This window comes from Cytobacillus sp. C11.1 (assembly GCF_058145115.1).
Window position 1 is genome coordinate 3,912,574 of record NZ_CM176935.1, and the last position, 57,671, is coordinate 3,970,244.

The 57,671-nt window shown below is 40.3% G+C and carries 58 protein-coding genes (2 of these 58 only partly in view); 6 read left to right on the forward strand and 52 right to left on the reverse strand.

Annotated elements, in window-relative coordinates; translation table 11 throughout:
- The 14 genes from AC3ZVC_RS19450 to AC3ZVC_RS19515 form a co-directional block, all read right to left on the reverse strand.
- Positions 1-126, reverse strand: partial view of an FAD-binding protein gene (locus AC3ZVC_RS19450; RefSeq protein WP_490064831.1) — the 5' portion only. It extends 90 nt beyond the left edge of the window; 126 of the gene's 216 nt are visible here — the first part of the coding sequence; it begins with the start codon at positions 124-126; its stop codon lies off the left edge, out of view.
- Positions 123-869, reverse strand: a complete 747-nt coding sequence (gene sdhB / locus AC3ZVC_RS19455) for a succinate dehydrogenase iron-sulfur subunit (RefSeq protein WP_490064832.1) — start codon at positions 867-869, stop codon at positions 123-125. The genes AC3ZVC_RS19450 and sdhB overlap by 4 nt, the downstream gene beginning before the upstream one ends.
- 16 nt (positions 870-885) lie before the next feature.
- On the reverse strand, positions 886-2,661 hold the full coding sequence (sdhA, locus tag AC3ZVC_RS19460) for a succinate dehydrogenase flavoprotein subunit (RefSeq protein WP_490064833.1): 1,776 nt from the start codon (positions 2,659-2,661) through the stop codon (positions 886-888).
- A gap of 131 nt (positions 2,662-2,792) precedes the next feature.
- On the reverse strand, positions 2,793-3,434 hold the full coding sequence (locus AC3ZVC_RS19465; RefSeq protein WP_490064834.1) for a succinate dehydrogenase/fumarate reductase transmembrane subunit: 642 nt from the start codon (positions 3,432-3,434) through the stop codon (positions 2,793-2,795).
- Complete coding sequence (locus tag AC3ZVC_RS19470) at positions 3,416-4,780, reverse strand: MmgE/PrpD family protein (protein WP_490064835.1); 1,365 nt, start codon at positions 4,778-4,780, stop codon at positions 3,416-3,418. Before AC3ZVC_RS19470 ends, AC3ZVC_RS19465 begins: the two co-directional genes overlap by 19 nt.
- Positions 4,777-5,694, reverse strand: coding sequence for a succinate--CoA ligase subunit alpha (locus tag AC3ZVC_RS19475; protein WP_490064836.1), 918 nt, complete (start codon positions 5,692-5,694; stop codon positions 4,777-4,779). The genes AC3ZVC_RS19470 and AC3ZVC_RS19475 overlap by 4 nt, the downstream gene beginning before the upstream one ends.
- Positions 5,695-6,894 carry an ATP-grasp domain-containing protein gene (locus AC3ZVC_RS19480; RefSeq protein WP_490064837.1) on the reverse strand — a complete coding sequence of 400 codons (1,200 nt, stop codon included), beginning with the start codon at positions 6,892-6,894 and terminating at the stop codon, positions 5,695-5,697.
- 52 nt (positions 6,895-6,946) lie between these two features.
- Positions 6,947-7,609 (reverse strand): GntR family transcriptional regulator, encoded by a 663-nt coding sequence (locus AC3ZVC_RS19485; protein ID WP_214727021.1) that lies wholly within the window; start codon positions 7,607-7,609, stop codon positions 6,947-6,949.
- An 87-nt stretch (positions 7,610-7,696) separates the two neighbouring features.
- Positions 7,697-9,160: an SLC13 family permease gene (locus AC3ZVC_RS19490; RefSeq protein ID WP_490064838.1), complete on the reverse strand. Its 1,464-nt coding sequence runs from the start codon at positions 9,158-9,160 to the stop codon at positions 7,697-7,699.
- A gap of 23 nt (positions 9,161-9,183) precedes the next feature.
- Entirely contained in the window at positions 9,184-10,536 is a 1,353-nt protein-coding gene (locus AC3ZVC_RS19495; protein WP_490064839.1) for an MmgE/PrpD family protein, read from the reverse strand.
- A 15-nt stretch (positions 10,537-10,551) separates the two neighbouring features.
- Positions 10,552-11,415, reverse strand: coding sequence for an HpcH/HpaI aldolase/citrate lyase family protein (locus AC3ZVC_RS19500; protein WP_490064840.1), 864 nt, complete (start codon positions 11,413-11,415; stop codon positions 10,552-10,554).
- A gap of 47 nt (positions 11,416-11,462) precedes the next feature.
- Positions 11,463-12,107, reverse strand: coding sequence for a GntR family transcriptional regulator (locus tag AC3ZVC_RS19505; protein WP_490064841.1), 645 nt, complete (start codon positions 12,105-12,107; stop codon positions 11,463-11,465).
- Between the two features lie 35 nt (positions 12,108-12,142).
- The gene (locus tag AC3ZVC_RS19510) at positions 12,143-13,411 is read right to left on the reverse strand and encodes a TRAP transporter large permease (protein ID WP_490064842.1); all 1,269 of its coding nucleotides are present in this window, start codon (positions 13,409-13,411) and stop codon (positions 12,143-12,145) included.
- Complete coding sequence (locus AC3ZVC_RS19515) at positions 13,408-13,962, reverse strand: TRAP transporter small permease (protein ID WP_490064843.1); 555 nt, start codon at positions 13,960-13,962, stop codon at positions 13,408-13,410. Before AC3ZVC_RS19515 ends, AC3ZVC_RS19510 begins: the two co-directional genes overlap by 4 nt.
- Before the next feature lie 218 nt (positions 13,963-14,180).
- Between AC3ZVC_RS19515 and AC3ZVC_RS19520 the strand changes: the two genes are divergently transcribed.
- The 4 genes from AC3ZVC_RS19520 to AC3ZVC_RS19535 are packed head-to-tail and all read left to right on the forward strand — an operon-like array spanning position 14,181 to position 16,272.
- Positions 14,181-14,336, forward strand: a complete 156-nt coding sequence (locus tag AC3ZVC_RS19520; protein ID WP_490064844.1) for a hypothetical protein — start codon at positions 14,181-14,183, stop codon at positions 14,334-14,336.
- Positions 14,333-14,782 (forward strand): NAD(P)-binding domain-containing protein, encoded by a 450-nt coding sequence (locus tag AC3ZVC_RS19525; RefSeq protein ID WP_490064845.1) that lies wholly within the window; start codon positions 14,333-14,335, stop codon positions 14,780-14,782. The genes AC3ZVC_RS19520 and AC3ZVC_RS19525 overlap by 4 nt, the downstream gene beginning before the upstream one ends.
- Before the next feature lie 16 nt (positions 14,783-14,798).
- Positions 14,799-15,302, forward strand: a complete 504-nt coding sequence (locus tag AC3ZVC_RS19530) for an NAD-binding protein (protein WP_490064846.1) — start codon at positions 14,799-14,801, stop codon at positions 15,300-15,302.
- Complete coding sequence (locus tag AC3ZVC_RS19535; protein ID WP_490064847.1) at positions 15,229-16,272, forward strand: DctP family TRAP transporter solute-binding subunit; 1,044 nt, start codon at positions 15,229-15,231, stop codon at positions 16,270-16,272. Before AC3ZVC_RS19530 ends, AC3ZVC_RS19535 begins: the two co-directional genes overlap by 74 nt.
- A gap of 224 nt (positions 16,273-16,496) precedes the next feature.
- Here AC3ZVC_RS19535 and AC3ZVC_RS19540 read toward each other — a convergent pair whose 3' ends face one another.
- The 6 genes from AC3ZVC_RS19540 to AC3ZVC_RS19565 all read right to left on the reverse strand — a co-directional run bounded on the left by AC3ZVC_RS19540 (position 16,497) and on the right by AC3ZVC_RS19565 (position 20,998).
- Positions 16,497-17,564: a tartrate dehydrogenase gene (locus AC3ZVC_RS19540; protein ID WP_490064848.1), complete on the reverse strand. Its 1,068-nt coding sequence runs from the start codon at positions 17,562-17,564 to the stop codon at positions 16,497-16,499.
- 2 nt (positions 17,565-17,566) lie between these two features.
- Positions 17,567-18,148, reverse strand: coding sequence for a FumA C-terminus/TtdB family hydratase beta subunit (locus AC3ZVC_RS19545; RefSeq protein WP_490064849.1), 582 nt, complete (start codon positions 18,146-18,148; stop codon positions 17,567-17,569).
- 23 nt (positions 18,149-18,171) lie between these two features.
- Positions 18,172-19,014, reverse strand: coding sequence for a fumarate hydratase (locus AC3ZVC_RS19550; protein WP_490064850.1), 843 nt, complete (start codon positions 19,012-19,014; stop codon positions 18,172-18,174).
- Complete coding sequence (locus AC3ZVC_RS19555) at positions 19,011-19,685, reverse strand: GntR family transcriptional regulator (protein ID WP_490064851.1); 675 nt, start codon at positions 19,683-19,685, stop codon at positions 19,011-19,013. The genes AC3ZVC_RS19550 and AC3ZVC_RS19555 overlap by 4 nt, the downstream gene beginning before the upstream one ends.
- A 167-nt stretch (positions 19,686-19,852) precedes the next feature.
- The gene (gene pcaC, locus AC3ZVC_RS19560) at positions 19,853-20,233 is read right to left on the reverse strand and encodes a 4-carboxymuconolactone decarboxylase (RefSeq protein ID WP_214727004.1); all 381 of its coding nucleotides are present in this window, start codon (positions 20,231-20,233) and stop codon (positions 19,853-19,855) included.
- A gap of 42 nt (positions 20,234-20,275) precedes the next feature.
- Positions 20,276-20,998, reverse strand: coding sequence for a PaaI family thioesterase (locus tag AC3ZVC_RS19565; protein ID WP_490064852.1), 723 nt, complete (start codon positions 20,996-20,998; stop codon positions 20,276-20,278).
- A gap of 235 nt (positions 20,999-21,233) precedes the next feature.
- On the opposite strand from AC3ZVC_RS19565, the gene AC3ZVC_RS19570 reads away from it, so the two are divergent.
- Positions 21,234-22,154 (forward strand): LysR family transcriptional regulator, encoded by a 921-nt coding sequence (locus AC3ZVC_RS19570; protein WP_490064853.1) that lies wholly within the window; start codon positions 21,234-21,236, stop codon positions 22,152-22,154.
- Positions 22,155-22,187: 33 nt separating this feature from the next.
- Here AC3ZVC_RS19570 and AC3ZVC_RS19575 read toward each other — a convergent pair whose 3' ends face one another.
- The 7 genes from AC3ZVC_RS19575 to AC3ZVC_RS19605 form a co-directional block, all read right to left on the reverse strand.
- A complete protein-coding gene (locus AC3ZVC_RS19575; RefSeq protein ID WP_490064854.1) occupies positions 22,188-23,264 on the reverse strand; it encodes an acyl-CoA dehydrogenase family protein in 1,077 nt (358 codons plus the stop codon).
- Positions 23,261-24,412 (reverse strand): acyl-CoA dehydrogenase family protein, encoded by a 1,152-nt coding sequence (locus AC3ZVC_RS19580; protein ID WP_490064855.1) that lies wholly within the window; start codon positions 24,410-24,412, stop codon positions 23,261-23,263. Before AC3ZVC_RS19580 ends, AC3ZVC_RS19575 begins: the two co-directional genes overlap by 4 nt.
- Positions 24,413-24,459: 47 nt before the next feature.
- Positions 24,460-25,233, reverse strand: coding sequence for an enoyl-CoA hydratase-related protein (locus tag AC3ZVC_RS19585; RefSeq protein WP_490064856.1), 774 nt, complete (start codon positions 25,231-25,233; stop codon positions 24,460-24,462).
- A 43-nt stretch (positions 25,234-25,276) separates the two neighbouring features.
- The gene (locus AC3ZVC_RS19590; protein WP_490064857.1) at positions 25,277-26,062 is read right to left on the reverse strand and encodes an SDR family oxidoreductase; all 786 of its coding nucleotides are present in this window, start codon (positions 26,060-26,062) and stop codon (positions 25,277-25,279) included.
- A 122-nt stretch (positions 26,063-26,184) separates the two neighbouring features.
- Positions 26,185-27,354 (reverse strand): UxaA family hydrolase, encoded by a 1,170-nt coding sequence (locus AC3ZVC_RS19595; protein WP_490064858.1) that lies wholly within the window; start codon positions 27,352-27,354, stop codon positions 26,185-26,187.
- Positions 27,355-27,356: 2 nt separating this feature from the next.
- Positions 27,357-27,656, reverse strand: a complete 300-nt coding sequence (locus tag AC3ZVC_RS19600) for a UxaA family hydrolase (protein ID WP_490064859.1) — start codon at positions 27,654-27,656, stop codon at positions 27,357-27,359.
- 13 nt (positions 27,657-27,669) lie between these two features.
- Positions 27,670-28,938, reverse strand: a complete 1,269-nt coding sequence (locus tag AC3ZVC_RS19605) for a nickel pincer cofactor-dependent isomerase, group 22 (RefSeq protein ID WP_490064860.1) — start codon at positions 28,936-28,938, stop codon at positions 27,670-27,672.
- Positions 28,939-29,366: 428 nt separating this feature from the next.
- Here AC3ZVC_RS19605 and AC3ZVC_RS19610 point away from each other — a divergent pair, with 428 nt between their 5' ends.
- Positions 29,367-31,070, forward strand: coding sequence for an IlvD/Edd family dehydratase (locus tag AC3ZVC_RS19610; protein WP_490064861.1), 1,704 nt, complete (start codon positions 29,367-29,369; stop codon positions 31,068-31,070).
- Between the two features lie 40 nt (positions 31,071-31,110).
- Here AC3ZVC_RS19610 and AC3ZVC_RS19615 read toward each other — a convergent pair whose 3' ends face one another.
- The 25 genes from AC3ZVC_RS19615 to AC3ZVC_RS19735 all read right to left on the reverse strand — a co-directional run.
- Complete coding sequence (locus AC3ZVC_RS19615) at positions 31,111-31,986, reverse strand: fumarylacetoacetate hydrolase family protein (RefSeq protein WP_490064862.1); 876 nt, start codon at positions 31,984-31,986, stop codon at positions 31,111-31,113.
- A gap of 31 nt (positions 31,987-32,017) precedes the next feature.
- Positions 32,018-32,722: an RraA family protein gene (locus AC3ZVC_RS19620; RefSeq protein WP_490064863.1), complete on the reverse strand. Its 705-nt coding sequence runs from the start codon at positions 32,720-32,722 to the stop codon at positions 32,018-32,020.
- Positions 32,723-32,770: 48 nt separating this feature from the next.
- Positions 32,771-33,751: a 2-hydroxyacid dehydrogenase gene (locus tag AC3ZVC_RS19625; RefSeq protein ID WP_490064864.1), complete on the reverse strand. Its 981-nt coding sequence runs from the start codon at positions 33,749-33,751 to the stop codon at positions 32,771-32,773.
- A 36-nt stretch (positions 33,752-33,787) separates the two neighbouring features.
- Positions 33,788-35,074, reverse strand: a complete 1,287-nt coding sequence (locus AC3ZVC_RS19630; protein ID WP_490064865.1) for a (Fe-S)-binding protein — start codon at positions 35,072-35,074, stop codon at positions 33,788-33,790.
- On the reverse strand, positions 35,071-36,483 hold the full coding sequence (locus AC3ZVC_RS19635; RefSeq protein ID WP_490064866.1) for an FAD-binding oxidoreductase: 1,413 nt from the start codon (positions 36,481-36,483) through the stop codon (positions 35,071-35,073). The genes AC3ZVC_RS19630 and AC3ZVC_RS19635 overlap by 4 nt, the downstream gene beginning before the upstream one ends.
- Positions 36,484-36,559: 76 nt before the next feature.
- Entirely contained in the window at positions 36,560-37,426 is an 867-nt protein-coding gene (locus tag AC3ZVC_RS19640; protein WP_490064867.1) for a 2-oxoacid:ferredoxin oxidoreductase subunit beta, read from the reverse strand.
- Positions 37,427-39,157 (reverse strand): 2-oxoacid:acceptor oxidoreductase subunit alpha, encoded by a 1,731-nt coding sequence (locus AC3ZVC_RS19645; RefSeq protein ID WP_490064868.1) that lies wholly within the window; start codon positions 39,155-39,157, stop codon positions 37,427-37,429. It abuts the gene before it with no gap.
- A 56-nt stretch (positions 39,158-39,213) separates the two neighbouring features.
- Positions 39,214-39,999, reverse strand: a complete 786-nt coding sequence (locus AC3ZVC_RS19650) for an SDR family NAD(P)-dependent oxidoreductase (RefSeq protein ID WP_490064869.1) — start codon at positions 39,997-39,999, stop codon at positions 39,214-39,216.
- Between the two features lie 36 nt (positions 40,000-40,035).
- Complete coding sequence (locus AC3ZVC_RS19655) at positions 40,036-41,223, reverse strand: CaiB/BaiF CoA transferase family protein (RefSeq protein WP_490064870.1); 1,188 nt, start codon at positions 41,221-41,223, stop codon at positions 40,036-40,038.
- A gap of 51 nt (positions 41,224-41,274) precedes the next feature.
- Positions 41,275-42,696: an FAD-binding oxidoreductase gene (locus tag AC3ZVC_RS19660; protein ID WP_490064871.1), complete on the reverse strand. Its 1,422-nt coding sequence runs from the start codon at positions 42,694-42,696 to the stop codon at positions 41,275-41,277.
- Between the two features lie 91 nt (positions 42,697-42,787).
- Positions 42,788-43,537: an SDR family NAD(P)-dependent oxidoreductase gene (locus AC3ZVC_RS19665; RefSeq protein WP_490064872.1), complete on the reverse strand. Its 750-nt coding sequence runs from the start codon at positions 43,535-43,537 to the stop codon at positions 42,788-42,790.
- Between the two features lie 70 nt (positions 43,538-43,607).
- Positions 43,608-45,590, reverse strand: a complete 1,983-nt coding sequence (locus tag AC3ZVC_RS19670) for a TRAP transporter permease (RefSeq protein WP_490064873.1) — start codon at positions 45,588-45,590, stop codon at positions 43,608-43,610.
- Between the two features lie 29 nt (positions 45,591-45,619).
- Positions 45,620-46,021, reverse strand: coding sequence for a PaaI family thioesterase (locus AC3ZVC_RS19675; RefSeq protein WP_490064874.1), 402 nt, complete (start codon positions 46,019-46,021; stop codon positions 45,620-45,622).
- A gap of 149 nt (positions 46,022-46,170) precedes the next feature.
- Positions 46,171-47,301, reverse strand: a complete 1,131-nt coding sequence (locus tag AC3ZVC_RS19680) for an acyl-CoA dehydrogenase family protein (protein WP_490064875.1) — start codon at positions 47,299-47,301, stop codon at positions 46,171-46,173.
- A 10-nt stretch (positions 47,302-47,311) separates the two neighbouring features.
- Positions 47,312-48,118, reverse strand: a complete 807-nt coding sequence (locus AC3ZVC_RS19685) for an enoyl-CoA hydratase/isomerase family protein (RefSeq protein WP_490064876.1) — start codon at positions 48,116-48,118, stop codon at positions 47,312-47,314.
- 15 nt (positions 48,119-48,133) lie between these two features.
- Positions 48,134-49,678 (reverse strand): AMP-binding protein, encoded by a 1,545-nt coding sequence (locus AC3ZVC_RS19690; RefSeq protein WP_490064877.1) that lies wholly within the window; start codon positions 49,676-49,678, stop codon positions 48,134-48,136.
- A gap of 24 nt (positions 49,679-49,702) precedes the next feature.
- Complete coding sequence (locus AC3ZVC_RS19695) at positions 49,703-50,653, reverse strand: hydroxyacid dehydrogenase (protein WP_490064878.1); 951 nt, start codon at positions 50,651-50,653, stop codon at positions 49,703-49,705.
- Between the two features lie 154 nt (positions 50,654-50,807).
- Positions 50,808-51,371 (reverse strand): thiamine pyrophosphate-dependent enzyme, encoded by a 564-nt coding sequence (locus AC3ZVC_RS19700; RefSeq protein WP_490064879.1) that lies wholly within the window; start codon positions 51,369-51,371, stop codon positions 50,808-50,810.
- Positions 51,368-51,892 carry a thiamine pyrophosphate-binding protein gene (locus AC3ZVC_RS19705; protein WP_490064880.1) on the reverse strand — a complete coding sequence of 175 codons (525 nt, stop codon included), beginning with the start codon at positions 51,890-51,892 and terminating at the stop codon, positions 51,368-51,370. The genes AC3ZVC_RS19700 and AC3ZVC_RS19705 overlap by 4 nt, the downstream gene beginning before the upstream one ends.
- Positions 51,893-51,904: 12 nt before the next feature.
- Entirely contained in the window at positions 51,905-52,675 is a 771-nt protein-coding gene (locus AC3ZVC_RS19710) for an RraA family protein (protein WP_490064881.1), read from the reverse strand.
- An 88-nt stretch (positions 52,676-52,763) separates the two neighbouring features.
- A complete protein-coding gene (locus AC3ZVC_RS19715; RefSeq protein WP_490064882.1) occupies positions 52,764-53,792 on the reverse strand; it encodes a TAXI family TRAP transporter solute-binding subunit in 1,029 nt (342 codons plus the stop codon).
- A gap of 140 nt (positions 53,793-53,932) precedes the next feature.
- Positions 53,933-55,327, reverse strand: a complete 1,395-nt coding sequence (locus AC3ZVC_RS19720) for a hypothetical protein (RefSeq protein ID WP_490064883.1) — start codon at positions 55,325-55,327, stop codon at positions 53,933-53,935.
- Positions 55,315-56,808: an acetate--CoA ligase family protein gene (locus AC3ZVC_RS19725; RefSeq protein WP_490064884.1), complete on the reverse strand. Its 1,494-nt coding sequence runs from the start codon at positions 56,806-56,808 to the stop codon at positions 55,315-55,317. The genes AC3ZVC_RS19720 and AC3ZVC_RS19725 overlap by 13 nt, the downstream gene beginning before the upstream one ends.
- A complete protein-coding gene (locus AC3ZVC_RS19730; protein ID WP_490064885.1) occupies positions 56,805-57,533 on the reverse strand; it encodes an acetate--CoA ligase family protein in 729 nt (242 codons plus the stop codon). The genes AC3ZVC_RS19725 and AC3ZVC_RS19730 overlap by 4 nt, the downstream gene beginning before the upstream one ends.
- Positions 57,534-57,638: 105 nt before the next feature.
- Positions 57,639-57,671: the final stretch of an acyl-CoA dehydrogenase family protein gene (locus AC3ZVC_RS19735; RefSeq protein ID WP_490064886.1), read on the reverse strand. Its footprint extends 1,224 nt past the window's final position; the window shows 33 of its 1,257 coding nt (coding positions 1,225-1,257); the start codon falls outside the window, past its right edge; its stop codon occupies positions 57,639-57,641.

Below are 57,671 nucleotides of genomic sequence, written 5' to 3' on the forward strand. Positions count from 1 at the left end.
TGCTTTTCCCTTTGTGACCAAAGCCACAGATGCTCCCTCTTCTTTTGCGGAGATTGCAGCAGCCAATGCTGCCTGCCCGCCGCCTATAACCATAACGTCATATTGATAATATTGGATTGTTCTCATCTCCTTAGCCAGCTCCATAATGCATAACGATTTGCATCTTTATTTAGTTCGGCAATAGCAGTTGTTAACGGTATTTCTTTAGGGCAGACCTGAACACAATTTTGAGAGTTCCCGCAGTTTGCGATCCCTTCCTCGCTAATTATGACTTCTAATCTGTGATTCTTCTGCTGAGCCCCCGTTGGATGCATGTTAAAGTATTTTGTCTGCCCTAATGCCTGAGGCCCAATAAAGGGAGAACCGCTATTTACATTGGGACAAGCCTCCAGGCAGCATCCGCAGGTCATACAGGTGGAATATTTGTATGCTTCCTGTTGTGCATCAGAAGAAATCAGCGGACCAGCACCCATAGGATAAGTTCCATCTATGGGAATCCAGCCTTTAATTTTCTTAAGGGCATCAAACATTCTTTCTCTATTAACAACAAGGTCCTTTTCAACAGGAAACGTTTCCATCGGCTCTAAAACAATAGGCTGTTCCAGGCGATCAACCAATGTCGAACAGGCTTGTCTGACTTTTCCGTTTATTTTCATGCTGCAAGCACCGCAGACTTCTTCCAGGCAATTATACTCCCAAGCTACTGATCTAACATTTTCTCCCTGTACGTTAACGGGATTTTTCTGTATCTCCATTAACGCTGAAATAACATTCATATTTTTCCGGAAAGGGATGTTAAATTCCTCCCAGTAAGAGGCTTTATCTTCAGCATCTTGACGCTTGATTCTCAGCTTGATATCTGCTGCCATGTTATCACCTTCCTTTCTATGTGTTTGATGTCTCTTCTTTTTTTCCTGAGGTGACAATGTCATATCTTCTTGGCCTTGGAGCTATATATTTAAGGTCTACCGGCTCATAAGATAGGCTTGGACCGAAGGGGGTATAAGTGGCAATCGTTGTTTTTAGCCAATTTTCGTCATCTCTTACCGGAAATTCAGGTTTATAGTGCGCTCCCCTGCTTTCATTCCTGTTAAGAGCTCCAACCGTAATAACCCTTGCAAGCTCAAGCATATTTTTAAGCTGCCGGACAAAGGGAACCGTTCTGTTATGCCATCTGGATGTATCATCTATTCCGATGTTCTTGAAGCGTTCCTGAAGTTCCTGAAGCTTCTCATCTGTTTGCTGGAGTCGGTCGTTATACCTAACTACTGTTACGTTGTCCACCATCCAATCACTCATTTCGACATGAAGCTGGTATGGGTTTTCACTGCCGTTCATCTTATAGATCTTCTCAATTTCTTCTTCTTGCTTCTTTTGTTCTTTTTCAAAGAGGGATAATGGAAGGTCTTCACAGGACTTTTGAAGCCTATTTACATAACTGACTGCATTTGGGCCAGTCACCATTCCGCCATATATCGCTGAAACTAATGAATTGGCTCCAAGCCGATTTCCTCCATGATATTGGTAATCACATTCTCCACATGCAAAAAGGCCAGGAATATTGGTCATTTGGTCATAATCCACCCAGAGGCCTCCCATTGAATAATGCATGGCCGGGAATATTTTCATTGGCAGCTTTCTTGGATCATCTCCCACAAACTTTTCATAGATATCAAGAATTCCGCCAAGTTTGCGCTGCAATAATTCTGCAGGCAGGTGGGAAAGATCCAGGTAAACCATATTCTCCCCGTTGATTCCAAGTTTGAGGTCTACACAAACGTGAAAAATTTCCCGTGTTGCAATATCCCTTGGTACCAGATTCCCGTAAGCAGGATACTTTTCTTCGAGGAAATACCATGGTTTACCATCGCGGTAAACCCAGACTCTTCCTCCCTCACCGCGTGCTGACTCTGACATTAACCTGAGTTTATCGTCTCCCGGGATAGCTGTTGGGTGAATTTGTATAAATTCACCGTTTGCATACCTGGCCCCTTGCTGGTATGCAATACTATGTGCGCTCCCAGTATTTATAATGGAATTGGTGCTTTTCCGAAATATGTTTCCTATTCCCCCTGAGGCTAAAATAACAGCATCTGATTTAAAAGTTTGAAGTTCCATTGATTTTAAGTTTTGGGCTGTAATTCCCCGGCATCTTCCCTCATCATCTTTAATAAGCGAAACCAATTCCCAATATTCAAACTTCTCAACCAAGCCTTCCGCTTCATATCTTCGAACCTGCTCGTCAAGGGCATAAAGGATTTGCTGCCCTGTTGTGGAACCTGCAAAAGCCGTCCTTGAATATTTAGCTCCTCCCAATCTCCTGAAATCAATATGACCTTCTTCTGTGCGATTAAATTGAACCCCCATTCTGGCTAATAAATAAATGATATCCGGAGCAGCTTCACACATTGCTTTTACAGGAGGCTGATTGGCTAAAAAATCACCGCCATATATCGTATCATCAAAGTGTTCCCATACTGAATCGCCCTCTCCCTTTGTATTTACCGCCCCGTTTATTCCACCTTGTGCACATACCGAATGTGAACGGCGAACAGGAACAAGGGAGAATAATTTCACTTTCTTTTTTGCTTCTGCAATTTTAATAGTAGCCATTAACCCGGCTAAGCCGCCGCCTATCACTATAATTTCCTGGTTTTGCATGGTATCCCTTCTCCCGTTTAAATTCAGATCATTAATGTTGAGCTTTTTGTGTTTTAAAGTTGAGGTCTTGGCCTTCCACTCCAATCAAAAAGGTGCCAATAGCACCCATGACCATTAACATAGCCTAAAGTTTAAATAGCAAATGAGATCAAACTTCCGAGACCCAGGCCAGCCAGAATAATAAAAACTACGAAGCATAGGTTCATGACAATTTTTTGCGAAGAAGGACCCACAGTTACTCCCCAGGTTATGAGAGAAGTTGAAAGCCCATTAGTAAAATGATAAGTGGTGCTGAGTACGCCTGCGATATAAAAAATCATCATAAAAGGATTTGCGAGATGTTCGCTTACAAGCTGATGATTAACCTCGATTTTGCTTACAGCAGGACTAATTCTAAGCGCCCAAACATGATAAATGACAAAAATAAAGGTAATAATTCCTGTTACTCTTTGGAGCAAAAAACTTATATTTCGATTGTATTTGTACACATGTGCATTTGGCTTTGATATGAAAGAAAGATAAATCCCGTAGACAGCATGAAAGAATAAAGGAAGTGCTATAAATCCAATTTCAAGGATAAAGAGAAATGGCAGGCTAAGCATAAATTCAATATGTTCATCATATTTCTCGCTTCCGAAAATAGCCAAGGCATTCCCCATTAAATGCTGAATTAAAAAAAGGCCTAGCGGGATAATTCCCGCTAGTGAATGCAGTCTAGATAGGATAAATTTCTTTCTGGAAGATGAAAGAGGCGTCACTGTGGCTGTTTGCACGACTCTTCCCTCACTTCCATTGCTATCCATTCTGAAACTTGTATTTCCTCCAAGCGTAAAATAGCGTCAACTTGTTCTTCAGCATCTTGGATCTTTTCCCGTGTAATTGTTTTAAACTTTTCGATGAGTTCTTTACTCGAAGCTGCTTTTTCTGGGTCTCCTTTTGGGTAATCAGTTGATTCAATGAAGGTTCTTCCATCTTTTAGTGTAATGATTACTTTTGCACCCCATTTTTGTGGATATGCATTTTCAAAGTATGGATCCACTTGCACATCCACTTTTTTCATTAGCTCTTTTATCGTAGGTGAATGCAAAATATCTTCATTATAATCAATTAATGAGGCTGAGCCTTTGACAGCAATCAGAGCGGCGCAAAATTGGCTGCTGAATTTTGAAGCGTATACAGTTTTAGGAGTAGGGTTATCAGTAATATTAAGCACTGTTTGATAAGTGCCGATTGAGATATTTTGAATTTGATCATGCTGGAGGGAGTTTTCTTTCATGATGTCCAGGATACAATCCATTGCTGGATGAGTATGTCGGCATGATGCATGAATTTTAAAGCTATTTTCCATTATTTTAAATTCACTGCCGAGATTTATTGTGATTTTTTCAGGATCATATTTTTCAGACATCGCATTAAAGAAGCCTCTTCTACCTTCCAGGATTTTGGAAGCAGATGTAAAGTTCTTTCTTGCCAGAAGGGCTGCAAGAGCACCATTGTACGCAGCTTTTGCTGTATGAAGCTGTTTCGTGTTGGCACCATCTTCAATAAACTCCCATAACCCAGCAGCCTGAGTACCAGCATTTCCAAGTGCATACATTGTCTGCTCAACAGATAAATTCAGAAGTTTAGCCACAGCAGCTGCAGAACCAAAAGTTCCGCATGTAGCTGTGTTATGCCAGTAATAATAATGAGAAGGGGATACTGCTTCCCCAATTCGATAACAGATTTCATATCCAACCGCCACAGCAGTTATTAATTCTTTACCGCTTAGCTGATACGCTTCTGCCACAGCTACTGCAGCAGGAATAACAACAGTTCCGGCATGAATAATGGAAGATTTATGAATGTCATCCAGCTCGACAATATGGCTTGCTGCAGCATTAACCAGGCAGGCATTGCCAATGGAGGACTTACCGCCAGTTACAAGGCTTGCTTGTTCATTACCTCCCCATTCATTTAGCAATTCTTTTATAGATTGAACCGGTTTTTCATCTTTGCCGGCAAGAGCAGATCCGTACCAGTCCAAAATACATAATTTCGTAAATTCAACTACTTCGTCAGGCAAATCTTCGAAACTTATTTTATTGGCATACTCAGCTAATGTTTTTGTTAGTATCATTTTACTTCCCCCACCTTCGCTCCTAACACAGATTGTAAAACACTGATAATATCATCATACTGTTCTACCACGTGGGCCCCTGATTCCTTAAGCGCTTCCATTTTAAGTGAAGGGCGTCCAATATTTCCTGAAATCATGGCACCGGCATGCCCAAAAACAGTTCCTTCCGGCATTAGTTCAGTAAATTTACCAGCGACAAAGGATATAAGCGGCTTTGTAAACCCTCCTTCTTTTATTAATTTGGCCGCGTCTTCTTCAAAAGACGTTCCCGGCTCCGAAAAGGTAACAACTGCTTCTGTTTCGTCATCCTTTTCAAAAAGAATAAGAAGGTCCCTGATCGTTGATCCTATTAAACTATCGCCGCCAATGCCAATGCTTGTTGTAACTCCATAACCTGCTCTTTTTACCATCCAGGATGTTTCCGCTGTCATTCCGCCGCTGCGGGAAATGACACCTACACTTCCAGGCACAAAACAACGTTCAGGGCGATCGCCGCCTATGGATCCCATTTTGATTCTATCCTTGGGATTGATTAATCCCACAGTATTGGGACCAATAATCGTGACCTTCTCTTTACGTGCAGCATGCAACAGTTTTACTGCATCATGCTGAGGTATATTTTCTGTTGTAACCACAATCAGCTTTATGCCGTTAGCTATTGCCTCAAGTACAGCATCTAAGGCAAACGCGGGAGGGACAACTATAAGGGATGCATTGATATCATGTACTTTAACTGCCTCAGCCACTGTATCGTATACCGGAACACCTTGAACATGCTGTCCGCCTTTTCCTGGAGTGATACCGGCAAATATCTTGGTTCCATAGGCGAGCGTATGGCTGACGATCATGGAAGCTTCCCTGCCTGTTATTCCCTGTACAGCCATTCTTGTATTATGATCGATTAGAATTGACATTTAAGACACTCCCTTCATCTTTTTAATCATTTCCGCTGCCGCTTCTTCGATTGTCAGGTCTTCTCCAAAATAAGTAATGCCTGCTTCAAGGAAAATTCTTTTGCCTTCCTCATCGTTTACACCGGCTTCCCTTACTACAATAGGAAAAGTTTTAGGGTTTATGCCTAATTCATGTATTGCTTCTACAATTCCCCTTGCCATAACATCTATCTGTGTATTATTGGTAATGTTATGCGCTACAAAAAGGCCTTTAACTCCTTTTTTGGAAAGTATGCCTTTCGTCAATCCTTTTACTTTTTCTTCTGAAGGATTACCGCCCGTTTCTGTGTAATTTGCAGGGTGTGCACCTAAATTAGTGAGGGCATCAAAGCTAAGCAAGCTTCCTCCTCCGCCTCCGCACATAAAACCAATTTCTCCGCCATCCATTTCGGTATATCGGGCAGTACCGCGATAATCCGCGTCATTCACCTTAACCATTTCTTTCTCCAGTTCGGTTAAAGGTCTCCAGGAACGCTCACTTCCGGATTCTACCTTTCCTTCAAGCTCAGGGTGCCGATAAAGTGCAGCATCATCCACTCCCATTACCGAAGCGGCTGCAATGACATTCTCATCTTTTGTCAGAACCAAAGGATTAATCTCTAAGATATAGGCGTCATATTTAATAAATACATCATACAACTTACAAAGAATGGCCGTTGCTTTTACTAAAGGCTTCCCTGTAACACCCAGCTTGCTCCAAATTTCTTTCGCCTGGTATGGGTAAAGCTGAGAGAATGGTTCAACATGAAAAACCACAACCTTTTCAGGTGCATCCTTTACAAGATCTTCTACTTCAATGCCACCCTCAGTTGTAGCAATAATTACTGGAACTTGCTTTTGAGAATCAATTGTAATTGAAACATACCATTCTTCATCTATATCAATCTTCTCTTCTAGCAGCACTTTTTCAACTGGAAAGTTCCTAACCGTCATTTCCAGTATTTCATCTGCTTTCCTTTTTGCTTCCTCAGCAGTATTTGCAAACTTAATAGCTCCTGCTTTACCTCTCTTTCCTACTGGCACAAGTGCTTTTAAAACACATGGATTAGATAGGTGCAGATCCGTGATTTCTTCACTATTTGAAATTACTGAATGTCCTGGTACAGGAATTCCACTTTCTTTTAGAATTGTTTTACTTACATCTTCCAGCATTCGCCCCATTCTTGTTTTCCTCCTATTGGATATTGGATCCGTTTTATAAAAAAAGGGAAATTTATTTCCCTTCTTCCTTTAAACTTTTTATTAATGATTCGCCGGTTCGGAAAATATGTTCAGATAAAAGATTAGCCGCTGTTTCTTTGTCTTTATTAATGACTGCTTCAACTATTTTTCTATGTTCAATATTCGAGGTCTCTTGCTGGCCTGAAAGCAGATGAGGCGTTTGCTGAGGAAATCCATTCCATAACGTTCCAATAAATGAATTCAGCCGTTCCCACTTACACCGTTTTACCAGCATTCGATGGAACTCAATATTGTATTGAATAAAAGTATCAACGTCATCTGTTCTTTCCATTTCATTTACCAGAAAAGTAAGCTGTTCTACATCTTCCTCTGTAAGCAAATCCACACTTTGGTACACAGCCATTTTTTCAAGCTCAGCTCTTAAAGCATATATTTCTTCAATATCCTCAATATTAATGGATTTCACGACGGCCCCTTTATGTGGTTCAAGCCTTATAAGGCCCTCTGATTCCAACTTTCTGAATGCCTCTCTAATAGGCATCCTGCTAACACCCATTTTCTCAGCCAGATCGGACTGTTTTAATCGTTCTCCAGGTTTAAAATCTCCTCTGATAATGGCTTCCCTAATAACATTACATACTTTTAAGTGCAATGTATCTCTGTTTTCAATTCTTAAATCCTGATTCAATGACATTTTTAAATCCTTTCCTATTCCTATTTTAGCTTTAGGATATAGGATCCAATTTAACATGTCTATAGTTTTCAGCTATTTTTTGAATTTTTATAAAAATCCGATCCAATTCCACCATGTTACAGCTGTAAAAATGGTTACCAGAATCATAATCATAGTCATATGAAGTCCCGGTATCACAAACTCTTTCTGTTGGATTTGGCCAGTGCTGTGAACGATGATATTGGGTGTTGCTTCGACAACCAGTATATAACCGTGCAAACATGCCAGAGAGGCTGTAATGCAAATAAGCACAGGGTCAGCACCAGCTTTAGCTGATAATCCGATAAAAATTGGAATCAAAGTGACAACAGCGGTTGATACATTTGCTACTGCAAGATGCAAAATTTGGGTGATGAACAAAATAAAAATAACGCCTATAACTGGGGATCGGAGCAAATCAATGATCCAGTCTGCACTTAAACTCCCACCAACTAATTCAGCGGCACCCGAATGATTGAATCCATAGCCCAGGGATAAAGTAACTCCCATTATGAGAATAGTATCGAAATTAATTTTCACCATATTCTCCCACTTTGAACATCCCACACCTGGCAGCGCCATCAATATGACGCCTATTAAAGCAGGAATACTTGGATGCAGGCCATGTAAAGATTCTGTAAACCAAAGCCCAACAATAAGCGTCAAAATTCCTATACATTTTTTTTCAGCGAGATTAATAGGACCTATATCTTTCAATTTGTTTCTCATTTCCTTTTTCACATGGTGAAATTCTTGACGGTCTTCAGGCAAGGGAAAAGATTTAATCAATACATACCAGGCCGCAGGAATAAGGAGAAGCCAAATGGGAAATGTGTAAATAAACCATTGAATATAAGTAATTTGAATCCCCAGGAATTGTTTTAAAAGCTCAACCGTTAAAATATTGCCAATTGCTGCTGTCATAACTACTGTTCCGCTTATAGTTCCGCCAAATGCTACCCCCAGCAGAATCATCTTGCGAAGGTTCTCATTTTCCTTCACTCCAATTTGATCAAGTGACATTTGTGCAACCGGCAGCAACAAAGTCGCTCTTACAGCAACAGCTGGGATAAAAAACGCTTGAATTTGGGGAATTATAAGGATGCTCGCTAATAGCCCTTTTGCTGTACCTGCCCACTTCGCTAAAATAAAATAAGCCAGCCTTTTGGCAAGAGGAGTATCATTTACCCCTTTCGCAAGCATCATTCCGCCTATTATAAGAAAGATAGCTGGGGATGAAAAACCGCTAAAGACAATCTCCATCGTAACAACTTTGAACAATAACATTAGAACAAGCAGTAAGATTGCAGTAACACCAAGTTCCAAGGGCTCGAACGTCCAATAAAAAACACTTAGTGCCAACAGCGCAAGCATGACTTTTCCCGAATAATTCTCCCCAGGCAATATTGCATATATGGCTGCTGCAATGATAATTCCCGATAAAAGCATAATGATTTTTGAAGAATGAACAGAAATTGCCCGGGAAGCTTTTGGCACGAAATTTACTTTTGCCTTGGTATTCGGAGTACCCATTCTAGTCTCCTTCTTTCTTTAAGCTAAATTCGGCCAGCAGCTTCAACCGGTTTGCATAAATTAAAGAAGATATCCAAATCCTCTAGTTCTTCAAACCTATAAATTAAATCTATTAATCTATTTTTGGACTCTCCATTAATAATGTTTCCTGTTACGTCCTTAAACTTCTCGATTAATTGCTCATCTGTCATAGGCAGATCCTTGCTTCCGATAGCATGCTCCACAAAATGGTTAAGCTCTCTTCCATCTGTCAGTTTCACTGTTAATTTTGCTTGATCTTCTTTTATCTTTTCATCAATTGTTAAGTTTATTTTAGACCTTAAAGCCTTTACTTCAGGTTTATTTACAAACTCATCCGTAAACTCATTTACACCTGCTTTTAGATTGAGGAAGCCTGCAGCCACACAATGATATACACTAAACTTGCCTTCCAGCCCTGTTGAAAATTTAGTCTTTCCGGTAAGTTCTTTAACCAGCGGGTGTCCAGTTATTGTGATTTCTGCAATATCGTCAGCCTTTAAGTTATGGGCTTTTTGGATTGTTATTATACCGTCAATTGCAGGATGGGTCACGATTCCACTGGCAAATGGTTTATAGCTGTTCTTCTCAATTTCCCATTTATCTCCCCAGTTATCTGTCAGAAGCTCCAGCTTTCTTTCTTCAGATAAAACGCTGATAAACCCACGTTCTGCTTCCAATGCTTTTTTAGAACTTGTAAATCCTTCGCCTGCAATGAATGCAGCAAGCATCCCATTCATAGCCGCTTTTCCCGGATGGTAAGGCTTCGTCATGGTTCCAAACATTTCCCTTAACCCGGTAGGATCTGTAGCGGCAATCCCAATGGCAAAGGAGGTTCTTTCCTCGTCCAGCTCCAATAACTTGCCCATTGCCGCAGCGGCTCCAATTCCCCCTACACTGCCTGTTATATGCCACCCCCGCCAATAATGGGAAGGATAAACAGACAGGGCTAGTCTGGCCTGTACCTCACACCCTATAATAAAGGCCTCTAAAACCTCTTTCCCTGTTTTTTTCTTAAATTCGCTATAAGCTAATACAGCAGGGAAAACAGGTGAAGAAGGATGAAGGACCGTTTCAAGCAGTGTATCATCAAAATCATAGATGTGGGAGGACATTCCGTTTAGCAAAGCAGCAAAAAGCATATCCGCCTTTTCTTTTCTTCCCAGAATGGTCGCTTGCGGGCTGCTTTCCATCAATTTTGAAACATTTAAAACCTTGTCCATCGACTCATGATTGGCTGCCCCAATAGCAACGCCCAGCCAGTTTAATAGACTTCTTTTTGCTTCGTAAACAGCATTTTCGCTGATTTCGCCAAATTTTGTACGGATGATATTTCTGGCAATTTGACTGGTTACCATATAGATCTCTCCTTATTATAAAGCTGAATACTGCAATAACCCTTTTGCTTTTTTGTATACAGGATAATCCACCAATTTATTTCGAACAGAAATAGATGCACTTCCCTTTTGTTCTGCCTCCTCAAATGCTTCTACAATTTCCCTTGCCTCTTCCAATACTTTTTCATCCGGGGTGAAGACCTCATGGATTACATGCAGCTGTTTCGGGTGGATGGCCAGCTTGGATTTAAAGCCTGAAATTCTGGCACGGACTGCCTCTTTCTTAAGTCCATCCTCACTAGAAAGATCCGGGTATACTGCGTCTACTGGGCTGCCAATTCCAGCTGCCCTTGATGCGTTTACAATCTGGGACCTTGCATAATAAAGCTCCTCGCCCCCATCCGTAAGCTCGCAATCTATATCAAGCGAGTAGTCAATGGAACCAAACACAAGCCTTGGGATTAAGGAATGAGAATTGGCAATTTCATAGGCAAAGTGAACGCCAGACGCTGTTTCGATAAGGGGCAGTACTTCAAAACGTTCCCCTTTTCTGCCTGTTCTATCAAGCAGCTCAATCACTGTTTGGCAAATAACTTTCATATTGCTGCCGCTTTCCGCTTTCGGAACAATAATCCCCTTCGCTCCTGATTCCACGGCACACTCTATGTCTCTTCTCCAATACACTGTAGTAAAATCATTGATTCTAATATATACGTCTTTTTCAGCCGGATAATTTAGTAAATAGTTTTTTGCTCTTTCCCTTGCTATCTCTTTTTCATTCATGGCTACAGCATCTTCCAAATCGAAAATAACGCTGTCTGCTTCACTGGATATTGCTTTTTCCATCATTTTTTCAGAAATGGCTGGAACAAATAAGTAGGAACGCTTTGGTGCCAACATAACTCCTCCTTAATGGATATTGGATCCGATTTATATGAAGAAATAACTTACTCAATTACTTGAGTAAGCGCATTCCCTGCCCTCATGATGTGATTTTCAACCAGCTGTCTTAGCATAATAGGATCCTTCAATTCAAGTGCTCTTAACATTTGTTTATGCTCTTCATTTGAAACAAACATTGTTTTTGGAATGAGGCTTGGAACATGTGAAGGATAACCCTCAATAAATTCCTTCGTCAGCAATTTAATTTTTTTCCAATTGCATCCCTTTTGAAGCAGCATGTGAAATTGATGATTATGGGTGATAAAGGAATCCATATCATTGTTATCAATATCCTGATCCATTTTTTCAACCAATGTTTTTAGTTCTGCCTTATCTTTTTTAGTAAGAAAATTCATTGACTTTTGAACTGTGATGCCTTCCAGGAGTGCCCTCAGATAATATAACTCTTCTATATCTTCCCTTCTAAAGCCAATTACCTGAGCTCCTTTATGGGGAAGAAATGCCACTAGCCCTTCTCTCTCCAGACAGCGAAGCGCCTCCCTTACAGGCATCCTGCTTACGCCAAATCTTGCAGCTAATTCATCTTGAATCAATCTTTCCCCTGGTTTATATACCTGAGTGAAAATAGATTCTCTAATCATATCTGTTACTTTCTCTTGTAATGTATGGAATTCCTTCACTTGGTTCATTTAAAAACTCCTTAGGCAATAACAGCTTTAAAGAATTATTTTGCTAAAAACAAAGAAATTTGCGGGAAAATGACAATTAATACTAGGGCTATTAACATTAGTGCAAAGAAAGGCAGAACCCCTCTTACCACTTCTCCAACCTTTTCCCTGGTGATACCGCTTACAACAAACAGATTCAAACCTACTGGAGGAGTAATCATCGCCAATTCCATATTAATTGTCATGATGATCGCAAAATGAATGATATTAATATCAAACATTACTAAAACCGGAAGCAAGATTGGTAGTGTAATCAAAATGATCGCAACTGCTTCCAGGAACATTCCAAGTACGAAGAACATCAGATTGACGCCTATCATAAATATCCATTTATTTGTAGTGCTCTCTTCAATCCAAGCGGCAAAACTTTGCGGAACTTGTTCTGTCGTTAAGAACATTCCGAATATCATTGCAGAAGCAATAACCAAGAAAATCATTGACGTAATATTGATGGATTCCTTTAGCACTTCCCTAAACTTTGGAAATGACATTTCTTTATAAATAAAAACTGAAACAATGATTCCATAGAAACATGAAACAAACGCAGCTTCAGTTGGTGTTACAATTCCTGAATAGATTCCTCCAAGAATTATAACAGGAAGGAGAAAACCCCAAATGGCTTTATAGGTTTTTTTCCATCGTACATTCATTGGTTCCTTTGGCAATTTCCCATAGTTATTGATTCTTGCATTGACAATCGCAGAAATTAGTAAAATACCGCCAAGCAATAAACCAGGGATAATCCCTGCTGCAAACAGCTTGCCAACAGACTCCTCTGCAACAGATGCATAGATAATTAATGGAATTGACGGCGGAATCAGGATTCCAAGAGTACCTGCTGCTGCAACTAATCCCATTGCATAACGCTTGCTATAGCCTGCTTTCACCATTCCGGGAATCATGATGCTTCCGATAGCAGCGGCTGTGGCAGGGCTTGAACCAGAAATTGCTGCAAAGATCATGCACGCAAGGATTGTTACTACCGCTAGTCCTCCGCGAATATGACCAACCCATGATTTTAAAGCTTCAATCAAATGAAAGGATATACCGCCTTTTGACATGATGATTCCGGCAAATACAAATCCTGGAATAGCCATTAGTGTTGCGGAGTTTAAAGAGTTAAACATTTTTTGGATGACAGTATAGAGTGTAAAATCGATCATTGAAAGAGCCACGATACTGGATAACCCCAAGCTGACTGCAATCGGGACTCGAATAAGACACAAAATGGCAAACACCAAAAATAACACTAAAACCGGACTCATGCTCCTACTCCCTTCTGCTCAGTTTCTTTGTTTAATTCCTGCATTTCTTCATAAAGATGTTCAAGTTCTCCTGTGATTTCTCGTTTATCTCCTGTAAATGCACGATACGCCTTCACAATAAAGTACAATCCCAGTAAACTCATGCCCACTGGCAGAACCAGATAGGTGATCCAGATTGGAATACCAACATCGATGGTAGTAATCCCCTGTTCCTTTGAAAGCGTTATCAATTCCAGGGATGAAAAAGCGAGATAAAAGGAGAAGCCCGCTCCTATTATATTACTAATACCGGCAACGATCTTTTTTAATCCTTTTGGCAGCAAATCAAACAATAACTCTACTTGAATATGGCGATTGTCTTTTAAGGCCATTCCAAAGCCGATAAATATGGCCCAAACGAGCAGAAATTCGAAAATCTCTGTTACCCATGCCTGTGGTGCATTAAGAACATATCTTGTAAATACACCATATAAACTTACCACTACTCCTCCAATAAATAGCAATCCAGCTGCTCCTTCTTCGATGCGATCGAGCCATTTAAAGAGCTTCATACAAATCAACTCCTTTTTTGGGATTGTATCCAATCCGTGCTTGGTTTCTTTTTCAATATACAAGAAATGAAAATAAAAATAAACAGAAAATTTTATTTTTTTATTATTTTTTGTGTATTCACAATATTCGACTGTTTTGTTATACTATTTTCATCAGCCTGTATTAGCACCTGGTCAAAGTTTGTTTTGTATCCAAAATCCAAAAAGGAGGTCGAAAGGTGGTCATAAAAAACAGGACTTTAGCATTAATCAAGAAATCCTTCATAGAATGTTTCAAGATAGCTGAAGAGAATCTCGAGGATGCTGCTGGTGTCCACAGAAGAAATCAGGTTGGCTCTTTACATAAGGGGCTTAGGGGAGATGCTTCTTTATGAATGAAAATATTGGCTTTATCGGACTGGGAAAAATGGGTCTGCCAATGGCAAAGAATCTCCTTAAGAATGGATACAATGTTTTTGGAGCAGATGTAAGTGTAAATGCATTAGAAGAACTCCGGGCATTGGGCGGAAATACCGCCAGCATGAAAGATTGGATTCATAAAGTGCACTATATTGTGTTAATGCTCCCTTCCTCTGCCATAGTAAACAAGGTAGTAGAAGAAATCATTGACGCAACCTCTTCTGGAAAAGATCAGAATTCGCTTATGATTATTGATATGAGCAGTTCTTATCCGTCTGATACAAAAGAGAACAGCAATAAGCTGGAGCCCTATAATATTGGTTTTGTCGATGCTCCTGTTAGCGGGGGAGTCAAAAAAGCAGTTGATGGGACATTAACGATTATGGCTGGAGGGATCAGCAGATCATTTCGAGAAATGTAAGCGTTTGCTAGGTGCCATGGGCAGCAGTATTTCATTAGTCGGGCCATCCGGAAGCGGTCACTTAATAAAAGCAATTAATAATTACTTATCAGCTACCCATCTCTTAGCATCTTGTGAGGCTGTACAACTGTTGGAGAATTTTGGCGTAGAACCAGAAAAGGCAATTAATGTCATTAATCAAAGTACTGGCAGGAGCGGCTCTACAGAATACAAATACCCGAATTTCATTTTGACAGAAGCTTATAATTCGGGATTTTCTCTTGAACTCATCAAAAAAGATATAGGTATGGCAAATCAGCTTTTTAAGGATGCAGGTGCCGCTACTTCATTGCCTCAAATTGTCTATCAAAAATTCAGTGAAGCAAGCAATACATTAGATAAAGAAGCTGATCACACAGAGATAAATAAATTTGTCTCTGCCTATTTATTAAAAAGGGGGATTTTAAATGAAGAAAACGAAAAAGTTATTCCTGGCGGCTCTGACTCTGGTATTGATGTTCGCTCTGGCAGCCTGCGGTAATTCTGAAAAGACGGAAGGATCAGGCTCAGGCGGCGGAGCGGAGAGTGACGGAATTCAGGAGATAACCATTAAAATTTCTCACGTCGTAGCTGAAAATACGCCAAAGCACCAAGGTGCCCTAAAAATGAAAGAAGTAATTGAAGAAGAGTCAGGCGGCAAAATAAAAGTTCAGGTATATCCTAATAGCTCTTTATTTGGCGATAAAGATGAATACCAGAACCTTGTTGCAAACAATGTCCAATTCATTTTACCGGACATGTCAAAGCTTGTGGGTAACGACCCTGGATTCAATATCCCTGCAATGCCTTTCCTATTTGAAAGTGATGAGGCAGCAAATGCATTCTGGGATGGAGAAAAAGGACAAGAAATCTTTAAGCGTTTAGAAAAAGATGGTGTATTAGGCCAGGCAATGTGGCCAAATGGTGCAAAGCACATGACTAATGATAAAAAAGCGATAAAGACGCCAGAAGATTTAGATGGAATGAAAATCCGTACACAAGGCGGACAATTGCTTGAAGCTATCTATGCCAAGCTAGGAGCTGGTTCTGCTTCGATTCCTTTCGGTGAATTATATACTGCCCTTCAGCAGGGAACTGTTGATGGACAGGAAAACACATTCAGCAACATTGAATCCAAGAAGTTTGACGAAGTTCAAAAGTATATGACAATTATGGGCCATACACGTGTTGACTATGCATTGCTTACTAACACTAAGTTCTGGGATAGTCTGAACGAAGAAACAAAAGCGGTTGTACAAAAAGGTGTTGACGAAGGAACCAAGCTTGCAAGAGAATCTGCTAAACAGCTTAACGACGATGCTTTGGCAAAATTAAAAGAAAATGGGCAAGTTGAAATCAATGAGCTTTCAGAGGCTGAAATTGAAGAATTCAAGAAAGCTCTTGAACCAGTTTACAATGAATGGGCTGAAAAAATCGGCAAAGATATTATTGAGGATGCAGAGAGCAAATAACTCTTTTATTTCAAATCTAAAGAACAACCGCAGCCCTTAAGGCGCGGTTGTTTTTATGTATCCTAAGATAATTTTTTCAACCTTGTCATCAGCCGTTGTGATAAACCGTCTAAGAGAAATTTCCCTGCCGCCAGCAGGATATAGAGCTTGGAGCAGAAGTAGGAGATAGCTTAAAATAAAAAGAATCCCAGGAGCCTGGAATTCTTTTTTTATTATAGTATGAGTTAAACAGAAACCGCCTTCTTTAGCCTTCTGCAGATCTCATCTCCAACCTCTTCAGTGGATGATGTTCCCCCAATATCCGGTGTTTTAATACCATCATTTGTAACGTCCTCAATTACATCAAGAAGCTTTTTACCCAGTTCCTCTTCACCGAAGTGATCCAGCATCATTTTGGCAGTCCAAATTTGTCCAATTGGATTAGCTATTCCCTTGCCAACGATATCAGGAGCAGAGCCGTGGACAGGCTCAAACATAGATGGATACTTTCCATTAATATTGATATTTGCAGCTGGGGCAATTCCAATGCTGCCCATGATTGCCCCTCCAATGTCAGTTAAAATGTCACCAAATAGATTGCTCGCCACAATAACATCAAATATTTGCGGACGGGTTACAAAAAATGCAGCAAGTGCATCAATATGGTAAGATGCTGTCTGCACATCCAGATAATCTCCCTTAACATCATTAAAGACTTCGTCCCAGAAAGGCATGGAATGGAAGATACCATTAGACTTGGTGGCTGATGTTAAATGCCCTCTTCTTTTCTTTGCAAGTTCGAAGGCATATCGCATGGCCCGTTCTGTCCCTTTCTTTGTAAAAACAGCATTCTGGATGGCAAGTTCATCCTCACCTTTGTGAATTCTGCCTCCTACTTCACTGTATTCACCTTCGCTGTTTTCTCTTACTACGATTAAATCAAAATCATTAGGATTAACTAACGGCGATTTTAAGCCTTTAAAATATTTTGCAGGGCGAATATTAATCGACTGTTCAAATTCTCTTCTGATTTTAATTAACAGACCCCATAAAGAAATATGGTCTGGCACTAAAGCTGGGTTGCCAATGGCACCAAGAAAAATAGAATCAAAGTTTTTTAGTGTTCCTAAACCGTCTTCCGGCATCATCTTTCCGTGTTCGATATAATATTCGCTGCTCCATGGAAAGGATTGAAAATCAAATTTTAATCCTCCATGCACTTCTGCTACCGTCTCTAATACTTTTAATGATACAGGTACTACTTCTTTTCCAATTCCATCTCCAGGTATTACGGCAATTTCATATTTTTTCATGATCACACAGCTCCTTTATTTGTTTTTTGGTTGTAATTTTCATATTTGGCTATTTCCTGCTGGTATAAGTCCTCACCATTTGAGTCATATGCTACAAGCAGCGGAAAATCTTGTACTTCTAATCTTCGTATTGCTTCTGGACCAAGATCATCATAAGCAACTACTTGAACAGCTTTAACTCTCCTGCTTAAGATGGTGGACAATCCGCCAATAGCTGCAAATGAAATGGCGCCATATTTCCTGCATGCTTCCTTGACCAAATCCCTTCTTGGCCCTTTGCCGATGGTTCCTACAACTCCATATTCGTACATTGCAGGTGCATACGGATCCATTCTAAATGCTGTTGTCGGCGCTACCGGGCCTATTACCTGTCCTGGTTTTGGAGGACATGGACCGGCATAAAAGATAATCTCCCCTTTCAAGTTAACTGGCAAAGGCTCATTGTTCTCAAGCAGCTCTACCATTCTTTTATGTGCAGCATCTCTAGCCATGTAAATGGTTCCTGATAGGAGAACCGTATCGCCGATTTTTAATTTTTTTATATCTTCCTTGGTAATAGGTGTCTGCAGCCTGTATTCTGGCATTTTAAACCCTCCTATCTATTTATTCAGATAATTACTGATTTCTTTCTTGCAGCATGGCATTGTATATTTACTGCAACCGGCAATGCCGTAATATGGCATGCATAGGTTTCTATCGGCACCCAAAGAGCTGTACTGGTCCCTCCGAGGCCTTGAGGTCCAATTCCAGTATCATTAATAGCTTCTAGCAATTCCTCTTCCAGCTGTGCGATATGTGGATCAGGGTGATGAACGCCAATTTCTCTTAATACCGCATGCTTGGCCAGGGAAGTCACTTTATCAAAGCTTCCTCCTATTCCCACCCCTACAACGACTGGCGGGCAAGCCTTACCTCCAGCATCTTTAATCGTCTGCAAAACAAACTTCTTTACTCCTTCAACGCCTTCCCCTGGGAGCAGAAATTTCATGGCACTCATGTTTTCACTGCCGCCGCCCTTTGGCAGGACAGTAATTTTTATCTGATCACCTGGTACGATCTCCGTATGTACCACAGCTGGTGTGTTATCTCCTGTGTTAACGCGCAGCAGAGGATCACCTACAACCGATTTCCTTAGATAGCCCTCTCTGTATCCAGTCCTTACGCCCTCTTGGATGCTATCGAGGTAATTGCCGCCTGTAATATGCACATCCTGCCCTATTTCTACAAAAACCACTGCCATCCCCGTATCATGGCAATAAGGCATATGATTATTTTTGGCTTCATCTGCATTTTCCATCAGCTGTTGAAGAATGGACTTGCCAATAGGAGAAGCCTCTGTTTTTTCGGCACGCCTAAACCCTGCCAAAACATCCTCTGGCAAATAGTAACAGGCTTCCCAGCAAAGCTTGGCAACGCTTTCACATAAAACCTCCGCATCAACAATCCTCATCTTATCTCCCCTTTTCCCTCAATAAGCTCAATTAGATTCTTTAAATCTACTTGCGTATGTTCCTTTAAGCTCTCCGATGCTTTTTCAGGATCTCTCTCTTTAATCGCTTTAATGATATCTTTGTGTCCTTTTAGAATAATGCGGCCTCGTTCGTTACCCTCGATATTCAAAAGCCTATAATAATAGGTTAATGAATGAAGCTCATCGACCAGTTTCTTTAATCTTACATTTCCGCTAATTAAAATAATTTGTTCATGAAACTTTGTGTTCCATTTAACGATTTCTTCCTTATCATTTTTTTCGATCGAAGTTTCCGTTTCGGCTAAAATTCTTTCAAGTTCAGCTATTTGTGATTCTGTTGCCCGTTGTGCTGCAAGAGCTACAGCAGCGGATTCAAGAGCAATTCTGCAGCCATATATATCTTTTACATCCTTTAAAGTAGGCTTATATACAGTTATTTGCGACTTTTCATCCATGATCAAAAGACCCTCATTAATTAAAGTTCGAATCGCTTCTCTTACAGGGCTGCGGCTGATTGAGAATTGCTTGGCAAGCTGAGCTTCATATAGACGGTCTCCTGGCTTATATTCTCCGTGCCAAATTCGTTCTTTTATGGTTTGCTGAATTTGGAGGTAAAACGGAAGTGCCTTTTCAAGTGGTTTTTGATTCACATTTGCCCCCCTTTCGTTGTCCATTTTCAGATCTGTCGGCTGTCGACAGCTTTAATTTTATAATAGTGTAAACTATCTAAAAATTCAATTAAAAATAAATGAATTAAAAAAACACCATTCCGATTCTAATTTATTAGAATGGTGTTTCAGCGCAAGGAGGATAACTATTATTCTTCTATTTCCATTTCCTTAAATATTTCTTGAGCTGCCTTAAAACTATCCAGTGATGCAGGCACGCCACAATAGATTGCAGTCTGCAAAAATATTTCCTGGATCTCTTCTTTTGTTACTCCATTATTAATGGCACCGCGTAAATGGAGCTTTAATTCATGAGGGCGATTTAATGCCGTTAGCATAGCTAAATTAATTATGCTTCTCGTCTTTCTAGGCAAACCATCTCTTGTCCAGATTTCTCCCCAGCAATATTCAGTAACTAATTCCTGGAGAGGCTTTGTAAAACTTGTTGCGTTTTTTATGGAGTTATCAACATATTCAGCTCCTAATACTTCACGCCGCACTTGCAAACCTTCATCAAATTTTACTGTCATTATAATTCCTCCTTAGTTAACTATTTCATTTTTTAGGCTCTGCTACCTTGACTGTTGATCTTCACTCCAGGTACTTGCTTTACGCTGACAGTCATGTTTTAAAAAAAATGTGCCTAAAGCAATTGCCACAGTTTGATCTATTTCGTCTATAATCCTGCACTCTGAAACAACTGTGCTTTTCCCTAAATGAATAATTGCAGGTTTTGCATACAGCTTTTTCCCCTTGCCAGGTCTAATATAATTCATTTTTAGTTCTAAAGTGTAGACTTGGGAATCTTTCGGTATCTTGGTCATTATGTGAAAACCAATAGATACATCTGCCAATGTATAGAGGGCTCCTCCCTGGGCAACATCATATGTATTGGCATTTTGCATACCCAATTTCATGCTCATTTCGCCATTCTCTTCAAAACCAATTCCTAATAATCTGCCAGTATAATGAAGTTCTTTTTTTGAACCTTTAAGCGCTTTAATAACATGGGATACCTGATTTAATTCCTCACTCGAAAGAGTCTCAAGCTCTCTTAAAATATCACTGGCAACTGTCATTGTTTTAATTCGTCCCCCTCCTCTCTTTAAATGTTTGGCTTTGTTAAACTTTCCGGATGATTTCCGCTTAAAAAGCTCAGCAAAAAAGGTGCAGTCCGGAAGCCTCCGCAAGCAATAAGCAAGGTCTCCCTTTGACTCGCTTTTGCCGCAGACATTGAATCCGCTTCCTTGATTTGAATGCTTTTTCGAGGATCTCCCGCCTTCAGCTTCAATCAATAGGAGGCAAAACCCACCATGGGCGTTAACAGCCAAATTTTTAAATATCTACTATTAGGATACTGGATCCAATAAGAAACGTCTATACTTTTCTGAATTTTTTAATGTTTTAAATCAAATATTTTTATTACATCGAAATAAGCGTTAAAGCACTATGAAATTATTTATAAAACTGATATAATAAATTAAAAGATAGAAAAATACTATAACAATTACGTTGAGGGTGACAATTAAAATGGATATCAAACAATTAGAGGTATTTAATACAATATATAAGCATAAAAATTTTTCAAATGCAGCTAAAGAGCTTTTTATTTCACAGCCTACTGTAAGCGCTCACATAAAAAGCTTGGAGGAAGACCTGGGTTTGCAGTTATTCAACCGGAAAAATAAAGCGATGGGAAATTTAACGGATGCCGGTAAAATTTTATACCAATATTCCACGCAGATCCTTTCCCTTGTCCGTGAGGCTGAAGCATCATTGGCCAATTATAAACAAGGCCACTCAGGCTCGTTATCTTTGGTCACTTCCCATTCATTTTGTTATTGGATATTGCCTAAGATCCTTGAGAATTTCAACCAAATGTATCCGTCAGTAGACATCATATTGCATACTGAATTTACGCCAAAAATGATTGAAATGGTTTATAACCGGGAGGTGCATTTTGCAATCGCCAGAACTAGTACCCCGGACTTTAGCGACGACTTTCTTCATAGTGAACTAATTGGGCAGGATCCAGCCGTTTTTGTTGTTTCACCGCATCACCCCCTGGCTGATTCAAAAAGTGTCTCAATTGAAGAAATTGTTCAGGAAGAATTTATTGTTTACGGGAAAAAATCAAGCTTTTGGCCACAGGTTCAAGGTGCTTTTACCAATATGGGCTATACGATTAAAACCGGCATGGAACTGAATGATATTAATGCAGTTAAAAAAATGATTGAAATCAACATGGGGATTTCAATCTTGCCGCAAATTTCTGTCCAGAGTGAGCTTGAGAACGGAACGATAAAGTTGGTTAAAGTAAAAGATTTTCCTCAAATTATGAGATATTCAAATTTAATATACCAAAAAGATTTAATAATGACTGGTGCTATCGATAATTTCGTCAAATTTATTCGGGATACTCAGCCTTACTTATTGGATGGGGCTATATAAAAAATCAGGTCCCATCAACAGGGACCTGATTTTTTACCTTTTATCTGCCGTGGCCTTCGCGGTTTTTGTAATAAATCCCCATAGATCTTCCGGAGAACTTAGGATCTTTTCCCCAAGTTTCTTGGCTAAAATACTCTCCATCCCGTATTCATCACGCCAGGCCCATAATCTCCGTGTACATTGGTGGAGCGGGTGTTCATCTGTAAACCCCATCGCACCATGTACCTGGTGGGCAATACGGGACCCTTCCTGGGCTGCATCACCAAGCTGGACTTTGGCCATTGAAGCTTCTTCGGTACTGATCCCGGCATCAATATTTGTGATAATAAAATCTGCAACAGCCATTGATGCTGTTGTTTCACCAGCCAAAATAGCAAGCTTCTGCTGAACAGCCTGAAATTTGCCAATAGGACGACCGAATTGTGTTCTTTCTTTTGTATAAGTAACCGACAGCTCCAACGTTTTTTCCATTGAACCCGTCATCAGCATAACCCTCGTCAGTGTAGCCAAGTCAAAAATTTGGCTTACTTTACTATGATCAATGGCTGTTACTTCATTATCATGCAAGAAGATATGATTCAACACCACTTCATCCCGAGGGTCTCCAGCTAAATTTTCATGATTGCTGACCTGACATTCCTCCAGGCTAACATTGGCAATTTTATATTCATTCTCAAAGGTTTTACCTAAGATCGTAATCGTTTTGGCATTTCGGGCCCAAGGTACATGTTTAGCTATACCCGATAGTACCCATCCTTTATCAGTTTTATCAAAATCAATTTCGTTTTCAAAAGAAAATGTACTAATAGTATTAGTAACAGGCAGTCCACATTCTGTTAAAGCAAAATTAGAGAGAATATGTTCTGCCAAAGGCACAGGAGCAGCATAATATCCGGCAATCTTAAGCAAAGCCATAAAGTCGCCTAAATCACCGCCTGACCCGCCTTTCTCTTCATGAATGCCAACTGCATTGACACCAAGCTCTTCAAGGGTCTCCCACAGCGTTTCAGGAAATTCACCTTTTTCTGCAGACGATATTAACTCCTTCGTACATAGGTCCCTTAATACCTTGCTAACGGTATCTTCCAGCATTGACCTTATTTCACTCATCGAACACCTAACCCCCTTGCAATTATCCCGCGCAGAATTTCTGTTGTTCCTCCTCGTAAAGTAAACCCTGGTGCATGAAGAATAGCCTGAGCCAATAAGGCATCAAAACTGGAATCAGCTGTTACAGAAGGGTGGCTTGGGATCAGGAGCCGTGCAATTTTTATAATCTCATTTTCATATTCTGTTCCTAAATCCTTAACAAGTGCAGCCGCTATTTCCGGTGATTTTCCTTGCTCCAGCAAACCAGCGACACCTAAAGACATCTTTCGGAGAGTCCATAGCCTTGAAATAAGCCGCCCAACTGCAATCTTTGCATAATCACTGTCAGAATCTGAAAGCTTCCTCACTAATTCTTCTAAAAGAGGGTATGTACTCATAAACCTTTCTGGACCACTGCGTTCATATGCCAGTTCTGCCAAACTTTGTTTCCAGCCTCCTCCTTCCTCCCCTATAATCATGTCCTTTGTGACTTCAACATCTTCCATTATTACTTCATTAAAATGATGTTCTCCCGTCATTAGGTGTATTGGGCGGATTGTAATGCCTGGAGCCGACAGATCAAGCAGTATTTGGCTTAATCCTTCATGTTTTTTCTCTCCTAAAGGGGCAGTTCGCACTAAGGTGATCATATAATGGGCGTGATGGGCTCCGCTGGTCCATATTTTGCTGCCATTTACAATCCATTTATTACCCGACTTTTTAGCTCTTGTGGAAACAGAAGCAAGATCCGAGCCGGAATTAGGTTCACTTAACCCTATTGCAAAAAAGATCTCACCCTTGGCAAGCAAGGGTAAAAAGCGCTGCTTTTGTTCTTCTGTTCCATAGCGCAGCAATAAAGGTCCCGTTTGACGATCTCCAAACCAATGTGCCGCAACAGGTGCGCCAGCTGCCAACAGCTCTTCGGTCACAACAAATCGTTCTAGTGCTGATCGTTCATGGCCTCCATATTTCTTAGGCCATGTCATTCCAAGCCAGCCTTGTTCACCAATCTTACGGCTAAACTCTGCTGAATAACCGCCGAGCCAGGTATCACATTTTGGTTCAAAGCTTCCTCGGCTTCTCTCCATGCTTAAAAACTCTCGTATTTCCTTACGTAAATCTTCAGCTTCTTCAGGTAATTCAACATTGGGCAGTTTTAATTCTTTCAAATTAATGCCTCCATTCTTCAAAGAGTAAAAAGACTTATAAAAGATTTTTATCTGCCTTTAAAAACCGGTTTCCGCTTTTCCCTGAATGCAGCAAGTGCCTCATTTCGATCTTCTGTATTCAGCACTCTTTCATATGCCTCAGCTTCATAAAAAAGCCCCTCTTCGAGTGTGACGCTGCGACCAAAATTGATGGCAGCTTTTGATTCTTTTACTGACAGCGGCGCATTCTGATTTATCTCTTCTGCTAATTCTATAGCCCTTTCCAAAACTGGTCTTTCTTCAACAACTTCACTGATCAGACCGATGGATAAAGCTCGCTCTGCAGTTATCTTCTTGCCGGTAAAGATAAGCTCTTTTGCGTGCAATTCACCAACTGCTCTTAAAAGTCTTTGTGTTCCGCCTACGCCAGGGATAATTCCAATTTTAACTTCGGGGAGACTGAATAAGCTATGGGAAGCTGCTATTCTTAGATCACAGGCAAGAGACATTTCCATTCCTCCGCCTATGCATAAACCGTTTACTGCCGAAATAACAGGCTGAGGGAGACTTTCGATTTCACGATAAGTTTGTCTGGCTTTGTCCAGATAATCCTGAACCTCCTGGGGGCCCATGTTTATCCTTTCTTTTAAATCTGCACCTGCAGTAAAAGCAGTAGATCCCGAGCCTGTAATAATGACTGTTTTATATGAATCAGATTCCTTAATCTTTATGAGTGAGTCATGCAGCTGCAAGAAAGTTTCATAGTCAAGCGCATTGTAGCCATTTTCCCTATAGAGCTGTAAAATAGCCGTCTCTTCGTTTTCCTGAAAAATAATACTCAAAAATTTCACTTCCTTGAAAGACTTATTATCGAATCTTATATGATTAGATGGCTTTTACCATTCCCCCGTCAACTAAGAGGGAAGTTCCGGTAACAAACGAACTTGCATCTGATGCCAGGAAGGCAACTACCTTTGCAAATTCTTCCGGATTGCCATAGCGTCCTAAAGGAATCGTCTTCTTGGAGGCTTCTTCGACTTCCTCTCGCGTTTTCCCCTGATTTTCCGCTTTCATTTGATCCAGAAAAGCTACCCGATCAGTCGCAATTCTGCCAGGAGCTACAGTGTTTACCAGGATATTATAAGGTGCCAGCTCTTCTGCCAGGCTTTTCGCAAGCCCGACAACTCCCAAACGGAATGTATTCGATAAAATAAGACCTGGGATTGGAGTCTTAATAGAGGATGAAGCAATATTGATAATCCGTCCCCCATCTTTCTTTAAGTCAGGAAGGGCAGCCCTGATCAGCCTAACATAGCTTAGCAGATTTAATTCAAATGCGTTTTGCCAATCTTCGTCGTTAAATTTCTCAAACGTCCCTCCTGGAGGTCCGCCTGCATTATTGACTAGAATATCAACCTTTCCTAACTCTTCATTTGTTTTTCGGATAAGGGTCTCTATCTCATCAGATTTTGTTATATCGCAAGGATAATAGGATATTCTCCCTTCACCCAATCTATCAAGTTCTTCTCTTGCTGTTTGCAGCTTATCTTCATTTCGGCTCGTAAGCATGACGTGCGCGCCCTCTTTAGCCAATTCTGATGCAATCGCTTTTCCTAACCCCTGGCTTGATGCAATGACCAATGCTACTTTTCCTGCTAGATTAAGTTCCATTAAAAAAACCGCCTTTCTTTAATCCCCTAATTTTATTTTAAGCCCTGTTAACCTGCCTGTTGACTCCACTCCAAGCAACAACGAGTTTTAACATGACTATTTCTAAATCCTTACCATTCTTATTATGGCAGCCGAGTCACACAGAATTGTTCATCATGACCCAGAACTTCTGCTTTTACATGCTTTCCGGAAGCTACTTCTAAAATCTCCTGATAAATTTCATTTCCCATTTGTTCTAATGACTTCTCACCCGTCAAAACTTGTCCTGCGTTAATATCGATATTTTCCCTCATTTTTGTGTAGGTTTTCGGATTGCCTGTGATTTTTATTACTGGCACACCCGGAAACCCTGTAGGAGTTCCCCTTCCGGTTGGGAATAGAATAATTTGGGCTCCTGCTGCTGCTTCCCCCGTTGATACTTCACCATCGTGGCCAGGGGAATCGAGTAGAAATAACCCTTTCTTATCAGGCTGATGCCCATATTGAATGACACCTGAAAAAGGAGAACTGCCAGACTTTTTCATGCTGCCAAGAGACTTCTCAACGACGCTTGATAATCCGCCAGCATAATTTCCTGTAGAAATTAAGTGGGTTCTGTCTTTATTGCTTGAGTTCTGTGTCTGTCTTCTCAGTTTTTCTTCTGTGCGATAAATCGTTTCCCTAATCTCCGTTGCTACATTTTCATTAATGGCTCTTCTTGCCAGGATATCCTCGGTTCCAATTAATTCTGTAATTTCACTTAATATTGAAGAGCCTCCTTGTGATACAAGTTTATCCGAAGCTATGCCCAAAGCTGGATTTGCAATTAAGCCGGATGTCATATCAGAACCCCCGCAGTTAAGTCCGATCATCAACTCACTTACTGGAACCTCCTCTCGAAACTGTCTGGAGGCAATTTGCTGCATTTCCCTCGCAATCTTGCTTCCTTTTTGAATTGCTGCCAGAGAATCTCCTTCCGTTTGAATAACGACTGTTTCCAGCATTTTATTTGCTGGAGCAATACCTTCTGCTAATTCATAAGGAGAAAATCTTTCACAGCCCAAACCTACCACTACAACTCCGGCAAAATTGGGATTTTTCCCAATCGCTATTAGAGTTTTAGCGGTAACCTCTAAATCCTCCCCAACCTGGCTGCACCCCACTGGGTGTCTAAAATATACACTCCCTGGCACTTGATAGGCTATTCTTTCTGCTACCTTTGCCGAGCAAAAAACAGATGGGATAATGGCAATTTGATTACGGACGCCAACAGTTCCATTTTTTCTCCTGAATCCCATAAATGTATCTGCCATTATTATTTCATTCCCCTTTCACAGTACATATTATGGTTATGAATATAAGCACCCTTTTGAACACTGACCATCATTTTTCCAATTTCCTCACCATACTTTAAAACGCTTTCATCTTTTTCAATATCAAAGATTGCTAGTTTATGGCCAAAATCTATATCTTCAAGGAGCATGACCTTTTCCTCTCGGTCATTGAAGCGCAAAATACACATTTCCCCTTTTTTAAGGTCAGTTAGGGCAACAGCCACATTATCTGAAGGATCTATAACAAGAGCAGCTTTTTGAAGATTAATAGTGTTTTCCATGTTAACCTCCTAGTTAACTAAACTGGTGAACAGTTAATTTCTTTAATATGTCTCCGCTCTCGTCAAATGTCAGCTGATGGGAACCTTTTATGATAAACTTACGATTTGATTTCTTTAACTCCTCTAGAACAGGAGAAGTTGCGAATAATCGATTTAAATGGAGTGTATTAGGAATTTGGACTATTTTAATAGTCTCCCTGTCGATTTTCGGACCAAGGCTATAAATGGCTGTTTCTACTGTTTCTTTTTCTGTATCATAAATCATTGGCAGCATCGCGCGTCTTAAATATGTGGCTGTTAGTGCATTTGTGTATGTAGATTTGCGATCCATTTTGTCCACCAATCTTTGTGTTGTAAAATCAGCCAATCCAATTCCCTGAGCGTTGCCAAAAGACCGTTCTGCCAAGTCCAGGATCGCCAGTTTGCTTACAGCAGGAAATTCCGGTTCCTGTACCCCATCTATTCGCCATCTACCAATAATATTAGGATCCATTCCCGTACCGCTAAAGCACTTGCCCATTTCTTCAACCAGCAGCAGGTCAATATTATTTACTGGCAGGCTCGGCATCATGGCTTTGGAATAATGAAGAAGTTCCTCTTCCCTGGAATGCCAACTGTCCACCGTTACACCTGCTATATCAGCCGTTTCATCATATCCATTTTCTATAATGGCCAATCCCATTAAAATAGGACTATTTTGAAGAGCAAAAGATGAAACTTCTTCTATATTTTCTGCCATCTTTAAAGCGCCATCACTGTGAACAAAAGAAGCTCCCTTAATTTTCCCCAGGCCAATTGTGACCATTTTGCTCAAGCCGCTTTCCACTCTTCCTCTAAAAGCTGTGTGTGCTTTTATTCGGTTAATAACCAGGATTCCATCAGCTTGATATGCGTTTTTATCCATATAAACCGGCTGCCCTTTTGGTGTATGTCCCAAAAGCTCAACATCCATGGAAGAACGGATTTCTGCACCAACTGTTTCTTCTGTGATGCCCAAATGTTTAAGCACCTCTACCTGGCCTTCTGCTGTCGCACCCCCATGGCTGCCCATTGCAGGAACCAGAAAAGGCCTATACTCTAAATTTTTTAAAAAAGTTACTGTTTCTTTAAGAATTTGTACGATATTTGATATACCCCTGCTCCCGGCAGTAATAGCAATCTCTGCATTCTTAGGCAAATTTTCAGTACGCAGGTATTGATTTAATTCACCATGTATTTTCCCTTTTATATCGGTAAGTCTATCATCTGGAAACTGCTGTTCGATTTCAAAAAGCTCAAACATCTCTTCACTCCCTTTCAATTCAATCAGTTCCTTATTAATGGAAAAAAGTCAATCGTATACATTAAGTATAGGATATTTCTGAAAATTATGTCAATGAATTATTGAATTTCATTAATAATATATAGAATTTTATAGAAATTATTAATAAAATAAAATATAATTATATTCATAATTTTCAATTAGTATATTTAATTCTTGGCTCCATATTTAGTGGAGCTAAGGACTCTTGACTCCTTAAAAATGGATTCACATCCTTCGTGCTATGCGAGGATCTTAATCATAATCCAGAGGCATAGCGAATGAATAGGTAACCCGCAGAAACAGCCGCCGAGGAGTTCACGGAATAATTCAGTAAGTAAATTTCATTAACAAAAGTCAACAGACAAGATTAATAGGACTGAAATTTTTTAGAAAAGGAGAATAAGATCATGACAGAAGAAATTAAAAAGAAGAATTTGACCTCTTATGGGGATAAAGGGTTTAGCCAGTTTATTAGACAAGCCTTTAATAGACATTTGGGATATGACCCGGAGGACTTTAATAAGCCCGTTATTGGCATTTGCAATACAAAGAGTGAAATCAATCGGTGCCATTCCCATATTGAACCTTTAATTACTGCTATTAAAAACGGTGTTCTAATGGCTGGCGGAATCCCTTTAGAATTTCCTACTATATCTTTGGGTGAAATAAATACTAGCCCAACCACAATGCTTTATAGAAATCTTGCAGCAATGGATACAGAGGAAATGATACGTGCCCAGCCTATTGATGGGGTTGTATTAATTGGGGGATGCGATAAAGTTACTCCATCTCAATTGATGGGTGCCGCCAGTGCTGATATTCCTTCTATTCTTATTACAGGAGGACCGATGAATAATGGCGAGTATGAGGGCCGGACGCTGGGCGCTTGTTCGGACTGCAGATATTTCTGGCAGGAATATCGCGGAGAAAAAGTAAATGATCAGGAAATTGAAGAAATCAATAAAGCGCTGGCACCTACTGCCGGACATTGTATGGTTATGGGGAGTGCCAGTACGATGGCGGTTTGTGCAGAAGCGATGGGAATGATGCTTCCTGGCGGTGCTGCCATACCTGCAACACATAACCGCAGGCTCGAGCACGCTGTCCAAACCGGGAAAAAAATTGTTGAATTAGTAGAAAAAGATATTACCCCTTCACAGATTATTACAAGGAAATCAATCGAAAATGCAATTCGAATGCTGATGGCTGTCGGGGGATCAACGAATGCCGTTATCCATCTAATAGCTATTGCAGGGCGTCTGAATATTGAACTGCCGTTGAATCTATTTGATGAATTAAGCCGAACCACTCCGTTTATCGCCAACTTGCGTCCAGCTGGCAAGTATCAAATGGAGGACTTCTTTAAAGCGGGCGGTGCCCCAGTTGTATTAAAAGAGCTTGAATCATTGCTGCATACCGATGAATTAACGGTCACTGGACAAACCATGGGTAAAAACCTGGAGAATGTCAAATGCTCAGATACATACCGCGATATTATCACACGGTTTGAAAAACCATTGCATGCTGAAGGCGGCATAGCCGTATTAAAAGGAAACCTTGCACCCAATGGAGCCGTCATAAAACCAAAGGCAGCTTCCAAGGAGTTATTAAAGCATAAAGGCCGTGCAGTCGTTTTTTCTTCATTAAAGGATCTTGAGGAACGAATCGATGATCCGGAGCTGGATATCTTACCAGATGATATTATGGTGCTGCAAAATGCAGGACCGGTAGGCGGTCCAGGTATGCCTGAGGCAGGAATGCTTCCGATCCCGCAAAAACTGCTAAAACAGGGGATACGTGATATGATTCGCATCTCTGATGCGAGGATGAGCGGAACTGCCTTTGGAACAGTTATACTCCATGCAGCACCAGAAGCAGCTGCAGGGGGTCCAATCGGACTGGTTAAAACCGGAGACATCATTGAACTCAATGTAGAAGAACGTATTCTTCAGCTGCATGTACAAGAAGAGGAATTGGCAAAGCGGCGTTCGGAGTGGCAGCCGCCATCATTTCTTGAGAGGGGCTATGCATCCCTATATCAAAAGCATGTTCTCCAGGCTGATCAGGGCTGTGATTTTGACTTTTTGCTATACAAGCCAAAAAATGATTAATAAAAATGGCTGTGCCCGTTATGGGCACAGCCATTTTAAATTAGTTCACTTTTAAATCCCTTACCGGGTTTGCCAATGTTTCGAATCCATCAATCTGGCATTCTACTACATCCCCATCCCGTATGACGACTGCCCCTGGTGTACCGGTAGAAATAATATCTCCAGGAAGAAGTGTCATAACTTTCGAATGGAAAGAAACTAAGTGCCAAGGATTAAATGTCATGTTTGAAACAATATTTTTGCGGTGCAATTTTCCGTTGATAACAGTAGAAACATTTAAATTAAGTACATTTTCAACTTCATCTGGTGTCACTAACTGCGGTCCAAAACTAAAGAAAGTATCAAAACTTTTCGAACGGGTCAAATAGCGGGGATTTACCTGTAAAATATCTTCAGCGGTCATATCTATGATCGTTGTAAATCCAGCAATGACATTTGGGGCATCTTCAATGGAAACATCCTTGCATTCTTTACCGATTATAACACCCAGCTCAGACTCTGCTGTCGTACGCTTTGATTGATGTGGTATCTTTATTGCATCATTTGGACCAATAATGGCTGTCGTTGGCTTCATGAAACTTGCCGGTTCTGTATTAGGGGCAGACTCGCTTAAGTCAGCTGCATGCTCCACATAGTTTAGTCCTATCCCCCAGATCTTTTTTGGGAATCTGTACAATGGACCATATTCAATAGTGCTTGCTGGTATCACTTCATGAAAATCTTCAATCAGGCTTTTTCCTTCTTTATTATACCAGTCTGTCAAATGTTTTAGCTGGCCTGATTCTATAATATCAAGTAAATTTGAAGCCCAATTTAAATTCAGGTTTTTATTGATGGCTTCTATTAATATTGCTCCCTGTCCAGTAATAATTGCTGCTTTCTCTTCTCCAAATCTTTTTACAGTAGCTAATCTCATAATTTCATCTCCCTATAAAATGGCTAAGCAATTAAATTGTTGCTTTTTCATTTCTTTCTTCAATTTCAATCCCTTTTTCCTTTAAAATTTTATCCACCCATGACCTTTCCCACTTTCCTTGCCCAATGGAACGGAGTATTTCTTCTTCCTTCTCCGACAATTCCGTCGCCTTTTCCAAAATAACATGGGCTTCTCCTTTAGGAACGACAACTACCCCATCATCATCACCGACAATGACGTCACCAGGTGACACGGGGACGTTTCCGCAGCTAATAACTGTGTTAATTTCACCCGGTCCTTCCTTATATGGCCCTCTCGGTGTAGATCCTTTTGCAAAAACAGGCAGCCCCAGTTTGGCAATTTGCATTCGATCCCGGATTGCTCCATCTATTACAAACCCGCCAACCCCCTTCGTTTTTGCATAGTAGGACATGATTTCACCTATGATGGCATGTTCCGTATCACCGCTTGCATCAACAACAATAATATCTCCAGGCTGGGCAAGATCCATTGCTTTATGTACAAGTAAATTATCTGATGGATGTGTCCTTACTGTCAATGCTCTCCCAGCCATGTGGACACCGGAAATATTGACTGGTTTAATAGCATAATTCATAACTCTCATTCTTCCCATTACATCTCCAATAACAGGAGTAGAAATATATTTGTAGCCATCTATTATACTCTGATCCAGCCGTCCAAAATCTTTAATTACACGATAGCCTGTGTTTCCCATCTAAACACCTCCTGAATTGAATGTTGAGGAAGGATCTTAAAGTCTAAATCATCTTGCTGATATTAGAGATTTATTTATTAGGGATGGCGGTGTTTCGCCAGATAATCCCTTTACGAGGTTTTCTGCAGCAAGGAAAGCCATTTTAGTTCTTGTTTCTGCAGTAGCTGAACCCATATGCGGCAGTGTAACGGCATTTTTTAACTTTAGGAGCGGGTGATCAGGATTAATTGGTTCTTCACTATAGACATCAAGCCCTGCCCCTGCTATTTGTTTTGTATACAAGGCCTCCACCAGCGCATCTTCATTCACGGTTTCACCTCTGGAACCATTTATAAAAAACGCGGTCTTTTTCATCAATTTAAATTCAGGATAACTGATTAAATTTTTCGTATCATCAGTGAGCGGAGTCATTAAACACACAAAATCCGATTTGGACAAAAGCTCTTTAAGCTCAGTTCTTTTTGCACCATATAGTTTCTCGGCATTTTCATTCCTGCTTCGGTTATGGTACAAGATTTCCATATCGAACCCGAGGCTTGCCCGCTTGGCAATAGCAGAGCCGATTCTGCCCATACCGATAATTCCCAGGACTTTATGATGGACATCTGCGCCAAATAAATCCTCGCCGATAAGCTTTTCCCACTTTCCATCCTTTACAAATCTATCCATTTCACAAATTCTTCTTGATGCAGAAAGCAATAAACCGAAAATGGTATCAGCCGTTGTATCTGTTAAAACATCAGGTGTATTTGTCGCCATAATTCCCCTTCGTGTAAGCTCATCCATATCAAAATTGTTATATCCGACTGATGCATTGCAGACAATTTTTAATTGAGGGGCTTTATCCAGCAATTCTTTGTTTATGCTCATACTGCTGCCGATCAGCCCTTGAGCATCGCTTAAATCCTTTAAAAACTGCGGATTTAACCAGCTGTCCAGATTTTCGTAATAGCTTACATGACAATGTTCCTTAATATAAGCAAGTACTGTATGAGGAATCTTTTTATAAATAATAACTTTTGGTTTCATATATGCTCCTTAATCATTCTTTTATAGATTGCAGGGTTATGAAATTTCGCAGGATTCTGCAAGAAGTTCAACTAAATGGACCGCTTCTGTTTTCCCATTCATTTTTTCCCTATCAATTCCCAGCTTCATTTGAAGCAAACACCCTGGATTCGTTGTAACAATCACATGCGGGGCTGTTTTCTTCATATCAATCATCTTTTCATCCAAAATTTTCATAGATTCTTTATAGTTTACGATATTATAAATTCCAGCTGACCCGCAGCACATATCTTCATTTTCCATTCTTCTTATGGACAATCCTTTAATTGATGACATTAATGCAAGTGGCTCTTTGTCTACCTTTTGAACATTCTTCATATGGCAAGAAGGCTGATAGGTTATAATCTTATCAATCTCTTTTTTAAGCGGCAATTCGAGCTTGCTTAACAGAACGCTAATATCAATACTTTTAAGAGCAAATTTGTCTGCCCTATTTTTCCATTCTGGTTCATCCTTAAGAAGATGGCCGTATTCATTCAGCATGGCACCGCACCCACCAGCATTGTTGATCAAATAATCATAGGTTACATTTTCAAATGCGGCAATGTTTTTCTTTGCAAGTTCTTTTGCCAGGTCCACTTCTCCGCTATGGCTATGAAGGGCTCCGCAGCAGGTTTGTTCGGGTATAATTGTGACTTCACAGCCTCCCGCCTGCAAAAGCTTCATGCTTAAATCATTAATTTTATGAAAAACGGCATCCATTACACAGCCGGTAAAAAAGGCAACCCGGTATTTTACTTCACCATCCGGTTTAAAAATCTGCAATCGTTTCTTTCTTTTGGCCGGACTGGGTACAGCAGGAATAACATTATCAAATGCTGCTAAATTCTCAGGAAGAATGTTTATCAACCCTGTTGAATGGGCAACACTTTTCAAGCCAGTTTTTTGATAGAACCAAAGCAAATGTCCCGCCATTGTTAAATTTTGTTTCTTTGGGAAGAACTGGTTATACACCATGTTCCTGACTGTTTTTCCCGTAAAGGACATATTCTGCGTCTTTTTCTTTTGCAGAACTTCTTTTGCTGATTCCAAAATGGCGCCATATTGAACATTGGTCGGACAGACTCTCTCACAGGCCCTGCAGCCTAAACATAGATCTATTGGCTCCATCAATTTGTCTATAGAAATTTTTCCTTCAGCAGCCATTTTTACTAGATTTATTCTGCCTCGAGGTGAATGAGTTTCCTTTTTCATTGTTTTATAAGTAGGGCAAGCTGGCAGGCAATAGCCGCATTGAACGCAATTAAAAGTTTCATTGTAGGCCAGGCTTTCAACTCCATTCATTCACTTAACACCAACTTTTGACCTTTTTCAGGAAAAATTTTCCCGGGATTCATAATATTATTAGGGTCCCAGGCCTGCTTAATTCTCTTCATCATATCAACCCCATGTTCCCCTAGCTCAAGCTCCATAAATGTGGCTTTCATGGTTCCAATGCCATGTTCCCCAGAGAGTGTTCCCCCGAGTTCAACAGCAGTCTTAAAGATTTCGCTTACCGCCTTTTCAACCCTGACCATTTCTTCCTTATCCCGTTTATCACAAATTATATTGGGGTGTAAATTCCCATCTCCAGCATGGCCAAAAACGACAAGAGAAACATCATACTTTTTCTTAATATCGTTTAATCTCTTAAAAAATTCGGGAATTTGGCTTCTCGGAACAGTAGCATCCTCTGATATTTTCGTAGGTTTTGTTTTTACAATGGCTGGTGAAACCAGTTTACGGGCTTTCCAAAGTTCTTTCGCTTCATCTTCTGTTTCGGCAATAATCGTTTGAATGGCTCCAGTACGGTCCATAATCTCTTTGACTTTGATGATTTCATCACCAATTGCAGATGGGTGGCCATCCAATTCGATTAACAGGATGGCCTCAGCATCCAGCGGCAGCCCGAGCGGCTGATAATCTTCCACAGCCCTAATGGATGACTGGTCCATTAACTCTATTTTCGAAGGAATGATCCCTGAGCTTAAAACTTTAGAAATAGCTTTTCCAGAACTGATAAGGTCGTCAAAAATGGCCATCAATGTCTCAGCAGCCGGGGGCTTTGGCAACAATCTCAAAGTTGCTTCAGTAATCACGCCAAGGGTGCCTTCAGATCCGACAATCAACTTCGTCAAGTCATAACCGGTAACGTTCTTAACCGTCCTTCCCCCAGTCCGGATAATATTGCCTTCAGGCGTTACAAATTCAAGACCAAGCACATAATCCTTTGTTACACCATACTTTAAACCTCGTGGACCGCCCGAATTCTCCGCAAGGTTGCCTGCTATTGTGGATATGTTAGAGCTGCTGGGATCAGGCGGATACATTAAACCGTATTGATTCGCAGCTTCATCAATCCTTGCCGTAATGACTCCAGGGGAAACAACAGCAATCAGATCATCTGGATCTATTAGTAAAATGTCATTCCATATCGAAACATCAAGCACTATCCCTCCATTTACCGGCAGGGGACCACCGCTTAAGCTTGATGCACTGCCTCTTGGTGTCACAGGAATTTTTTCTTTATTGGCAATTTTCATGACCTTGGAAACCTCATCTGCTGAAGTAACCTGAACAACAAATTCAGGCAGAAAGCTTCCAAATGAGGCATCAAACGAATAGCTGCAGAGATCCTCTATATTAGAAAGGATTCTATTTGGATCTGTAATAACCTCTTTTAATTGCCGATAAATATTATCTGCATTTTCCAATGGATATCTCCTCCAGAAAGAGGGAGCCAAACATTAGCTGCAAATATAACCGCAGCTATGTTTTAGTGCTCCCATATCAAATAAATCTCTTAAGCAGCTTATCTTTCATGCTTTCACTCAATGTAAAATCACCCTGCCTCAACATATTTGTTCCCGAGCCCTTAGGGAGTGATTCGGTTAAAGTTTTTCTTTCATTTTTGTATAAAACTCCAGTAAACATGCTGGATGTTTCTTCAACTATATTAAAAGCCATGCCTCTGTTAGAAGGATCGTACCCCTCTTTATCATCCAGATTTACAAGGTTCTTCTTAAAAAACTCATAAGTTAATATTTTATTAAATGTGACACAAGGGCTAAATACATTAATAAAAGAAAATCCTTTGTGCTTTATCCCTTGTTCAATCAGAGACATCAGCTGTTTTACATCTCCTGAAAAAGCTTGTGCAATAAAGCTTGACCCCGAAGCCAGAGCCATTTGCAAAGGGTTAATTGGCTGTTCTGGATTCCCGCTCGGGCTTGACTTTGTTTCCATGCCCTGAGGACTGGTAGGCGACATTTGCCCTTTTGTTAATCCATAAATCTGGTTATCCATTACGATATAGGTGATATCAACATTCCTCCGTGCAGCATGTGCAAAATGGTTTAGGCCGATACCAAAGCCATCGCCGTCCCCACCTGCACAAATAACATTCATATCCGGATTGGCGAGTTTTACACCTTGGGCTACAGGTAACGCTCTTCCATGCATGGTATGCATACTATACACATTCACATAGCCCGAGATCCTCCCCGAACAGCCAATACCAGATATTAAAGCCATATTCTCAGGTTCAATATTAAGATTCACAGCGCTTTTTTGAATGGCAGCAAGAACCGAAAAATCACCGCAGCCGGGACACCAATTTGGTTTAATATCCATGCGGAATTCTTTTAAGGTAGACATTTACACCAGCTCCTTGCAAAAATTACTGATATCAGAAGGCTTAAAAGGCCTGCCATCAAATTTTGACAGTTTTTGAATCTTAGAATGGTCAGATATATGCTGCTTAATAACATTAGCCAGCTGGCCAGTAAAGTTATTTTCGACAACAATTACCTGTCTGGCCTTATTAGTCAGTCTTTCCAATTGATCTGCAGGAAATGGATGCAATAAACGGATCTGAGCCAGACCTGTCTTAATCCCCTTCATATTGAATTCTTCACAAGCTTCTTTGATCGCGCCATATGTTGAGCCAAAACCGATTATTAAAAGATCTTCACCATTACCTTCTGTTTTAATATCTTCTCCCAGAGTTGCCGTTTCGATCTTATTCATTCTTTTGATCATCATCTTTTCCCGATTTTTATAATCTTCTGTTGGGTGCCCGGTAACTCCATGCTCTATTCCAGTTGCATGGTGTGTTCCGTTTTTTTGTCCCGGGATGGTTCTTGGTGAAATGTGGTCTTCGGTAAATGCAAATCGGTCAAAAACGACTTTACCTTGTTCCGCTAATTCTTCATCAGTTACTCTCTTTCCCCTGTCCATCTCAAACTTGAGGGGATCCAGTGCTTCAGCACTTTGTTTGGATGTAGCCAAGACAAGATCTGCTGCGATAAGTACTGGGCATTGATACTTTTCTGCCAGGTTAAAAGCTGTGCCCATATCATACATGGCTTCCTGGACAGTACTTGGAGAAATAATAATCCTTGGTATTTCGCCATGTGTTCCTCCAAGCATTGCTGTTAAATCGCTTTGCTCCATTTTAGTAGCAAGTCCGCTGCTTGGGCCTCCCCGCTGGGTATCAATTATTACTAGGGGCACCTCTATAGCTCCGGATAATCCTATGGCCTCCTGCATCAAGGATATCCCTGGACCAGAAGTCGCTGTCATTGAACGGGTGCCTGCAAAGCTTGCACCAATTGCCATTGCAATGGAACTTAATTCATCTTCAGCCTGAACAACAACCCCTCCAAACTCAGGCATCATTTGAATTAAGTTTTCAAGAACCTCAGAAGCAGGTGTAATCGGGTAGCCAGCCATAAAACGGCAGCCCGAAGCAATTGCTCCAATTACCATGGCCTCGTTTCCTGATAGGAACATATTTTTAGAATTCATTACAGGACCAAGCGGAATGGAATATAAGTTTTTCTCTTGGATAAAAGCATATCCTTTTTCAAAGGCTTCGATATTTAATTCTGCTGTTTTGGTTCCTTTTTTTATAAACCGCTCTTTAATAACCTGATGAAAGACACTTCCAGAATGATTATTTAAGGCGCAAATCATTCCTAAGGCAACCATATTCTTCATAATTGGGCTCCCCAATTCAGATGCCAATTCCTGAAATGGAGCCTCAATCATAATAACTCCATCTTTCGGCAAAGGCAGGCTATCCGATTTGACGCTCTTTGAATCAAATAGAATAATACTGTTGTTATCCATTTGCTCAATATATAAATCTATGGAAGCTTTATCAAAAGCGACAAGAATGTTCACTTTTTCAGCATTTACATAAACTTCTTTTCCGCTGCTGATCCTCAAATTAAAATCCGAATGGCCCCCTTTAATCCTTGATGAAAAATTACGGAACCCGTATAAAGAGAAACCCATTTGACTTAAAACTTTGGTTAGGATTTCACCGACACTTTCGATGCCTTCCCCTTGCTCACCGCCAATAACAATTGTAAGCTCCTCCACGTTCTTCCCCCTTATGGATACTGGATATTGTATCCCCTTTTAATTTCTAAAAACTATTAATCAACAGCGCCCTTTCCGCCATCTACATTGACCGATGTCCCTGATACGTATGAGGCTGCATCAGAAACTAGGAACGCAATTACTTTCGCTGCCTCTGAAGTCTCTCCTATCCTTCCAAGCGGAATCTCGTGTCTGGGATCCGTCGAGAACTCTTCCCATGTTAAGTGGCTTGCATTCTTTTTCCACTTCTTTTCTTCGATCTGGCTGCTGCGGATTAATCCAATACAGACTGTATTAACCCGAATGGAGTATTTCCCAAGATCTCTGCTCATAGCTTTAGTCAACGCAATCCCTGCTGCTCTGGTAACCGATGTAGGAAGGGACGAAGCAGGTGGTGCTTTTCCGATTACTGCAGTAATATTAACAATGGCTCCCCCGCCGTTTATTTTCATATGCTTAACGGCCGCTCTTGAACAATTTATCCCTCCGAACAGCTTTAAACCGAAATCTTCTTCCCACATTTCTGCATTTACCTCTTCAAAAGCATGTGCAGACGATGTTCCTGCATTATTTATCAATATATCAATAGCCCCATAATGGGATACGGTTTCTTCAATTAATTTTTGGCAATCCTCCGCTTTGGAGACATCAGCCTGAATAGCCAAAATTTCCTCTCCGGTCTCCTTATAAATGAATTGGACAGCTTCATTTAAAGCTTCTATTCCCCGTCCGCAGATTGCCACTTTAGCTCCTTCATTTACTAGCTGAAAAGCGGTTTCATAGCCAATTCCCTTGCTTCCGCCTGTGACAATGGCTACCTTTCCCTTTAATCCTAAATCCATCCTACAACTTCCTTTCATGGTTTATAAGAGTTAAAGTTAGATAATTCCTTCTTCTCTTAATCTTGCAATCTCGCCCTTGCTGATTCCCAGCTCTTTCTCCAGAAATTCTTCTGTATGTTCGCCTAATAAAGGAGGGTGATTTTTCGTTTGTATTTTCAGCCCTGAAAACCTAATTGGGCTCTTCACCAATTTTATGGTACCAAGTGTTGGGTGTGATACCTCTTCCACCGTTTCCCTTGCTTTAACTTGAGGATGTTCAAAAACCTGTTCAATGTTATTAACCGGTCCGGCTGGTACACCCGCATCCGAGAGTAAATGAAACCAATCATCAGCCGTTTTTCCGGAAAAAACATCCTGTATTTGGCTTGTTAATTCTTCACGATTTTCAATCCGTTTGTTATTTGTTTTATACTTTTCATCTTCTGCCCACTCTGAATGCCCTAAAACATCGCAAAGCTTTTTATATAATCGATCATTTCCTGCACATACCATCAACGGTCTGTCCTGGCATTGAAAAACCTGATAAGGAACAATGTAGCTATGGCTGTTTCCAATTCTTTCAGAGATGGATCCTTTATTTAAATAGCTGCTTGCGATATTTGCAAGGGAGCTTAATTGAACATCCATTAATGAAATGTCGATATGCTGCCCTTCTCCTGTATGATCTCTTAACCTTAGGGCAGAAATGATGCTAATGGCAACGTATTGAGAAGTCATTATGTCAACAACAGGAACTCCCACCCTTGTAGGTTCTCCATCAGGGAAACCGGTGACATCCATAATTCCTCCAATAGCCTGAATCACGGGGTCAAATCCAGGTTCATGGCTATAAGGGCCTGTTTGGCCGTATCCTGTTACAGAGCATAAAATGATGCTTGGATTTTCTTTTTTTAGTTCTTCATATCCAAGGCCCATTTTTTTCAATGTTCCGGTTTTAAAATTTTCTAAAACAACATCAGCGTCCTTAACCAGTTTTAATAATAATTCTTTTCCTGTTTTATCCTTCAGGTTCAGTGTAATGGACCTTTTATTTCGGTTGGCACACATATAATAAGTGCTTTCTCCCTCAATAAAAGGTACCCAATCCCTCATGCTGTCTGTTCCTTTTGGAGATTCAATTCGAATAACATCTGCTCCCAAGTCTCCTAAAATCATTGATCCGCCCGGACCAGCATAGACCCTTGATAAATCCAGTACCTTTATATCCTCTAATGGCTGTTTCATGTGTATTCCTCCTATGTAAAGTCTGTTTATATTAATTTATGGAACGAAGAGTCATTGTCTCAGCAATAACTTTTGATCAGATTCAGGAAAGATTTTTGCAGGATTCAGTATATTATTAGGATCCCATGCCCGCTTAATTGATTTCATTAATTCAATCCCTTCTTTACCCACTTCCAGATCCATAAAGGGTGCTTTCATCATTCCAATCCCATGTTCACCGGAAAGGGTTCCTCCCAATTCCACTGCGGATCTGAAAATCTCTACAACTGCTTTTTCGGCTCTTTCCATTTCCTCCTGATTACGTATATCCGCCACAATATTTGGGTGAAGGTTGCCATCACCTGCATGGCCGCAGACCACTAAGCTGACATTGTATTTTTCCCTGATCTCTTTTAATCTCCTAAACATCACAGGAATTTGGCTCAAAGGAACGGTTGCATCTTCCGATATTTTAGTAGGTTTTATACGAGTAATGGCAGGAGACAGTAATTTTCTTGCTTTCCACAATTGGCTGCTTTCTTCAACGGAATCGGCTATTTTAACCATCTTGGCTCCAATCTCCCAGCACTTGTCGGCTATTTCCATAATTTCATCCTTTGTTGCCGAGGGATGCCCGTCGACTTCTATTAAAAGAACAGCTTCCGCATCAAGAGGAAGCCCGCTGGGTGAATATGCTTCAACTGAATGAATACATCCCTGGTCCATAATCTCCAGTTTTGAAGACAATAGTCCGGAAGTAAGGATTTTGGAGACCGTTTCCCCTGCTGTTTCAATATCTGCAAATGCAGCAAGAAGCGTTTCGGCGGATTTTGGTTTAGGAATAAGTTGAAGGATAGCTTCAGTAATAATTCCAAGGGTTCCTTCTGATCCAACCAAAAGTTTAGTAAGGTCATAACCAGTTACATTCTTCATCGTCTTTCCGCCTGTCCGGACTATCTCTCCTTTAGGGGTCACCACTTCCAAACCTAGAACATAATCTTTTGTGACACCATATTTCAAACATCTTGGGCCTCCGGGATTTTCCGCCAGATTGCCGCCTATGGTGCATATGGATGAAGAGCTCGGGTCTGGCGGATACATTAAACCGTATTGTTCGGCGGCTTTGTGAATATCTGCAGTGATAACACCAGGTGAAACAATAGCAATTAAATCATCAGGGTGAATTTGCAATTTGCTTTTCATCTGGGATAAATCCAAGACAATCCCTCCCTTTACAGGTAATGGTCCGCCTGATAAGCTAGTGGATTGTCCCCTGGGATAAATGGGGATTTTATTTTCATTAGCAAATTTAACAATGCTGGAGATTTCACTTGTATGGAGAGGCTGGATGACCACTTCAGGTTTAAAGCTGCCAAAAGAGGCGTCAAACGAATAACTTAATAGATCAATCTCCTCAGTCAAAATACGGTTCCGATCAGGGATGATCCCATATAGCCCTTCAAGAAGATGCGAGTCTATTTTTCTATATGTCATATCGTTCCCCCCTCTTTTATCATCCAAGTTTGGCAGCTGCACCCTAATCTGGCAGCATTATTTATTACACTTCACTTTCCTGCTTAAAATTCTATCTTCCGCCGCTGACTGTTATGATTTCACCCATCATATAATCAGCTGAGTCTGAAGCCAAAAAAGCGACTACTTTGGCTATATCTTCAGAGGTTCCTGCACGGCCAATGGGGATTGTAGGGACAATACGGTCAATTCTCTCCTGTGTTGAATATTTATCCTGAAAAGGTGTAAGGATAAATCCAGGTGCAATTCCATTAACTAATATTCCGTGTGGGGCAAATTCCTTTGACAAGCCAATGGTCAGTGTGTTGACAGCTCCCTTTGCTGATGCATAATGGATACTTTCCCCAGGACCTCCAAGCCTTGCGGCTACTGATGAGATATTTATTATCCTGCCTGTCTTGCGGGGCACCATATGCTTTAGAACTGCCTGTGAGACGAGGAATACACTTTTTACATTGACATCGTAAGTTTTTTGCCAAAGCTCTTCATCAATATCTAAAAAAGAACTGCGTTTTATAGCTGCTCCTGCGTTATTTACTAATGTATCGATCTGGCCAAAAGCATTTAAAGTTTCTTCTACCAATCTCTGAACCTCTTCCTTAATGGTTACATCAGCTTTAACGATAAGACACTCACTGCCGGCCTGCTCGACCAATTGCTTTGTCTTTTCGGCGCCTTCAGCATTTGAATTATAGGCGGCCACAATGGCGTACCCTTTCTCAGCCAGTATTTTTGAGGTGGCCTGCCCGATTCCGGAACTGCCTCCTGTAATTAATGCCACTTGTTTAATTTGATTTTCCATCAAGAGCCTCCAATTTCTGTTATTCAGAATTTTATGGCTGCAATTTTATTGCAGCCATAAAAGTTTGATTTTATCCGGAGATGTTGCTCGTTGTTTCTCCAACATCTGCGGTAGACTTTTCTGTTATACTGGATCCGGTCATTTTTTGCCAAATGGCAATGACAACTAATATTGAAATTCCAGTAATATCTGTTATCAGACCCGGATCAACCATTAAAAAGCCAGTAACCAGCAGGCCAATTCTTTGAACTAAGTTTGTCTTCGTAATAAACCAGCCCTGTAATCCTGCAGCAATGCACACAACCCCTACAGTAGCTGTTGCCATGGCAACTAAACTTGCTGAAACTGTTTCTCCATTAAATAATAGAACAGGGTTGTAGAGGAAAAAGAATGGCAGGATAAATCCAGTTAGCCCAATCCTTACAGCTTCCATCCCTACTTTGTTAGGCGCAGCACCTGCTAGTCCTGCCGCAGCATATGCAGCCAAAGCAACTGGCGGTGTAATGTTAGATAATCCTGCATAGAAGAATGCAAACATATGAGCCGCTAAAGGAGGCACTCCCAGCTTCACTAAAAGCGGGGCAGCAATTGTTGCTACAATGATGTACGCGGCAGTTGCTGGAATCCCCATGCCCAATACAATACTAATTAACATTGTCAAAAGGGCAGCAAGGAATAAATTATCTCCTGCTAATGCCAGAATATTATTTCCTAGTGTCAATCCCAAGCTTGTTAAAGAAATTGTACCTACGACAACACCTACAATTGCACATGCTATCCCAACTGCTATTGCGCCTTTACTTCCCTCTACAAGTGAATCTACAATGGTTTTAAAAGTCATCCTGGTGGATTTGCGCAGCCAGCTTGCTATTACAGTGGAAATCAATGCAAATACTGCAGCATATAAAGGCGTCACTCCGGTGCTTAATAGAACGATCAATATAACAAGAGGGATAAGAAGATGTCCGCCCTCTTTAAGCACTTTCATCATATTTGGAATGTTTTCCTTTGAAATGCCTGTCAGCCCAATTCTTTTTGCTTCAAAATGGACTACCATAAAAACCGTTACATAATATAGTAATGCAGGAATGATGGCAGCAAGCATAATAGTTCTATATGGAACCCCTAAAAATTCTGCCATAATAAAACCGGCTGCCCCCATAATCGGTGGAGCAAATTGGCCACCTGTCGATGCTACAGCTTCAACTGCAGCAGCAAACTTTGCTTTATAGCCAGTTTTTTTCATTAGGGGAATTGTTACCGCACCGGTTGTCACAACGTTTGCTACAGCACTTCCGTTAACCATCCCCATGAAGCCGCTGCCGATAACGGCTACCTTTGCAGGTCCGCCAGCAGTCCAGCCTGCAATAGATAGAGCAATATCATTTATAAAATCAGTGAAGCCACTGTTCTTTAAAAATGCACCAAATAAAACGAAGAGAAAGATATAAGTGGCAGATACCCCCAGAGCGATGCCAAATAATCCCTGGCTGCCCCAGAACATAATGTCTGTTACACGTTCAAAGCTAAAGCCAACATGACCCAACGCACCCGGAATATAAGGACCCAGGAAGTTGTAAACGAGAAATACAGCACAAATGATTGTAAGCGCATTTCCTACTACACGGCGGCTGGCTTCAAAAACAACAAGGATTCCGATTGCTGCCATGTAATAATCCATTTCTACATGTATGCCAAATCTTTCTCTGGCAAAAGTGTCATATGTTAACAGCAAATAACCAATAGAAATTATGGTCAGCAGTATACAGATCAAATCCCATACCGTCGGCAATTTTCGGCTATTGGCAGATTTTTTTGATCCCGGGTAAATTAGAAATGCCAGTATCAGAAGAAAACCAAGATGCCAGGCACGCATTTTTATTGCTTCTAATATTCCAAAGCTGCTCGTGTAGAGCTGAAAAATCGACCAAATAATCAAAATACCTGTAACTACCTTTGCGGTTACACCAAGATAATCTCTTGTTCTGAATTCACTATCATATTTTTTTAGTAATTCTTCTTCATTAATTCCTTTGCTGGTTTGCTGGCTCACTTTTCATTCCTCCTTATTAGACAAAGTTTTTAGGTTTTTTCCTTATTAACAAATGTCCCTGTTGCAAATGCCACCATTTTGTCTTGTTCATCATAAATTTCACTTTTGCAGATTGTTACAGTTTTTCCATTCTGGATTACCTCTCCTTTTCCAATCAGAATCCTGCCTGTTGCTGGCCGTAAGTACTGGATTTTCATTTCAGCAGTCACAGAAAAAACATGGTCTTCCAAAACAGAATTAATGGCTGAAGCCATCGTAGCATCCAAAAGAGTTGCTAATATCCCGCCATGGACTTTTTCGAAGATCTGCAGAAATTCATTTTTTACAGGCATGGAAACCTTTGACTTTCCGCTTTCAGCATATTGCAGTTCAAGACCAATATGATTCCATACCGGCGAAGATGAGAGCGTTTTCAATTTTTCAGTTAACATCTTGAAACCACCTTTTAATATTCTCATTTTCAATAATTCTCTTTGTTTTATTTAATTTTATAATAAAAGATAGATAAAAATCCATAATTATTTAAAAATTATAATAATTTTATATATTTTATTTTTTTAAAATTTTACAAATATAACTTTTATAATGACTTCTTGATTTCCTTCCCAATAGTGTTTCTTAATATTTCATTGCTTCCGCCTGCGATTTCATAAGATTTTGCATCTCGTAAGTAGCGGCCAAAAGGGGCATTTATAGTTGTACCATAAGCCCCGCATACTTGAATAGCATCAGAGCAGACCTTTGTAGCCATTTGTCCGGCAAATAGTTTCGCCTGGCTGGATTCAGATATAGAAGCTTTTCCAATATCATGTAAGTAAGCAGCCTGATAGGTTAATAGTCTGGAAGCATTTATATTCATAAGCATGTCTGCAAACATCCACTGGATGCCCTGAAAATCAATTACGGACTGATCAAATGCTTTTCTGGATGACACCCACTCCAAGCTCTGTTCGTAGGCTGCCCTGGCAATGCCTACACTGATAGCAGCTGCTGCAGTCCTGCTATTATTAAGTGTAATGACGGCTTGCTTAACCCCTTTTCCTTCCTCTCCGATAAGACAATAATCCGGAACAGCGACATTTTCAAAATATGCATCCACATGCGGCCCATTGCGAAGGCCTATCGTTTGTGAATTATCGCCAATTTCAAGGGTTATTCCTGGAAGGCCACGGTCAACTGCAAAGATCGATACCCCTTTTTCTGTTTCGGCCAGCAAAATAAAAAATTCGGCTGCAGAGCCGGATGTAATAAATGTTTTTTTGCCATTTATGATCCAGCTCTTGCCCTGTTTCTCTGCTTTTGTATCAACACTTCTGATATCCGATCCTCTTTTGGATTCTGTTAAAGAATATGAAGCAATTAATCCTTCCCTAAAAAGCGGAAGATAATGGCTCTTAACTTTTTCATTTCCAAACAACATGAGCATGGTTTCAGCCTGAAAAATAGTAATCAGTGATATAGCTGTTGCTGCACAGCCGTAAGCCACCTCTTCCATTAAAATACATGTATCGATTTTGGTACGATTTAAACCATTATATTTCTCAGGGACTGTCAGAGCTGTAAAACCCTGTGCGGCCATTTCTTTAATAATCTCTCTTGGATACACATCCTCGCGGTCTCTCTCATCCGCTGTAGGAATTATTTTTTCTCTTGTAAAATCCCGAATTTCATTCTGAAATTTAAGCTGCTCCCCAGTCAATTGAAGTTTCAAGCTATGCACCTTACTTTCGTTTGTTTTTCATTTGTTCCAGTAAAGCCATATATTCATGTGTATCTGTTACAACAGCCATATGCGAGGATACCATATCCAGGTGGTTCCTCAGACTGACTTTGTTATGGTTTTTTACAAGCCTTTTAATCATCCTTATTGCATTCTGTGGCTTTGAGCATAAGACCTTTGCAAACTCCTGTGCCTTATCCAACACTTCATCCTTCTCATATACATAATCGACAAGCCCGATCTCTAATGCCTTCTTTGCATTTAATCTTTCTCCTGTCCACAATAACTCCAGTGCTTTTGATTCTCCCACAATTTTAGGAAGGAAGTATCCGCCGCCATCTCCCGGCACAAGGCCCAAATGGATGTAGCCTTCTCCCAGTCTTGCATGGTCAGCACAAAAACGAATATCACACATGAGTGCCATATCCAGCCCGGCGCCAATGGCATCGCCATTTATGCATGCAATTACCGGCTTATCAATTTCTTCTAATAATAGAGGAATTTTTTGAATGTTTTCCCATAAAGAAGCTTTTCTCTTAACGGCATCACCCCATAAATCCTCTTTAGGGTCTCCTATAAAGCCCTCTCCATTTGATAATGCTTTAATATCTCCTCCTGCAGAGAACGCCTTCCCTGTACCTGTTAGGATAAGAACCTTTAAATTATCATTCTCTTTAAATTCCACTAGTGATTTATACCAGTCAGCAATCATCTCGTGGCTAAATGAATTTAGAAAATCCGGCCTATTTAATCTAAGCACGGCAATTTCTTCTGTAAGATTTTCAAATACAACATGATTATTTTCCATTATAAAAACTCCTTTTTATCTGCTTATTGTTTCTTCCCTGTCCCATACATGTTTAATTCCATCATCTATAAGCACCTGGAGCTTAATTTTTTCTGATGATGTTTTCTCAAAGGCCTCCCTGATTTCCAAGTATCTTGGAACCATATGGGACGGCAGGTTTTCCAGCAGCCACATATATAATTCCTCAATAGTAACCTCTTCTCCTTTTCTGCAGACAACACTTAATTTAGCCTCTTGTCCGGCAATTTCATCAGGAATCGGCACGACTGCGTTTTCCAGAATACTTGGATGCTGCTGTACAATATTTTCTATGTCATAGGCGGAAATATTTTCTCCTTTTCTCCGAATCATATTTTTCTTTCTTCCCTTGAAATAGAAGAAACCATTTGGATCTTTTTTAGCCAAATCACCTGTGTGGAACCATAAATTCCGCATAGCTGATAATGTGTTTTTCTCCATATTAAAATAGGAAGTGAACATCGAAAAAGGAACTTTGGGGCGTACAACAATTTCCCCCACTTCCCCAGCAGGCAATTCGCAGTCATGATCATCAAAAATTCGAATGTCATATAGTTCACGCGGCTTGCCAATGCTCCCCATCTTTGACTCTTTAAAGGAATTCATAATAGCAAAACCGCCAATTTCAGCCATCCCATATCCTTCAATTATTCGGGAGTTTGTTTTCTTCTCAAGGCTTCTCCAAATGTCCTCTGGTGCACCGCCGCCATAAGCCGTCCTCAAACTGGTGCGAACCTTTGGCGGTGTCACTTTATCCAATATGCTTAATACTGTCCCAACATAGGTAAAAAGGGTAACATGATAATGGTTGACCGTATCCCAAAAAGAAGAAGCTGAAAATTTCCTTCCCAAAACGACAGTCGCGCCATTTAAAAGCAAAGCGGGTATGCCCATTAATTGGGGATTGGCATGAAAAAGGGGTAAAAATAAATATAAATTATCAGTCTGGTCCATTCCGACTGCTTCTCCTATATCTCTGCCCGATAATACAAAAGTTTCGTGAGAATTCACAACTCCCTTAGCGGGACCGGTTGTTCCTGAAGTATAAACAATCGTTAGAGGCCATCCAGACTGGAGATTATATTCGATTAAGCCTGGATCAACTTCATTTTCGTTTAATAAACGATTAAAATGGATCATATTGATTTCACTGCCTGTTATTTCTTTATCCGACACAATTATTAAACGATCAATATCCATATTAAGTATGGCAGGGAGAAACTCTTCCTCTGTTATGATTGCCATGCTTTCACTATTTTTTAATTGATGCTTCAATAAGGGACCTTTTAAACGCGTATCAATCGTTACAGCAATTGCACCAATCTTCGCCAATGCAAACCAGCTCCAAATAAACTCTGGCCGATTTGATAGAATAATGGAAACATGGTCACCTTTCTTAATTCCACTTTTTAGAAACCCGTTTGCCAGCCTGTTCGTAATTTTCCACATGTCTGCATAGGTATAGCATGCTTCTTCAAATCTCAAAAATATATTGTGAGGATAATTAATATTTCCAGCCAGAAGAAGTTCATTAAAATTCATGTTAACCGGCCTCCTTTCATTTAATCAGGCACCGGGGGTAATGGCATCCACTTCGACCTTGAGATATTCAAGGCATTCAATTACAACTCTTTTGCCCGCCCTGCTCAATGCGTCATATGTCAGCCCAGCAATGTGCGGGGTTGCAATAAAGTTATCAAGGGAAAATAATGGTGAATGGTAGCAAGGTTCTGATTCCTGAACGTCAAGTCCTGCGAAACGCAGGTGATTATTACTTAAAAATTTATATAATGCATCTTCATCAATAATCCCGCCTCGCCCAGCGTTTAGCAGTACGGCATCCTTTTTCATCTTTTGCATTTCTTCTTCGCCAATCATATGAAAAGTTTCATCTGTAAGGGGAGCATGGATTGTTACAACATCCGATTGTGCCAGCAGTTCTTCAAGAGACACTAATTTTGCTCCGCCAGCTTGTGCTTCTTTTTCATCAATGTATGGATCATATGCCAATACTTTCATATTAAAACCATTCTTCAAAATAGCACTTACGTTTTTTCCAATATTTCCAAATCCAATAATCCCAACTGTTTTGCCGTATAGTTCCAAAGCAGAAGTGAATCCATGTTTATTCCAGATAGACTCTTTCATTTGCTGATAGGCAAGAAGGATATGCCTCATTCCACACAAGAGCAGAGAAACAGTATGTTCTGCCACAGATGCCGAGTTGACGCCTGGCAGATTTATTAACTTGATCCCTTTTGAAGCTATGTAGTCCTGATCAAACTGATCAAGTCCGACAGATGCAATTCCTATTACTTTTAGCTTTCCGCTGTTTTCCAATAATGGTTTCTCAATTCTGCCTGTTAAATGGGTTGCACGGCCAAGCAATATATCATAATTCCCTACTATGGCAGCCAGTTCCTCCTGTGATAGACCGTGTTTAATGTCTACTTCACAATATTGTTTTAAAAGGGTGATACCCTCCTCATGAATGTGGTCTATGACTAACGCTTTCATTTATATCCCCCTCTATATTATGTTTTTCGAAGTTTTCTAAAAAAATATTCTGAATTCCTATTTTACATTTGGAGCCATGAGTTTTATGATTAAAATACAATCTGTTAAGACTGTATAGAGAACGTCACTTCCCTATACAGTTTTTTATTTTCTATTAATTTAAGAAGCTCGAAAATTTATACGACAGTACAGCAGGATCGTCATTTATAAAAGGATTCTTTTGATTCTCCTGATTAATTTTTGCATGTATTACAATAGGTCCATCCTCTTCGATGGAATTCTGAACCGCCTTTTCAAAGTCCTCTGCATTATCTGTCTGAATCGTTTTTAAATTAAAACCTTCTGCTACTTTAGCTATATCAATGCGGCTGGCCAAAGAGCATTGCCCTCCGGTCGATGCAAAGCATTCATTATCAAAAACAATCAGCATCCATTTGCGCGGGTTCAAATAGCTTGCTGATGCCAAAGAATTGGGGTTCATTAGAACGCCGCCATCCCCTTCTATGCCAATACACTTTTTAAATCCTTTCTTTTCTAAAGTCAAGCTGACACCTATTGCAACAGATGGAGTTAAGCCCATGGTGTCCACCATATATAAATGGTTATCCCGTCTTCCAAGACTTGCCCACTCTCTCGAAGTATTCCCGCAAGAAGAAATTACAGGTATATTCTCTGTATATTTAAACAGGATTTTAAGAGCATCCAGTCTGGACATCATTGTTCCGCACCCCCTTTAATATTGAACATAACAATAATCGGACGATGTGTATCCTTGGCGTACTTAGCCCCTTGCTTAATGGCTGTACTCCATTCTTTCAAGGGAACACGATAATCAAGTTTAAACGTTTTAATTCCTGCTGCATCCAAAATCTCCGGCAGAGGTTCTGAAAACAAATTAACTGCCGAATTAATCTCACCGAATCCGCCTCTGCGAGTAACCAAAATAAGCATAGGAACATGATAGGCCTGGGCAAACGTGGTTATGGCCAGAAGTGAATTCCCGATACCGGTATCCTGGATAAGCATTATTGGAAATTGTCCGCCTAAACTGATCCCTGACGCAATTCCTATTCCATCCTCTTCCCGGCTGATTGGGAACGAAGTTATTCCATTCGAGTTCTCAAAGTGTTCAATAACCTTGCCAATCGTGCTGCATGGCAAAGTCAGCAAGTAATCAGCCCCTGTGTCTTCAATCCCTTTAATGATTTCTTCACATGCTAAATCCTGAAATGCTGACATGTTAATCCCCCTTTACCATTTGCTTGGCGGCAGGATGCTGGTTATTTCTTCAATTGATGCGCCGCTTTCAAAAAGCCTCACTACTTCATCTTCTCTTTTGGTGGCATTAATCGTCTTCTCTAAAACTTCTTCTGCTTTGGTTCCTGGAACTACCACAACCCCACTGTCATCGGCAATAACCAAATCACCTGGATTTACCCTGACACCTGCGATTGAAATGGGCCCATTGATTTCCATTGCCTCTACTCGATACTTTCCTGTAATTGGAGTTTGGCCAGTACTCCAGACCGGATAATCCAATTTACGAACGGTATCAACATCTCTTACACCGCCATCTACTATATTCCCTGCCATTCCCCATTGTTTTGCAACGAGGGTTGATAGTCCTCCCATTACAGATACATCTCCCAGCGCAGCTGCATCGAATACTGCTACATCTCCCTTTTCTGCAACGGCATATACGTCTCTGTCCGCAAGCTTTGCCCGTTCCATATTGTAATAACCATGATCGGGAGTGTTACTTTCAGGAATATAGCGGATGGTAACGGCAGGACCGACTATCTTTTTGCCTGTTATAATGGGGCGCAGCCTGCTTGCTGAAATGGCCCCTTTAATGCCCATGGAATCAAGAACATCTGAAACTGTAGGCGTAAGTCCATCCAATTCCATAAAAGCTTCTATAATTTCCCGGGAAGGCCTTGTAAATTCCACTTTTACGATTCTTTCTGGCGGTATCAGACCCATTAATTTATCTTTATACTTTTCCAATTCGGCTGTCTTCATTTAGCAGCTGCCTCCTTTTGCTTAAGTAACAATATAACTCTATCGATTCAGACTCGACCGATAGAGTTATATTGGTGTTCATACTAATTTACTTAAGAATACCCTTCTCTTTGTAGAACTTTTCAGCACCAGGATGAATTGGAATACCCGAAGTTCCTTCTAATGCCTTTTCAATATCAAACTGTTCGATTACAGCGTGAGATCCTTTTAACTCCTCCATGCCTTCCCAAAGAGTCTTGACAAGATCATATGCAACTTCATCGGGCATATCTGCTGTTGCTACAAGGAAGTTATTTTGGGCAACAGACAGCACATCTTCCGGCTGGTTTTCATAGCTGTTTGCTTTAATTGTATATTCCATTGTCCAAGGGTATTTCTCTTTTAGATAGTCAACAGCTTCCTGAGTATAAGGAAGCAGTTCGCCATTAGCGGTTGCCAGCATTTCAGTAACAGCGGATGTTGGAACCCCAGCCATGACCATTGCAACATCTGTTTGCTTATTTCTCATCAAGTCGGTTGCTTCTGTAAACCCAACGAAATCTTTGCCTAACCCTTCATAATCCACGTCATAAGCTTCCATTGCACGCTGGGTTTCAATTTCAGTTGCACTTCCAGTCGCACCTGGAACGATCTTTTTCCCTGCAACATCAGCAATTGTTTCGATACCCGCACCTTTTCTTGCTACCAGATGATTGACGTTTGGATATAGACCAGCCAATATGCGTACATTTTCAACTTTATTTCCATCAAATGAGGCCTCTCCGTTAAATCCCTCATATAGAGTCCCTGTTGGTGTTAAAGCAACTTGAGCCTCACCCTGCTTAATGAAAATCAGGTTTTGAACACTTCCGTTTGTTGCCTGGGAGGATGCTTGAACATAATCCAGTTTCTTATTCCAGAAGTCAGAGAAAATAGCTCCTAGCGGATAATAAGTTCCAGTAGTTGTTCCCGTAGCAAACATGATGGAATAGTTATCCGGTTTTCCAGATGATCCTGAATCTGATCCAGAACCCGAACTTGAATCGGAATTCCCTCCGCCTCCAGTACTGCTTGAGCTGCACCCGATTAACGCAAAAGCCATCAATGCAATGATAAAAATTGATAAAAGTTTTTTCATCTCTCTTTCTCCCCTCGTTTATTAGTTTGGTGTCATATTCATTATTAAAAAAATGGCTCGAATATTACTTCTTATAATCACCTCCCTAAAGTAATAGGAACCTTGATACCGCTTTCAAAAAAATGGGATGTTCCCCTTTTCTAAACAAACATGTTTATCAAATAGATTGATACGGATGATACTAGGATGACAGAAATGGCATATTTAATATTCCAAATCCCTATTTCAAAGGGTTTTGTCTTAAACAATGCAGATGCAAGCAAGTTTGCTGCAGAAACGGGCGATAAAAGCGGAGTTATACCCCAGCTTATTACCAGGATTAAAACGTATAGTTCAGGCTTTAATCCAATGACATCAGGGGATAGCGTAGTCGCAAAAATTGAGATGGGAAGCACTTGGTGTATGAAAAAAGATGATATAACACAAGTCAAGATGATGGTTATAACCGTTAGAATAAGAGAGATCTCGCTTATGCTGGAAAATAAGGATGATAAGTAAGCAGGAAATTCTGTCAGCAAAACCATCTGGGAAAAAAATGTTGCTGAAATAATCATGATGGACTCTGTATGGACATTGGGGGCAACTTCCGTAAAATAATTCTTTAAGGATAATGCAAACTCCTTTATTTTATTTATGGCTAAAGACCAAATGATTGAATATGAGATTGCCAGTATGGAAATTAGTAAAAGCACATTATAATGAAGCCATTTTTCCAGGAAGAATAATGCCAGGAATAAACCAATAAACGCAATAATTAATTCAATTCCTCTTTTATGCTCTACCTTTTTTGTTTGCTTCTTGCTTCCATCTTCCTCCAGACTGACAGCAACATAGGGAGCTGAATTTGTCGATACCTCTTTGGATAGGTACCTTAAATTAATCACTACAGATGTCAGGTAGCAAATGATGACCATTACGAGGCCATATCCAAAAAATGATACAAAGCTAACACCGACAAGGTGCAGGATAATCGCCACACCCGCAAAGTACGGTGACCAAAAGGCTGCCAGTGAAAATCCCTGAACAAGGCTTCTTACAAATACTTTGTTTAAATACTTGAATCGTACTGAAAATAAATCATACATAACTCTTAGCGAACCTAAGTTTAAAAACGAACTGACAATACAGGTTATCGCTGTTACAAAGGCAATCCTTTTCATATCTTTTTTCAAGAAGTTCACCACAAAGTAATCCATGTACTCTATATATCCCCCATTTTTTAAGGGGTAGGATAACAAAGGGACTGTGATAAATAATGAAACCAAAGCGACATTGTTAAGAATGGAGGCAATCCAGTATTCAACATTTCCGCCATATAAGAAAAAGATCATATTGCCAAAAACGAGAAGTGCTGCGCTCATTACTTTTGGAAACACAGCCATCCATGGCAATGATATTAAAAATGCGATAACCACCAAAGATACTAGGAAAAGATCCAAAGGCAGCGAGAAAAAAGAGTAAAGCATATAGGACAATGCCAATGTTAATAAAATAACACCCCTTGTTAATATTAAAACCGGCATTAAGTGCTGCATAACTTCACGACCTTAACTATTTGAAATTTCCTCTTTATGAATGGCAAAAAAGAAGTCGCTGTATTCCTCTTTTTTTCTTCCCACTCTTCCAAAAAAGACATATGCTGCTGAACGGCAGCCAGAGATTTTACAGCTCTCTCGGCACTTGGGTATAAAGGGATTTTTGCCTGACGGAGTTTGTGCATCCCATCCTTTGCTAATGATTCTGCAATTGTCCAGGCGACGTACATCGGTTTTTCAGTCTCTTTTGAAAGCTCTATGATATCTTCTGCTACTTTAGTAGCGATTGACCCGCCAATCGTTGTTAGCATAAGTACAAGGCCGTCAATATTTTCATCTTGGATAAAAACTTCCAAACTCTTTTTAAATGATTCAGGATCATTTAAGATTTGAGCGGTTGTGTCAAATGGATTCTGAGGGGTAGAAAAATCGGGTGAAATTTCTGTTAACGTTTTAATACTTGCATTTGAAAGTTCAGGGACCTCTAATCCATATTTGACGCACTGATCAGTGACAATCGTGCACGCTCCGCCGGAAGTCGAGATAATCCCTATCCGGCTGCTTTTCAATTTATTTGGTGAATCAAAGGCGATGGCATAATCAAATAAATCGTCCAGATCTTCTGCATTAATTGCTCCGAATTGTTTAAAAACGGCTTTATATACTTCATGATTTCCGGCAAGTACACCGGTATGGGACTTAACTGACATTTGGCCAATTTCGCTTCTGCCGTTTTTATAGATAATGACAGGCTTTTTTTTGTTAGCTGCTTTAGCCAATGCCGACTTAAAGGTTTTTCCATCTGCTAAGCCTTCAAGGAAAATGCAAATCGTGCCAGTGGATGGATCATCAACTGCATATTCAAGATAATCGGAAGCATTCAAATCGGCTTCATTACCCGAACTAATCCATTTATTGATTCCTATCTGTTTTTCCCACCCCTGGCTTAGCATTGCACCGCCGATAGCTCCACTTTGAGTTATATAGGATATTCTCCCACCCATTGGAATTTCTTTGCTCGTCATAGCCATGCTAAAGCTGGCAAATACCCTATTATTTACATTTGCAATCCCAATGGTATTTGGGCCGCAAATTCGTATATTGTTTTTCCTGGCAAAAGCTATGATTTCCTTCTGCAGCAATTCTCCACTTTTGCCAATTTCCGCAAACCCTGAAGCATGGATCATTACCATCTTAATTTCTTTTAAGGCACAATCTTTCAATGCTCCCATGAGTAGCCGAGGCGCAATTAAAAGACAGGCAAGATCTGGAGTTTCGGGGATCTCTGCAATTGATTTATAGCTGGTTAATCCTTGAATTTCTCCCCCTTTGGGATTTACCGGGTAAATTTCACCCTGGTATTGGTGTTTAAGTAAATGCTCAATCAATCTTCCGCCATGCTTCTGAACATTGTGCGATGCCCCTACAACAGCTATTGATGAAGGATTAAGCAATTTTTCAATTACCTTATAATTACTCAACTGGCTGCCACCTCCGTTATTCTATGATCAAGAATTATACGGGCATCCAGTGCAATGGCACCTTTCCCTTGCTCATGGACAATCACAGGATTTAATTCAAGTTCTGAAATTTCAGGGAAATCAGAGGATAATTCTTCCACTTTTTTTATGATGGCCTTTAAGCTTGATAAATCAGCAGGCAAAGTACCCCTAAACCCTCTGAGTATTTTGTTCGCCTGAATTTCAGTAAACATGTTATCGATATCCTTTTCTGCTAAAGGCAGTACTTTTAAAGTTACATCTTTAAGTACTTCAACAAATATACCGCCTGCCCCAAATAATAGGACTGGACCAAAAACATCATCGCGGTTCATGCCTATAATAACTTCTTTATCGCCGCTTACCATTTGCTGAATGGATACCCCTATTATTTTCGCATCTGAATTATATTCATTTGCATTTATCATAATCTCTTTATAAGCATTTCTCAGTTGCTGCTCATCTTGGATATTAAGAAATACACCTTTAGCATCAGACTTATGAACGATGTCAGGCGAAACAATTTTTAACACTAAAGGAAAACCGATATATTTTGCCTGCTCTACGGCTTCATCAGCAGATCTTGCCAGTCGAAAATCCGGAACTTGAATTCCTATATGCCGAAGAATTTGTTTCGACTCTATCTCCGTAAGAACTGCTCTTTTTTCTTCCTTTGAAATGTTAATAATTTGCTGTATAGCTGTCATAAAGGATATCCTTTCTAATCATTAATAAAATTGAAATTCTATTATTTTCGTTTTGCTCTTGGGAAAACTATACTCTCTTTTAATAAAGAGCAGCTATTTACCGATTCATAGACGTACTTTTTTCTCATCTGTAATATC

Bases quoted from the DNA above. Each gene is read 5' to 3' on its own strand.
- sdhB (WP_490064832.1), bottom strand. From the start codon at position 869: ATGGCAGCAGATATCAAGCTGAGAATCAAGCGTCAAGATGCTGAAGAT.
- sdhA (WP_490064833.1), bottom strand. From the start codon at position 2,661: ATGCAAAACCAGGAAATTATAGTGATAGGCGGCGGCTTAGCCGGGTTA.
- AC3ZVC_RS19470 (WP_490064835.1), bottom strand. From the start codon at position 4,780: ATGATACTAACAAAAACATTAGCTGAGTATGCCAATAAAATAAGTTTC.
- AC3ZVC_RS19475 (WP_490064836.1), bottom strand. From the start codon at position 5,694: ATGTCAATTCTAATCGATCATAATACAAGAATGGCTGTACAGGGAATA.
- AC3ZVC_RS19480 (WP_490064837.1), bottom strand. From the start codon at position 6,894: ATGGGGCGAATGCTGGAAGATGTAAGTAAAACAATTCTAAAAGAAAGT.
- AC3ZVC_RS19485 (WP_214727021.1), bottom strand. From the start codon at position 7,609: ATGTCATTGAATCAGGATTTAAGAATTGAAAACAGAGATACATTGCAC.
- AC3ZVC_RS19490 (WP_490064838.1), bottom strand. From the start codon at position 9,160: ATGGGTACTCCGAATACCAAGGCAAAAGTAAATTTCGTGCCAAAAGCT.
- AC3ZVC_RS19495 (WP_490064839.1), bottom strand. From the start codon at position 10,536: ATGGTAACCAGTCAAATTGCCAGAAATATCATCCGTACAAAATTTGGC.
- AC3ZVC_RS19500 (WP_490064840.1), bottom strand. From the start codon at position 11,415: ATGTTGGCACCAAAGCGTTCCTACTTATTTGTTCCAGCCATTTCTGAA.
- AC3ZVC_RS19505 (WP_490064841.1), bottom strand. From the start codon at position 12,107: ATGAACCAAGTGAAGGAATTCCATACATTACAAGAGAAAGTAACAGAT.
- AC3ZVC_RS19510 (WP_490064842.1), bottom strand. From the start codon at position 13,411: ATGAGTCCGGTTTTAGTGTTATTTTTGGTGTTTGCCATTTTGTGTCTT.
- AC3ZVC_RS19515 (WP_490064843.1), bottom strand. From the start codon at position 13,962: ATGAAGCTCTTTAAATGGCTCGATCGCATCGAAGAAGGAGCAGCTGGA.
- AC3ZVC_RS19525 (WP_490064845.1), top strand. From the start codon at position 14,333: ATGAATGAAAATATTGGCTTTATCGGACTGGGAAAAATGGGTCTGCCA.
- AC3ZVC_RS19530 (WP_490064846.1), top strand. From the start codon at position 14,799: ATGGGCAGCAGTATTTCATTAGTCGGGCCATCCGGAAGCGGTCACTTA.
- AC3ZVC_RS19535 (WP_490064847.1), top strand. From the start codon at position 15,229: ATGAAGAAAACGAAAAAGTTATTCCTGGCGGCTCTGACTCTGGTATTG.
- AC3ZVC_RS19540 (WP_490064848.1), bottom strand. From the start codon at position 17,564: ATGAAAAAATATGAAATTGCCGTAATACCTGGAGATGGAATTGGAAAA.
- AC3ZVC_RS19545 (WP_490064849.1), bottom strand. From the start codon at position 18,148: ATGCCAGAATACAGGCTGCAGACACCTATTACCAAGGAAGATATAAAA.
- AC3ZVC_RS19550 (WP_490064850.1), bottom strand. From the start codon at position 19,014: ATGAGGATTGTTGATGCGGAGGTTTTATGTGAAAGCGTTGCCAAGCTT.
- pcaC (WP_214727004.1), bottom strand. From the start codon at position 20,233: ATGACAGTAAAATTTGATGAAGGTTTGCAAGTGCGGCGTGAAGTATTA.
- AC3ZVC_RS19570 (WP_490064853.1), top strand. From the start codon at position 21,234: ATGGATATCAAACAATTAGAGGTATTTAATACAATATATAAGCATAAA.
- AC3ZVC_RS19575 (WP_490064854.1), bottom strand. From the start codon at position 23,264: ATGAGTGAAATAAGGTCAATGCTGGAAGATACCGTTAGCAAGGTATTA.
- AC3ZVC_RS19590 (WP_490064857.1), bottom strand. From the start codon at position 26,062: ATGGAACTTAATCTAGCAGGAAAAGTAGCATTGGTCATTGCATCAAGC.
- AC3ZVC_RS19595 (WP_490064858.1), bottom strand. From the start codon at position 27,354: ATGGCAGATACATTTATGGGATTCAGGAGAAAAAATGGAACTGTTGGC.
- AC3ZVC_RS19600 (WP_490064859.1), bottom strand. From the start codon at position 27,656: ATGGAAAACACTATTAATCTTCAAAAAGCTGCTCTTGTTATAGATCCT.
- AC3ZVC_RS19605 (WP_490064860.1), bottom strand. From the start codon at position 28,938: ATGTTTGAGCTTTTTGAAATCGAACAGCAGTTTCCAGATGATAGACTT.
- AC3ZVC_RS19610 (WP_490064861.1), top strand. From the start codon at position 29,367: ATGACAGAAGAAATTAAAAAGAAGAATTTGACCTCTTATGGGGATAAA.
- AC3ZVC_RS19615 (WP_490064862.1), bottom strand. From the start codon at position 31,986: ATGAGATTAGCTACTGTAAAAAGATTTGGAGAAGAGAAAGCAGCAATT.
- AC3ZVC_RS19620 (WP_490064863.1), bottom strand. From the start codon at position 32,722: ATGGGAAACACAGGCTATCGTGTAATTAAAGATTTTGGACGGCTGGAT.
- AC3ZVC_RS19625 (WP_490064864.1), bottom strand. From the start codon at position 33,751: ATGAAACCAAAAGTTATTATTTATAAAAAGATTCCTCATACAGTACTT.
- AC3ZVC_RS19630 (WP_490064865.1), bottom strand. From the start codon at position 35,074: ATGAATGGAGTTGAAAGCCTGGCCTACAATGAAACTTTTAATTGCGTT.
- AC3ZVC_RS19640 (WP_490064867.1), bottom strand. From the start codon at position 37,426: ATGTCTACCTTAAAAGAATTCCGCATGGATATTAAACCAAATTGGTGT.
- AC3ZVC_RS19650 (WP_490064869.1), bottom strand. From the start codon at position 39,999: ATGGATTTAGGATTAAAGGGAAAGGTAGCCATTGTCACAGGCGGAAGC.
- AC3ZVC_RS19655 (WP_490064870.1), bottom strand. From the start codon at position 41,223: ATGAAACAGCCATTAGAGGATATAAAGGTACTGGATTTATCAAGGGTC.
- AC3ZVC_RS19660 (WP_490064871.1), bottom strand. From the start codon at position 42,696: ATGACATATAGAAAAATAGACTCGCATCTTCTTGAAGGGCTATATGGG.
- AC3ZVC_RS19665 (WP_490064872.1), bottom strand. From the start codon at position 43,537: ATGGAAAATCAAATTAAACAAGTGGCATTAATTACAGGAGGCAGTTCC.
- AC3ZVC_RS19675 (WP_490064874.1), bottom strand. From the start codon at position 46,021: ATGTTAACTGAAAAATTGAAAACGCTCTCATCTTCGCCGGTATGGAAT.
- AC3ZVC_RS19685 (WP_490064876.1), bottom strand. From the start codon at position 48,118: ATGGAAAATAATCATGTTGTATTTGAAAATCTTACAGAAGAAATTGCC.
- AC3ZVC_RS19690 (WP_490064877.1), bottom strand. From the start codon at position 49,678: ATGAATTTTAATGAACTTCTTCTGGCTGGAAATATTAATTATCCTCAC.
- AC3ZVC_RS19695 (WP_490064878.1), bottom strand. From the start codon at position 50,653: ATGAAAGCGTTAGTCATAGACCACATTCATGAGGAGGGTATCACCCTT.
- AC3ZVC_RS19700 (WP_490064879.1), bottom strand. From the start codon at position 51,371: ATGATGTCCAGACTGGATGCTCTTAAAATCCTGTTTAAATATACAGAG.
- AC3ZVC_RS19705 (WP_490064880.1), bottom strand. From the start codon at position 51,892: ATGTCAGCATTTCAGGATTTAGCATGTGAAGAAATCATTAAAGGGATT.
- AC3ZVC_RS19710 (WP_490064881.1), bottom strand. From the start codon at position 52,675: ATGAAGACAGCCGAATTGGAAAAGTATAAAGATAAATTAATGGGTCTG.
- AC3ZVC_RS19715 (WP_490064882.1), bottom strand. From the start codon at position 53,792: ATGAAAAAACTTTTATCAATTTTTATCATTGCATTGATGGCTTTTGCG.
- AC3ZVC_RS19720 (WP_490064883.1), bottom strand. From the start codon at position 55,327: ATGCAGCACTTAATGCCGGTTTTAATATTAACAAGGGGTGTTATTTTA.
- AC3ZVC_RS19730 (WP_490064885.1), bottom strand. From the start codon at position 57,533: ATGACAGCTATACAGCAAATTATTAACATTTCAAAGGAAGAAAAAAGA.